Here is a 57671-nt window from a genome sequence, read left to right as displayed (position 1 = left end):
TACCTTTGGCAAACAGGGTGAGCGGGACATGAGTGTCCGCAGCGTCTTGGTCTTGCGGCAGTCGTTGTCGCCTGAGCAACGCCAATTCGGCAATCACTGCGCCCGCGGATGGCTTCGGGGCCGACAGCCCTGAATGAGCCGGCTGCGATGTGACGGCGGCGGCGCCATAATCGCGGCTCTCGGCGTTCGGTCGATGTGAAATGCCGTGGGGGAACATTTTTGTAATTTCAAGAAGAAGAGAAGGAAGACCATATTCTTAGCGAAGACGCTCGCCTGCTACGGGCACGGCGCGAACAATCGTCGTGGGAGCCGAACGCTCGACCGCCGATCAGCTTGTTGATCATTGCGTCGATATCGACCAAGCCAGCACCACCACAGCGGCCTTGGACGTGCCATCTTCGTCGGCGCCGTTATGTGCTGAAGCGATGCCAACAATCGAGCCGTCAGAGCCCGGAACCGGGAACTGCCCCGTCTGTGTTTGACACGCAACGTTGCCCGCCCAGATGTTGATGCGCACACCCCCTTTGGCATCGCTCGTCAGGAACTCCGTTTGCCGGTCTTCCTTCGCTCCCGCCTGACCCGTGAAACGGTAGCTTGGATCAACATCGCTGCCCAAAACGAGGTCTACCGTCTGTTCGGCCTTTGAATTCCACAGAACCGTGACCGCAAACGACGTATTGGGCGGGACGTCGAATAGTGTCGGTGTCGGTGTCGGTGTCGGTGTCGGTGTCGGTGTCGGTGTCGGTGTCGGTGTCGGTGTCGGTGTCGGTGTCGGTGTCGGTGTCGGTGTCGGTGTCGGTGTCGGTGTCGGTTGCGATGACGCCGATATCGATCCTACGGCTGCCGACTCCAAAAGCCACAACCAGTACTGACTGGCGCGAACGTTCGGGTCTTGTGCGTTCACTTTGTAGGGCGGCCCATTCAAAACGTCTGCCCTGTCGCAAATCAGCACGTTCGCACCGGATCGAAACTCTACTCCCGTGCCGCCCGGCTGGCTGTATGCAATTGGACCGTGTGTGCGCGGAATGGCCACTATGTTCCAAGCGCAAGCCGCCGCGTCGCTAGCGGTCATCGGCAAATTCGTATAGGCATCGGGAATGCCAGAACCCGGAGCAAAGAGAAACGGGCCTCGCGTAAAGCCCGGTGCCGGGCTCACCATCAGATAGACAAGATCGCCATCAATGACGGGCTGTCCAAACTTGCCGTCTTGAATGTTCTCCCACGTCGACCTGATCACCCACGGCGTCGCTATATCGATCGACAAGGACGATGCTGCCGGCCGGTTTTCATCGTTATGCAGGTAACCGCGGCTGCTCAACGGGATCTTGTCGTTGGTATTGATCGTATCGAGCCTGATGAAAACAGAAGCCCCATACGTTATCGAATCGCTCATTTTCGAACATCTCCAAACGGTGGCGAAGTAGCGCAGGGCGACAGTCAACGCTCAAATAGTAAGGACTGCGAAACAATGCTTATTTGCAGGGCCAATCACTGCGCGATAGCAAACCTGCAGCCGGCAGTAAAACGCGCCAGGCTCTTTGTAATGGCGGGTTGGAACACGTTATCGTTGGCAAAGGCGAACCATGCGTTGATGTCATCAGCCAGCCTCACCGGATACAGGCCGTTAAGCGGAGGACCAACCTTCCCGCCGCACGTAAAGCGCGCTGGCGGTGATTCGTCGTTCCCGTCGCGTCCGTTCGCTTCGAAATAGCTGTAGCCCTTGTTGCTCAAATCGGCCGCGTTATAGGTCAGATACGTGTTGGTTGCGACGTTTCTGAAACCGGTCACACATGCTTCTTTATCTTCCGACGGCACGCCCTCGACGTACCACTTGCTTTCGTCCGTCACCGCTAGAGGCGTAAGCAGCACCATGAAAGTACGCGACTGCGCGTTGCTAGCGACAGATAAATAAAAACCGCCTGAAGTGTTGGGCACGTTCGCCATTTGGATGGTCACTTTGATAGCCATGACGCCCCCCTTCGCAAGAAAAACTCGATAACGCCGCGAAACGAGCGTAGCGGCAACCGAACACGAAAAGACCTGATGAAATCGCTAGGATTTGGACTGTCGGTGCCGAAGCGCCGGCGGCTAACACATACCTTACAGATCAAATCCCAAAGGTCCGCGTCATTGGCACGCGTCGCACCGATGCTCGATAGGTTCGTTGCGCAGCGCATCGCTGCGCTTAACTCCCGCCACCTCCGCAAGCCCTCCGTAGACTAGGAATGATGGCGACGTTGCACATGCAAACGTCAACCGGAAGAGAGGAAAAACGGAGCGGCCTGCATCATGCGAATTTCCAACGATCACTCGTCGCAGAAGCCCGATGACGGCGGCGCCGGGCGAGCAGCGTACGAGCTCAAGCCATACGCCCAACACGTCGTGCCTCCTCATTTGAGTGAGCTTGTCGAATTGGCTAGCACAGTCGCCGCCGCAAAAGGTTTGGAGCCTAAAGCGCCGCCGCCGGCCGACGCCACGTCGGAATTGCAAACGGCCGCGTTTGCAACGTTCAGAGTTACGCGAGCCAAAGACATCGGTCTGACACCAGGGCAGTTCGTTAATGCGCTGCGCGACAGCAAAAGCGGGAAAGGCCGTCGCCCAATAGTCAAGGCATTCGGCGACCGAGTTCCGCACCCTGGATCGAGAGAGCGGAAAGCGCTGAATAAAGTCACTGAATGTTTGCGCGATGAAGTCAAACTGATCAAGGAAGATCAGAAAACGAGCGCGCGCCTTTCCGAATGGTTCGCATCCCTAAGCACTGATGCACAAGCAAACATCCAAGTCGGGCCGCTCGCGCAGGGCATGGGCGCATGGATGCAGCCATTGATCGTGCGCGTGGGCAACGATGCCACGCAAATTTTCAATGCGCATTACCTAATGGACTTGCCGCCCGAGATACTCGCCGCGCTGCCCGAGGACCAGCGGGCTTGGCTCGACGCGCGCACAGGTACGTGGAACGCGCTGGGCATCGACAACGGTTCGCAAGCGAAAGCATTCGTCGACGAATATTTTGAAATCACCGATCTCGACGCGCGCGGCCCCTTGCCGTTCGAGCTGGAGCGGATTTGCGAACTCGAGCCGGGACTGAGAGATATGCTTCTGTCCTTGCAGGATCGCGGCCTATCGGTCGCATACATCAAGGCGACGCATACCCCAGACGCCATTCTCGACAAAGTGAGCGACCTCAGGAAGCTGCAAAAAGCCTACGTATCGAACTGGCTTCGAGACTTGATACAAAACGGCGACATGCCCACGATCACGGCGAACGACGTCGCCGCCATTGCGGACGGCCACATGAAAGCGCACCGCAAAGCCCACAAGCGTGTGCCCGAAAACACATTGGAAGCGCAACTGACCGATGATGCGCTTGCCGAGGAGTTCGACGAACGACTCGGCTTTGTCGAGGCGGCCAATCTCATCAGCAGTTTTTCGAGCAGCTTGATGGGCGTGGTTCAGACGGGCATATCACCGCCCAGCGCTGAACTTGCACAGATCAATCGGATCATCCACGAATACGTCGGCAGCGAATGGGCAGCCAGACGCGTCGGCTTCGACGATTCATTCCGCGTCGGGGAAAGCGTGCGCGAGACGATCAAGATGCTGATGGCGGTTTCGCCAATAGCCGAAGTCGTTCAACGGCTCCTGCACCTGGATGGTGTCGCCAAGTTCATGGCTGGCTCGGCCGACAACATCATCGCGGAAAAAGGCGACCTCGACAGTTGGGCGGCCGCGGGGGTCCCGAAATCCGATATTCTCAAGCGAGCCGGGTTCATGGTACCCGTGGTACTGGCGGACCTGGAGCTGTCGACCCACGTTGACGAGATCGCGCAAAAACTGGGCCCCCATGTGGGCGGCGGCGCGTTTTCTCTTTCCGCTGTGCTCCTGCCGCTTTGCACGACGCTATTTTCGATCCAGTATTTTGCAACCCAATATCGCAGGCTCGACAAAGAGGGCAAGCTCAAGGGAAGCTCGCCGTTGAACCCTAAGGAACGCGAAGAGCTTGATGATCTCGCGTCGAAAGAAGGCTTGATTCGCCGCATTTCCGAGGCGCTCGACAAGCACAATGCAAAGCCGGCGGTGCGCGAGACGATCATCGAGGGTTTGCGCCAAATCGACACCTCGGCGCTCAACCTCCACCCGATCGAGCGTAAGGCCAGTGTCAGCCGATTGCGTGCTACGGGCGCGGCGATGAGGGAAGTCATGGTTGTCAATCAAGCTCAGATTGGACTCGTGACGGCCTCGCTATTGTCGATAGCCCTCGGCACAGCAGCTGGCGACCTCGTCTTGCACGATGCGACGATTGAAACGCTGCTAGGTGCCGCCGAGCTTCCGTTCGCGTTCCTAAGCCTGAAAGCGGTAAAGCAGGTGCACGACCATGGCTGGAAGCGCGACGTGAAGCGCCTCGAACCGCGCGGTCTGCTGGAACTGGAAAGCGGTACGACGGAACCCGAACCGGAACCCGCCGCGTGATGCAAGCGCTACAAGCATCGCATCACCGATGCGCAAGCACATTCACCAGCCGGCCAAACGGATCACGCACGTAAAAGCGCCTTACCCCCCAAGGCTCGTCGGCGGGGCCATACACGAGCGGCACGCCCGCATCTCTCACCCGTTGCAGCGCGGCGTCGATGTCATCAACCTCGATCGACAAGTCCGGCACAGGTGTGCCGGAGCCGCCCTCGGACGCAAAGCTGACCTGCACGCTCATCTGCTCCGATGAACCGAACGTGACGATAAAGCCGAGGTCCATCAAACACTCGAGCCCAAGCACATCCTGATAAAACGACGCGGCTCGGCTGACGTCGGGCGTGCTGATGTTGGAAACGATGCGTTTCACTTTCATGTCGAAGGGCCCTTGTTTCGCTATTCGTTTATCACTTGCGCAATAGCCGCAAGCCGTTGCCGACGACGATCAGACTCGCCCCGGCATCCGCGAACACCGCCATCCACATGGTGCCGAGCCCCGCCAGTGCCAGCCCGAAAAATATCAGCTTGATCGTCAGCGCAAACGCGATATTTTGCGCCAGCACCGCATGCGTGGCGCGCGACAAGCGCACGAACGACGCGATCTTGCGCAAGTCGTCGTCCATCAACGCGACATCGGCCGTCTCGATCGCGGCGTCCGTGCCCATCGCACCCATCGCGAAGCCGATGTCCGCGCGCGCCAGCGCCGGCGCATCGTTGATGCCGTCGCCCACCATGCCCACCACCACGCCGTTCGCCGACAACGCGTCGATCGCGTTGAGCTTGTCATCCGGCAACTGATCGCCGCGCACGTCGTCGATGCCGATCGCCTCGCCAATCGCACGTGCCGTATGGGCGTTGTCGCCGCTCAGCATGGCCGTCCGAATGCCGAGCCGATGCAACTGCTCAACCGCCGCGCGGCTCGTGTCCTTGATGGTATCCGCCACAGCGAAAAGCGCGAGCACGCTGCGCTCGTCGATCAGCATCACCACCGTCTTGCCCTGGCGCTCGAGGCGCTCGAGCCGAGCTTCGAGCGCGGGCGAGCACCGTTCGAGTGTTTCGACGAGTCGATGATTGCCGAGCCAATAGCGTTTGCCTTCGATGACGCCTGTTACGCCCTGCCCTGGCAGCGCCTCGAACACGGCCACCGCTGCGAGCCCGCTCGCGCCGGCCGCAATCGCACGCGAAACGGGATGATCCGAACGCTCGCCGAGGCTGGCAGCCAAGCGCTGGCAAGCGGCTTCGTCAAGTTCGCCGCATCGCTCGAACTCAGTCTGCACCGGTTTGCCGTGCGTGATCGTGCCGGTCTTGTCGAGCGCGAGCCAGCGCAACTTGCGACCTTGCTCGAGGTAGACGCCGCCTTTGACGAGGATGCCGCGCCGCGCGGCCGCGGCAAGGCCGCTCACGATCGTAACGGGGGTCGAGATCACCAGCGCGCATGGGCAAGCGATGACGAGCAGCACCAGCGCGCGGTAGACCCAATCCCGCCACGCGCCGTCGAATGCGAGCGGTGGCACGATCGCAGCCGCCACGGCAAGCGCGAACACGATCGGCGTATAAACGCGCGCGAAGCGATCGACAAAGCGCTGCGTCGGAGCCTTCTTGCTCTGCGCCGCTTCGACAGCGTGAATGATCCGCGCGAGCGTCGTATTGCCGGCGACGGCGCTCACGCGATAGTGAAACGAGCCGGCTTGGTTGACGGTCCCGGCGAAAATGGCATCGCCAACCGTCTTCTCGATCGGCAGGCTTTCGCCCGTTATCGGGGCCTGGTCGACGGTTGAGCGCCCCTCGACCACAGTGCCGTCAAGCGCGATGCGCTCGCCCGGCTGCACGCGCACGAGCGCACCGAGTGCGACGCTGCGCGCCTCGACGCTGACCCAACTGCCGTCGTGCTGCTGCACGGTCGCGGTGTCGGGCGCGAGCTGCATCAACCCTTCGATGGCATGCCGCGCCCGATCAAGCGATTTCGCCTCGATCAACTCAGCGGCCGCGAACAGCACCATCACCATCGCCGCCTCAGGCCACTGCCCCAGCGCCATCGCACCAGTCACGGCGATGCTCATCAGCGCGTTGATATTGAGGTTGCCGTTGCGAACGGCAATCCACCCTTTGCGATACGTGCCGAAGCCGGAGAACGCGACGGCGACGCCGGCAAGCGCGCCAGCCAGCCAAATCGACAGTCCGAACCACGTCGCGGCCTCCGCGCCGAGCGCCGCCGCACAGGCAACTGCAACCGGCCACCAGCGGCGGCTCGGCCTCGGAAGGGCGCTTTGTGAGAACGTGGCATCGTCGGCCAGTTCGGGAACGAAGCCAAGCGAGCGGATCGCATCGAGAACCGGAGCCAATGCGTCGCGTGCATGAACCACCGTCAGCACACGCTGCATCAAATTGAATTCCATGCTGCTCACGGCGGGCATCGCGCCGAGCTTGTCTCGGATCAACGCCTCTTCCGTCGGGCAATCCATCTGCATGATGCGGATCGATGTTCGAATCGACACGGTTTCGCCCTCGCCCGTCACCACCGCGGGCGACAGTGGCGCGAGTGTGCCGGACTCTGGCGTATGCGCGCTCGCGCAGCAGGCGTCGTGGCCGTGATGATGACGGTGTGCAGACTCGTGCGGCGCGTGATGGGATTCGGACATCAGTGCTTCTCTACTCGTATTCGGTCGATGGAGTACAGTGAACACCTTGAAGCCACTATAAGGTCAACCCGACCGGCGAGGAATGCACGATGAAGATCGGTGAACTAGCCAAAGCGGCGTGCTGCACGACCGAAACCATCCGGTTCTACGAGAAAGAGGGCCTGATGCCCGACGCGCAGCGCACCGACGCGAACTATCGTCATTACACGGACGTCCATATCGAAAGGCTGCGCTTCATTCGGAATTGCCGTGCGCTCGATATGACGCACGACGAGATTCGCGCGTTGTTGCGTCTGATCGATGACCCGGCTGACCGCTGTGCCTCCATCGACGCATTACTCGACGAGCATATCGGACACGTGGAGCAACGCCTCGCCGAACTGCAGCAACTCAAGGAACAACTCGGCGAGTTGCGCGAGCAGTGCACCGGCGCGCGCACCGTCGACGCCTGCGGCATCGTCCAAGGCCTCGCCGCGATGGAAACCGTCTCGTCGCCAGCCAAACGCACCCACGTCGGATAACGGCGGCCGCATAAACGAAAAAACGCCCCGCGGGGAAACCACTCTCCCGCGGGGCGCTCGATGCGGCGGCGAATCGAATTACTTGCCGCCGATGCTTTTCAGCGCCTTCCACTGGCCATCTACGACCTTGTAGATCGTAATGCCGCCGTTCTTCAGATCGCCGCGTTCGTCATAAGCGAGGTGGCTCGTCGTCACGCCGGCCATATCCGTCTTCGCCAACATCGGCAAGTACTTGACTGGATCGGTCGAATCGGCCTTTTTCATCGCATTGAACATCGCCATCGCGCCGTCATAAGCGTACGGCGAGTACGTTTGCACGTCCGCACCGAAACGCTTCTTGTACTTCACGACGTAGACCTTACCGCCGGGCATGTCGTCGAGCGGCAAGCCCGCAAGCGAAGCAATCGTGCCCTCTGCCGCGCTGCCCGCGATTTTCAGGAACGTCGGGGTGTGCACCATTTCGCCGCTCATCAGCGGCGCTTTGACGCCGAGCGACTTCATCTGCTTGACCATCGGCGCCGCTTGCGAATCCGCACCGCCGTAGTAGATCAGATCCGGGTTGGTCGCCTTGAGCTTCGTCAGAATCGCCTTGAAGTCGACGGCCTTGTCGTTCGTGAATTCACGATCGACAATCGTCGCACCAGCCGCCTTCGCTGCTTTCGCAAACTGATCGGCGAGGCCCTGGCCGTAAGCCGTGCGATCGTCGACGATCGCGATCTTCTTCATCTTGAGATCTTTCGCGGCGAACGTGCCGGCCACGGAGCCTTGCTGCGTGTCCGACGTCATCATGCGGAATGTCGTCTTGAATCCTTGCTGCGTGTACTCGGGCGCCGTCGCCATCGCGATTTCGGGAATGCCCGCGTTCGCGTAAATGCGCGAAGCCGGAATCGTCGTGCCTGAGTTGAAGTGGCCGAGCATGCCCTTGACGCCGTCATCGACGAGCTTTTGCGCGACCGTCGTGCCGGTGCGCGGATCAGCCTGATCATCGGCCGAATCGAGCACGAAGCGCACCGGCTTGCCGCCGATGACAGGCTTCGTCGCATTCATCTCTTCGACAGCGAGCGTGATGCCGTTCTGAAAATCGGCGCCGTAGTGCGCTTGCGCGCCCGTCATCGGGCCGGCAAAACCAACCTTCACGTCCTCGACCTGCTGCGCATACGCGGTCCCCGCCACCGACATTGCCGCAACAATTGCTGCGCCCGCCAGCTGTTTCATTTTGTATTGCATAGGTTCTCCTTGAAACCAAGTAGGTGTGGAGCGGCTCGGGTTCGCCGTACCGCTTCCGGCTTTGAATCCGTCGACAAGGGTCGCTCAGCCGATCGTCATCAAATTCGCATTGCCGCCCGCCGCCGCGGTATTGACGCTGACCGAGCGCTCCGTCAGCAGCCGTTCGAGCGCGTAATCTTCGTCGCTGCCGTTGGCGAACGCGTGAGTCGCCACGCCCTGCACCGATACGATCGGCCCCGGGCGCTGCGCCACTTCCTTGACCCATGCCAGCAGCTCGTCGCTGTCGCCTTCGAACAGCACGGCATCATACGGCGCATCGGCGCTAGGCTGTATGCTCGCAAACGGCTTCAGTTGCGGCGGCAACGCGGCGATGAGCGCCTCGCCCGCCGCGCCCGAGAAGAGCGCGTGATTGCCCGTCGCCAGGACGGCAGCCAGCTGCGCGCGGGCGCCGCTCGGCGTCGACGGCACGCAGCATACCGTACCTCGCGCGCCGAGCGTATAGGTGTTGCGCTCGCCGGTCGGCCCGGGCAGCACAGCCGTGGCGCCGGCGGGCAGATTCGCAAGGTAGCCATCGCAACGCGCGGCGAGCATAGGCTCACGCTCGGCGATGAGCCAGTCGCGCAGCGCAACAAGTGCGGCACGCGGCGCCAACTTGCTGTCGCCGTTCGCTTGTGCCGGCCTGTTGTCCGCCACGAGCGCGCGTGCAAGCGATTTCGGCAAACCCGCGGGACGCTTGGCCAGCAAACGCTGCAAGTAAAGCGCGCCACCGGCCTTCGGCCCCGTTCCCGAGAGCCCTTCGCCGCCGAATGGCTGCACGCCCACCACTGCGCCCACCACGTTGCGGTTCACGTAGATGTTGCCCACATGCGCACGTTCGATGACATGCGCGATCGTTTCGTCGATGCGCGTATGGATGCCGAGCGTAAGGCCATACCCCGTCGCACGGATTTGCTCGAGCACTTGATCGAGCTCGCTGCGCCGATAGCGCACCACATGCAGCACGGGCCCGAAGACTTCGCGTTCGAGATCGGCGAGCGTATCGATTTCAATCAGCGTGGGCGCGACAAACGTGCCGTGCGCGCAGACCTCGGGCAGCGGCATCAGCGTCACCGCCCGACCCTTCTCCTGCATCGCGGCGATATGCGTGTCGATGGTGCGCTTCGCTTCGGCATCAATGACAGGGCCGACATCGGTCGACAGGCGATCGGGGTTGCCGAGCACCAGCACCTGCATCGCGCCCTTGAGCATTTCGAGCGTGCGTTCGGCGACATCTTCCTGCAAACACAGCACGCGCAGCGCGGAGCAGCGCTGACCAGCTGAATCGAAGGCCGACTGGAGCACATCGGCGACGACTTGTTCGGCCAGCGCCGATGAATCGACGATCATCGCGTTTTGCCCGCCCGTCTCGGCGATCAGCGGAATGGGCCGGCCATCGGCGTCGAGGCGGCTGCTCAGCGTCTTGTTGATCAGGCGCGCCACTTCGGTCGAACCGGTGAACATGACGGCACGCGTGCGCGCATCGGCCACGAGCGTCGCACCGACCGTCTCGCCATCGCCGGGCAGCAACTGCACAGCGCCCGCCGGGACGCCGGCCTCTCGCAACAGGCGCACCGCTTGGGCGGCGATCAGCGGCGTTTGCTCAGCAGGCTTGGCCACGACCGTGTTGCCCGCCGCCAGCGCCGCGGCAACCTGGCCCATGAAGATGGCGAGCGGGAAGTTCCACGGGCTGATGCAAACGACCGGGCCGAGCGGCCGATGCGTGTCGTTCGAAAATTCGTCGCGAATCTGCGCCGAGTAGTAGCGCAGGAAATCCACAGCCTCGCGAATTTCGGCGATGGCATTCGGCAGCGATTTACCGGCTTCGCGAACGATGAGGCCCATCAGCGTATGCATCTGCGCCTCGAGCAGATCGGCGGCGCGTGCGAGGCAATCGGCACGCGCCTCGACCGGCGTGGCTTGCCAGATCGGCGCGGCGGCCACAGCGTTGGTCAGCGCCGCGTCGACATGCTCGCGCGTCGCCTCGACGACGGCGCCCACCACGTCGCGATGGTCAGCCGGGTTGCGCACGTCGCGCGCGGAGCCGGCAATGACATCGCCTTCCCCGAGCATCGGCGCGGCACGCCACGGGTAATGCGCGCTCGCGAGCAATGCCGACGAAAGCGACGCAAGACGATGTTCGTTCGAGAGATCGAGGCCCATCGAGTTGTCGCGCTCGGGGCCATAGAGATGTCGCGGCAGCGGAATTTTCGTATGCGGCGCGCCGAGTGGCGTGACCTTGCACGCTTCGTCGACCGGGTCGACGACGAGCGCGGCAACAGGTATCGATTCATCGGCGATACGGTTGACGAACGATGTGTTCGCGCCGTTTTCAAGCAAGCGCCGCACGAGGTAGGCGAGCAGCGTTTCATGCGTGCCCACCGGCGCGTAGATGCGGCACGGACGGTTGAGCTTCTCGCGGCCCGTCACTTCTTCATACAGCGGCTCGCCCATGCCATGCAGGCATTGGAACTCGTACTGGCCAGGATAGTAGTTCTGGCCCGCCAAATGGTAGATGGCCGCGAGCGTATGCGCGTTGTGCGTGGCGAACTGCGGGTAGACCGCATCGGGCGCGCCGAGCAGACGCTTTGCGCAGGCCAGATAGGAGACGTCGGTGTAAATCTTGCGCGTATAGACCGGATAGCCTTCGAGGCCGTCGATCTGCGCGCGCTTGATTTCGCTGTCCCAATAGGCGCCCTTCACGAGGCGCACCATGATGCGATGACGGCTACGGCGCGCGAGTTCGATCAGGTAATCGATGACATACGGGCAGCGCTTCTGATAAGCCTGCACGACGAAACCGATACCGTTCCAGCCCGCGAGTTCGGCGTCGAAGCACAGCGCTTCGAGCAGATCGAGCGATAGTTCGAGCCGATCGGCTTCCTCAGCATCGATGTTCAGACCGATGTCATAGCGGCGCGCGAGCACGGCAAGCGCGCGCACGCGCGGCAGCAGCTCGCTCATCGTGCGTTCTTGCTGCGCGCGCGAATAGCGCGGGTGCAGCGCGGAGAGCTTGATCGAGATGCCCGGGCCTTCGTAAATGCCGCGCCCGCCCGCCGCCTTGCCGATGGCGTGGATGGCCTGCTCGTACGACGCGTAGTAGCGTTGCGCATCTTCTTGCGTCGTCGCGGCCTCGCCCAGCATGTCGTACGAGTAGCGAAAGCCACGCGACTCGTATTTGCGGCTGTTGGCAAGCGCTTCGGAAATCGTTTCGCCCGTGACGAACTGTTCACCCATCAGACGCATCGCCATATCGACGCCTTTTCTGATGAGCGGCTCGCCGCCCCTGCCGATCAGCCGCGTAAGCGCCGACGACAGCCCAGCCTCGCTGTTGGTCGTCACGAGCTTGCCGGTGATCATCAGACCCCAGGTGGCCGCGTTCACGAACAGCGACGGCGCGTTGCCGACGTGCGATTTCCAATCGCCCTTGCTGATCTTGTCGCGAATCAGTGCGTCGCGCGTGGCACGGTCAGGGATGCGCAGCAGCGCTTCCGCGAGACACATCAGCGCCACGCCCTCCTGGCTCGACAGCGAGAATTCGTGAATGAGCCCCTCGACGCCGCCGCCAGTACGCTTCGCACGCAATGTCTCCACCAGGCCGCCGGCCATCTTGCGCACGTCTGCCGCGAGCGAGTCCGGCAGGCGCGCTTCGCCGATCAGAAACGGGATGCATTCGGGCTCGGGGCGGCGGTAGGCCGCCGTGATCGCGGCGCGCAGCACCGATTGCGGCTGCACACTTTGCGCGAAATCGAGGAACGGATGCGGCGCACCCTCTTCGTCTTGATCGCCCGCCGAGGCATCCGGAAAGTCGGCTACGCCGCTTGCGCCGGTCAGCTCCGGGGGCATCTGACCGTGCTCGATTTTTTCGAGATAGGCAAAGATGGCCTGCTTGATGAGCCAATGCGGCGTGCGCTCGAGACGCGCGGCGGCCTCTCTGAGACGCGTGCGCAGAAGGTCGTCGACTTTTACACCCAGGGTTGTGCTTGCCATGATTCTTCGCCGCCAGCCATGAGCCAGCTTATGACCAAAAAGTTGGCCGAATCGTACGCCTCCCAATAAAAAGGTGCAACCGAATTCACAGAGAGGTTGCACCTCGTGAAAAGCGTTGGTACACAAGGGTTTTAGCGCAGTGGCACCGGTCGGGACGGTGCGCTTGCGGGTCGGTGTTTTCCCTGAGCCAAAAACGTTGCCAACCGCCCTCTTGGTGCGCTGGGCGCTGCCGTAAACACAGGTAAGCGCCCTGGCAGAGCCCTGAGCACCGAGCGCGGAACGAAAGGAGAGGCAAAAATGGAAAAGTGGCTTGTATTAGGCGCCATCTGGGCAGCGACGGTGGTGTGCCTCGCACTTTTCGTTCGCGGTTCGTCGCCGGCAATGGGCCGGGCCGTGACGCTGGCGCGCATACGCAACACGCGTCTGAGGGCGGAACACGCACAGCGCGAAGCATTGGAACTCGACGCGAGAAGCCGCCGTTAATACACGGGACGCGAACGGCCCGGCATGCGCGCACACGCGCGCATGCCGCAACCTACTTTGAGAATTCAGATGCTTTGCCCACATGAATGCCAGTACTCGGCCCGTCACCGGCAACCGCTCAAGCGGCGCCAGGGCGGCACCCGCGCGAAGCGCAGTCGCCGTCACACGCGTCGCGCGACCCGGCTATGCCATCGACATGCGCACGCGTGCCCGCGCCTCGCGGATGCGGTTGCGCTGGGTGTAACTGACGACAACCCGGCCGCGCTGCCCGCCGGCGGTTCAGATATCGAGCGGATCCACTTCGAGGTTCCATCTGAGCACGCCTTTCGTCGCGCGCAGCGCCGGTTGCCATGCTCGCAGCGCTGCAAGCAATGCCGCGCGCGAGGCGCTTTCAACCAGCAATTGCGCGCGATGCACGTTCGCCACTTTGACGATGGTCATTGGCACGGCGTCGTAGATCGTCACGCGCGCCGCCGAATCGATGCCGGCGAGCGCCGCAGCGGCGGCCTGCAAGAACGCCAGCGCGGCCTCTAACGTGCGCGCTTCGGCGCGCAGCAGCGCCTGGTACACGAACGGTGGCAAATGCGCGTCGCGCCGTTCGGACAGCGTCGCATCGACAAACCCCACGTAGTCGTGCCGTGCCAGCGCCTGATAGAGCGCGTGGCGCGCATAACGCGTTTGCACGAGCACCTCCCCTGGCAGCCCGGCGCGCCCGGCGCGACCACTGACCTGCATCAATTGGGCAAAAAGCCGTTCCCCCGCCCGAAAGTCGTGCGAAAAAAGCGCTGCATCCGCGTTGAGCACGCCGACCAGTGAAACACGCTGGAAATCGTGCCCCTTCGCGATCATCTGCGTGCCGACGAGGATGTCGACCTCGCCCGCGTGCACGTCCGAAAAGAGCGCCTGTGCGCTGCCTTTGCGCCGGGTGCTGTCAGCATCGATACGGGAAATACGTGCGCCGGGCAGCAAGGCGGCAAGTGTTTCCTCGACACGCTGCGTGCCGCGGCCCAGCGGCGCAATATCGACGTTGCCGCAATCGGGACAGGCGCGCGGGACACGTGCTTCCCACCCGCAGTGGTGACAGCGCAACGCACGTTCGGGCTTGTGTAAAACGACATAAGCGCTGCAGCGCGGGCACCCAGCCACCCAGCCGCAGGCGTCGCAGGAAAGCACGGGCGCGTAGCCACGCCGATTCAGGAAGACGAGGCTTTGCTCGCCGCGCTCGAGCCGCGATTTCAAAGCCGCCATGAGCGGCCCCGAGAGCCCGTCCACGCTGGCCCGGCCTCGCCTGCGCTCATCCTCGAGATCAATCATCCTAACCGTCGGCAACACGGCGGCGGCCACCGCACGACGCGTCAGCGCGAGCCGCCGGTAGCGGCCCTGCTCGGCCTGCCACCAGCTTTCGAGCGACGGCGTGGCCGAGCCGAGCACGATCGGTATCGAAAGCTGCTTGGCGCGCCACACTGCCAGATCGCGCGCCGAATAGCGCAGCCCTTCTTGCTGCTTGTAGGCCGGCTCGTGCTCTTCGTCGACGATGACCAGCGCGAGCCGCGGCAGCGATGCCAGCACCGCGAGACGCGTACCGAGCACGATGCGCGCGTGGCCGCGATGAGCGGCAAGCCAGCTTTGAGCGCGCTCGCCGTCCGCCATGCCGCTGTGCAGCGTGACAATGGCCGCATCGCCATGAACGGCCGCGAAGCGCTCACGGAACGTCGCTTCGAACTGCGGCGTCAGGTTGATCTCGGGCACGAGTACCAGTGCTTGGGCGTCCGGCCGTGCCGTGAACAGCGCATCGAGCGCATGCAGATAGACCTCGGTCTTGCCGCTGCCGGTCACGCCGTGCAGCAAGAAGGGCGCGAAGCCCTGCGCCGCGGCGATCGCCGCGACCGCCTGCGTCTGCTCGTCGGTGAGCGACGGCCGAACGCCGCCCAATGCGCCGGACGCGTGCCCGTGCGCGGCCGACGGCCGCGGCTCGGCGACATCGCGCTCGACAACGCTCGCCCAACCCTGCGCCTGCCATCCGTTGAGCGTGGCGCGCGCCTTCGGATGAAACGCTCGCGCGTCGTCCGCATCCAGCGCTTCGCGTTCGATCAGCGCCGCTGCGAGCCGGCGCAACGCACCGGCGCGCGCGGGCAGCGCCTCAGGCAAGGCGGCACGGCCCGCTTCAGTGGCCGCAAAGAACGTCTTGCGCACGCAAAGCCGCCCCCAGCGCGTCGCATCGCGCAACGCCTGCGGCAACGCGGGCAACGCCACTTCTCCGGCCGAACGTTGATAGTAATCACTCGCAAACGTCACGAGCGCGAGCCAGTCGGCACCGAGCGGCGGGCACGCCGTACACAGCGCGCGCACGTCGCGCAACCGGGCGGGCGGCACATCGCTGGCGCTGCTCACTTCCCAGACGAGCCCCACGACCTCCCGCTTGCCGAACGGCACGCTCGCGAGCATGCCTGGTTGCGGCGCGAGCGACGGATCGCACCGATAGTCGAACAGCGTCGGCACAGGGTGGTCGAGCGCAACCCGGACAAAGACCTCGCTCATACCCTGGGAAATCCTCTACGTCGCGCGAAAAAGCAGGATGCCCGATCGACAGGCTCCGAGACGACGGGCGCGAACTTAAAGTAAAACATGACATTCGCCGCTAAGTTGAGGATCTTCCTGAGGATTGCGCGGCACGGCGTGCCGCCTGTGGATAACTTTGTTGAAAACTGGCCTACCGAAGGCGTCAAACGGCGCCGGCGCGCCGTTCCGTGGGCTACCGCACACTTTTGGGCATCGCCCGCAAACCCTTGTCGAACAAGGCCAGCCAGCGCGAACTACATCGTTTGCAGTGGTCCGTCAACCTGCCCTCTCTCTACTGCGGCGCAACGTGAAGAATGTGTATAAGTCAAGTCTTGACAACGACGCAATGACCGGAGGACGCGACCATGCCCGAGGGTTGCCCCTTAGAGCGAGAGCCCAGTTCGCTGCAATGCAATAAAAGTGTCATCGTCGGGCCGGCTCGGTCACGCCGTGTGACTCGCGCCTCGCATCGCGCGGCTCGCCGTATGCACTTCGTCGACCAGTTCGGCCACGCTCTCGGGCGGCGTGAACTGCGAGATGCCGTGGCCGAGGTTGAAGATATGTCCGGGGCCGGCGCCGAATCGTTCCAGTACCGCACGCGCTTGCGCGCGGACCGTCTCGGCCGGTGCGAATAGCACGGCGGGGTCAAGATTGCCTTGTAGCGCGACGCGAGCGCCGACCCGCGATTTCGCGCGGGCAAGATCGACCGTCCAGTCCACGCCGACCGCATCGACGCCCGCATCGGCGATCTCTTCGAGCCACTGGCCGCCGCCCTTCGTGAATGTGATAACGGGCACGCGCGCCCCTTCGTGCTCGCGTTTGAGGCCACGCACCACCTCCCGGATGTAGTGGAGCGAAAACTGTTGAAAGATGTCGTCGGCAAGCGCGCCACCCCAGCTATCGAAGATCATCGCCGCCTGCGCGCCTGCTTCGATCTGCGCGTTCAGATAGGCGGCCACGGCCTGCGCGTTGACCTCGAGAATCCGATGCATCAGGTCGGGCCGGCTGTAAAGCATCGCCTTCACGGTCCGGAAATCGTCCGAGCCGCTGCCTTCCACCATATAGCAGGCAAGCGTCCATGGGCTGCCGGAAAAGCCAATCAGCGGCACCCGCTGGCGGCCCTGGCCATCGGTCAGCGCGCGCCGGATCTCGCGCACGGCGTCGGTCACGTAGCCGAGGGTCTCGCCGATCTCCGGCACCGCAAGCCGCGCGACGTCGGCCTCGCTGCGCACCGGCCGTGCGAAGCGCGGGCCCTCGCCCGCCGCGAACGACAGGCCAAGCCCCATCGCATCGGGAACCGTCAGGATGTCCGAGAAGAGAATCGCCGCGTCGAGCGGATAGCGTTCGAGCGGCTGCAGCGTCACTTCGGTCGCGTATTCCGGGTTCGTGGCAAGACCGAGAAAGCTGCCGGCGCGCGCGCGCGTCGCGTTGTATTCGGGCAAATAGCGGCCGGCCTGGCGCATCAGCCAGATCGGGGTGTAATCAGTAGGCTCGCGCAGCAAAGCGCGCAAGAAGGTGTCGTTGATGAGGGTCGAGGCCACGTTGGTTACGCGAACGGTGCGGGCAAGGAAAGCGGCCATTCTACCGGAGCGGCGAAGCGCGCCGCGGCATCGGCACGGTACGCGGACGATCGCGCTGCTGTTACGATCTCGACGAACACCCATTCAACCGACGATCGACACTCGACGAAGGAGACCCTCGATGCGAAAAACTGTTGTTGCCAGCCTGATCGGCCTTGTCTTCACGAGCACAGCGCTTGCGCAAACCGCCGGCGACGCCGCGCCGGCCTCGCGGCTCGACACCATCATGGCGCGTGGCACGTTGCGCGTATGTACGACGGGCGATTACAAGCCGTACACGTTTTTGAAGCCGGACGGCACGTTCGAAGGAATCGACGTCGAGATGGCCGAATCGTTGGCGAAATCGCTTGGCGTCAAGACGGAATACGTGAAGACGACCTGGCCCAACCTGACGAAGGATTTCATCGCGAAATGTGACATCGCGGTGGGCGGCGTCTCGACAACGCTCGAGCGTCAGAAGCACGTGTTTTTCACGGCGCCTTACATGATCGACGGCAAAACGCCCATCGCGCGATGCGCCGACGCCGGCAAGTACCAAACCGTCGCGCAGATTGATCAACCGACGACCCGCCTCATCGTGAATCCGGGCGGGACCAACGAGCGCTTCGCCAAGGAGTATCTGCCGCACGCGGCGCTGACCGTGTATCCCGATAACGTCACGATCTTCAAGCAGATCGTGACCGGCAAGGCCGACGTGATGGTCACCGATGCGTCCGAAACGCTGCTGCAGCAAAAGCTCAACCCGGGCCTCTGCTCGATCCATCCGTTCAAGCCGTTCCAATATGGAGAGAAAGCGTACATGGTGCCGCGCGGCGATGTGGCTTATCAGCAGTACGTCGACCAATGGCTGCATCTGGCGCGCGAGACGGGGGAATTCCAGGCCATTTCGGATAAATGGTTGAAATGAGTCCTGGCGAGGTCGCTGAGCGTCGGCGAAAAGAAACGATGATGGGTGCCCGCCGGTGTCCGTCCCGGTCTTGCCGACGCAACATCGCATTTCGGGACGATTTTGCAGATTATATTGAGACGCAGTTGCATCAAATGAAATCAGCGTTTTGAACTCGGAGATTAATTTTGATTCGCCGCCGCAATCAATTCCGAAAGCGCCGATAATTCGGCAATATTGACTCAAATTACCGTAGAACCGGCAAAAAGGCGCGCCAAACCCTTGCCCAGCGAGGGTTACATCCTGAAACACTTTGTTACCGCGTCTCAAAGGCAATTCGCCCACAATGCCCTTCAACGGTTTCAACACAGATGTGATTCGACGCCCAATATTTGATTCGGGCAATTTGTCGAGCATCGATCAGTCGGATCGAATCCCAATGGGAACATCTTTGCTGGGGCCGTTGCGAATGCGGTAAGTGCCGTGTTCGCAGGTTCCTTCATTGGTCTCCTCGCGCTAACCCCGTAGCGTGTGGTTTTTAGCGGGCCGCTGGCCCGCTTTTTTTTTGCCTGACGGGTTTGCACGCCGGCTTGAGGTATCAGTTCAGCAGGTCTTTGGCGGCGCGAGCCCGAGTTCCTCGATCATGCGCTCTCGCATGATAAACTTCTGCACTTTCCCGGTCGCTGTCATCGGCATTTCGTGCACAAAGCGCACATAGCGCGGCACCTTGTAGTGCGCGATTTGCCCCTCGCAATACTCCCGCAGTTGCTCCTCCGTCATCTGCTCACCGGGCCGCAACGACACCCACGCGCAGACTTCCTCGCCGAACTTCGGATCGGGAACGCCGAAGACCTGAACGCTCTGAATCTTCGGGTGCCGGAACAGAAACTCCTCGATCTCGCGGGGATAGACGTTTTCTCCGCCGCGAATCAGCATGTCCTTCAGTCGTCCGACGATATTGCAGTAGCCGTCGGCATCGATGGTTGCCAAGTCCCCGGTTCGCATCCAGCCATCCACGATGGCCTCGCTCGTGCGGGCCTCGTCGTCCCAATAGCCCATCATCACTGAGTAGCCGCGCGTCCAGAGCTCGCCTATCACGCCGACCGGCACGATCTGCCCCGCAGCATCGACAATCTTCGCTTCCAGATGCGGCTGGATCCGGCCGACGGTCGATGTGCGCTTGTCGAGCGGGTCCGTCGTCGCGCTTTGGAACGAGACTGGGCTCGTCTCCGTCATGCCGTAGGCGATCGTGATTTCGGACAGATGCATGCGCGCCACGACGCGCTTCATCGTTTCGATCGGGCACGGCGAGCCCGCCATGATCCCAGTGCGCAGCGACGTCAAATCGAATGTTCCGAACTCGGGATGATCGAGTTCCGCGATGAACATGGTCGGCACGCCGTGCAGCGCCGTACACCGTTCTTCCGATACGGCCGCGAGTGTTGCAGCCGCGTCGAATGCCTCGCCCGGAAACACCATCGCGGCGCCGGCCGAGACGCACGCCAGTACCGCCAACACCATGCCGAAGCAGTGGTAAAGCGGCACCGGGATGCACAGCGTGTCGTTCTCGGTGAGCCGCATCGCCATCGCGATATGGCGCGCATTGTTGACGATGTTGCGGTGCGTCAGTGTCGCGCCTTTAGGGTTACCGGTGGTGCCGCTCGTGAACTGAATATTGATCGGGTCTCGGGCCGCGAGTGTTGCGCCGATTGCATCGAGTGCGGCGACATCAAGTGATGCACGCCCCATTTCGACCAATTCGCAGAAGGTCAGCATGCCGGGGCTGGGTGTATCGCCCATTCGTACGACGGTGCGTAGCTGCGGTAAGCGAGCGGCATGCAGCTCGCCACCGTTCGCGCCGCCCAGTTCGGGGGCGAGCGTGCGCAGCATCTCGCAGTACATCGACGTCTTGAAGCGCTCAGCCGTCACGATTGCCGTGCATCCCGATTTGTTCAGTGCGTATTCGAGTTCGGCGAGCCGATAGGCCGGATTCACGTTCACGAGGATCGCGCCAATGCGGGCCGTGGCGAACTGCGTCATCAGCCATTCGACGCGGTTTGGCGACCAGATGCCAACGCGATCTCCGCGAGTAACGCCGAGCGCGGTAAAGCCTGCGGCCAGCACGTCGACTTCTTCGGCGAATTCGCGCCAGGTCCAGCGGATGCCTTGGTCGCGGAACACGACAGCGGGTCGATCAGGGAAACGCTTGGCTGTTGCGGTGAGGAATTCGCCGACGGTTGCGTCGGAAAGCGGCGGATGGGTTTCTCCGCGGACATAGGAGAGACCATCTTGCGGCGCAATCATGGCACCGCGCTTGTTGCTGGCGTAGTCGGTTGGCATCGCGTTGTCTCTCGTCCCATGCCCTCGTTTTGCGGATTGATTCTGCCACTGCGCAGGCCCTGCACGCACTAAGGGATACCCGCGTATTGCGCCGCGCCGCCCAGAACGCGGGGGAGCGCGGTTTCGTGAGCGTATCCATTGCCTCACACCTGATCGGATCGGCGTCGCGATGGCGATCTACAGTGACGGGACTCCGATCGGAACGCCTACGCAGCCTCAACAGGTTCGCGGACCGTTGACAGCACTGACCGCGCCACGCACGAGCCAACTACCGGGTCCGCCGCCAGCCATCGAGGCCGAGGATTGGTCGTCCGGGCAACTGGGGCGGGCCTGGGCATCGCGATGCTCGGGACTATTGCCGCATGCAGCCCAGCCGAGACATTCGACGCCTATCAGAAATGGAGCTGGCGAGTCCAGATGCAAGACAACGTCGTGCGCGACGAGGCCGGCGCTGCAACGGGAGACGACAAAGTTCGGTTGCGAAAGCAAGACGATGCATTGGAACAGACCGATGCATACCTCATGTGGATGATCAACATGACGTCGCCCTATTCCTGATACCTGATCACCTGATCACGCCCCAGGAAACCAACAAAAAAAATGCCGCACAGCGATCACGCTGCACGGCATTTTTAGTCTTCGCCCTTCGCTTGTCGTCAGTGCTGCGACGTCCGCATCTTGCGCAGCCGCTGAATGGCCGCCAACTGCGCAACAGCGTAAGCGAGTTCCGCCTGCGCCGTTGCGTACTCCAGGTTCGAGCCCGAGTTCTGCAGTGCTTCTTCCGCACGCTTGCGCGCTTGATCAGCCTTCGCCTCGTCGAGATCCTTGCCCCGGATCGCGGTGTCGGCCAGCACCGTCACGGCGCCCGGCTGCACTTCGAGAATGCCGCCGGCCACGAAGACGAATTCCTCGTCACCGTTTTCGGCCTCGATGCGGACCGCGCCCGGGCGGATGCGCGTGATGAGCGGCGTGTGGCCCGGCAAGATGCCGAGCTCGCCCGCTTCGCCCGGCAGCGCGACAAACTTCGCCTCGCCCGAGAAGATTTGCTCTTCCGCGCTGACGACGTCTACTTTGATGGTTGCCATATCGACTCCAATCCCACAGCTCTCGACCGGAGCCAGTGCAATGCAGTGCATGCACCGGCGCTGGCCCCATGGTACTCAACCCTTACTGGATCTTCTTGGCCTTCTCGAAGGCTTCGTCGATCGTGCCGACCATGTAGAACGCTTGCTCGGGCAGATGATCGCATTCGCCTTCGACGATCATCTTGAAACCGCGAATCGTCTCCTTGAGCGGCACATACTTGCCCGGCGAGCCCGTAAACACTTCCGCCACGTGGAACGGCTGCGACAGGAAACGCTGGATCTTGCGCGCACGGGCCACCGACAGTTTGTCTTCGGGAGACAGCTCGTCCATGCCGAGAATCGCGATGATGTCGCGCAGCTCTTTATAGCGCTGCAGCGTTTGCTGCACGCCGCGCGTGATCGCGTAATGCTCTTCGCCGATCACGTTCGGGTCGATTTGACGCGAGGTCGAATCGAGCGGGTCCACCGCGGGGTAGATACCGAGCGACGCGATGTCACGCGACAGCACGACGGTGGCGTCCAAGTGGCCGAACGTCGTGGCCGGCGACGGGTCCGTCAAGTCATCGGCAGGCACGTACACGGCTTGCACCGACGTGATCGAGCCCGTCTTCGTCGACGTGATGCGCTCTTGCAGCTTGCCCATTTCTTCGGCGAGCGTCGGCTGATAGCCCACTGCCGACGGCATCCGGCCGAGCAGCGCCGACACTTCGGTGCCGGCCAGCGTGAAACGGTAGATGTTGTCGACGAAGAACAGCACGTCGCGGCCTTCGTCGCGGAAGTGCTCGGCCATCGTCAGACCCGTCAATGCCACGCGCAGACGGTTGCCCGGCGGCTCGTTCATCTGGCCGTACACAAGCGCCACCTTGTCGAGCACGTTCGAATCTTTCATCTCGTGGTAGAAGTCGTTCCCTTCACGGGTACGCTCGCCCACGCCCGCGAACACGGAATAACCACCGTGCTCCTTCGCGATGTTGTTGATCAGCTCCATCATGTTGACGGTTTTGCCCACGCCGGCACCACCGAACAGACCCACCTTGCCGCCCTTCGCGAACGGGCAGATCAGGTCGATCACCTTGATGCCGGTTTCGAGCAGTTCCGTCGACGGCGACAACTCGTCGAACGCCGGTGCCTTCTGGTGAATCGAGCGCAGCGTCTCGCCGTTGATCGGACCGGCTTCGTCGATCGGACGGCCTAGCACGTCCATGATCCGGCCGAGCGTCGGCTTGCCGACCGGCACGCTAATCGGCTTGCCCGTGTTCCTGACCATTACGCCGCGGCGCAAGCCGTCGGCCGCTCCAAGACAAATGGTACGCACGACGCCGTCACCCAGCTGTTGCTGGACTTCGAGCGTCAGTTCCGTGCCTTCGAGCACGAGCGCATCGTAGACTCTCGGCATGTGCTCGCGCGGGAATTCCACGTCGATCACCGCGCCGATGCACTGTACGATCTTGCCGTCAACCAAAGCAGTAGTACTCATCGCTTTTCCTTTAGATACTCAATTCTTCACTCGCGCAACGGGCGCAGTTCCGAGCGGCCTGTACACGGCGGTTAGCGCCATGCGCATCGCTCAGCATCAAACCGCGGCGGCACCGCCAACGATTTCCGACAGTTCCTTCGTAATCGCGGCCTGGCGGCTCTTGTTGTACGACAGCTGCAGTTCGTTGATGACGGTCTTCGCGTTATCGGACGCCGCTTTCATCGCTACCATGCGAGCCGATTGCTCCGACGCCATGTTTTCGGCAACGGCCTGGTACACGAGCGCTTCGACATAGCGCACCAGCAACTCGTCGACAACCGCTTGCGGGTCCGGCTCGTAGATGTAGTCCCACGTCGAACTCGGCGTTGTCTTGTCGCCCTCGAAGTGCTCGGCCGCCAGCGGCAGCAACTGCTCGATCACGGGCTCCTGCTTCATCGTATTGATAAAGCGCGTGTATGCGAGATACACCGCCGAGACCTTGCCCTCGGAGTACAGATCGAGCTGCACCTTCACGGCACCGATCAACTTTTCGAGATGCGGCGTATCGCCAAGCTGCACGACGTGCGAGACGACCTTCGCGCCGAACCGGTTCAGGAAGCCAAAGCCCTTGCTGCCGATGGCCGTTGCTTCGACCGTCTGGCCCTTCGCGTCGAGCTCCTTGAACTTTTGCAGCGACGCGCGCAGCACGTTCGTGTTCAAGCCGCCGCACAAGCCCTTGTCGGTCGTGACGAGGATGATGCCGGCCGCCTTCGCACCGTCGTTCGACACCATGAACGGGTGACGATACTCGGGGTTGGCACGACTCATGTGCGCAGCGATATCGCGGACTTTCTCGGCATACGGACGAGCGGAGCGCATACGTTCCTGCGCGCGGCGCATCTTCGATGCGGCCACCATCTCCATCGCCTTGGTGATCTTGCGCGTGTTTTGCACGCTCTTGATCTTGCCGCGGATTTCCTTCATTCCAGCCATTGCTTGCTCCCTTGCCGGGCTGAGTTAGCGCTTTAGCTGTCGGCTACAGTTGGTGCTTTAGCACCTACTGTAGCCCCATGCAAAGCTGCTATTCAGGCCCCATGCACAGCTGATCGAAGCCGCGCGTCGTTCAACTTCCCGCCGCGCGCGGCCTCAAGGTCGTTATGCCTCGCGGATCAATAAGCACCCGACTTCTTGAAGTCCTTCAAGGCGGCATGCAACGCGGCCTCGTCGTCCTTCGACAAGTCTTTCGTGTCTTCGATACGCTTCACCAGGTCAGCATGGCTCGTCTTCAGATATTCGCGCAGACCCTTTTCGAACGGCAGCACCTGCTTCACGTCGATGTCGTCGAGGTAGCCATTGTTCGCGGCGAACAGCGAAACCGCCAGCTCCCACACTTGCAGCGGCAGATACTGCGGCTGCTTGAGCAGTTCCATCACGCGACGGCCGCGTTCGAGCTGCTTGCGGGTCGCTTCGTCGAGGTCCGATGCGAACTGCGCGAAAGCGGCAAGCTCGCGATACTGCGCCAAATCGGTACGGATACCGCCCGAAAGCTTCTTGATGACCTTCGTTTGCGCCGCACCACCCACGCGCGACACCGATACACCCGCGTTGATCGCAGGACGGATACCGGCGTTGAAGAGGTCGGTCTCGAGGAAGATCTGGCCGTCGGTAATCGAGATCACGTTCGTCGGCACGAAGGCGGTCACGTCGCCCGCTTGCGTTTCGATGATGGGCAGCGCCGTCAGCGAGCCGCTCTTGCCCTTCACTTCGCCGTTCGTGAACTTCTCGACATACTCTTCCGACACGCGGGCGGCGCGCTCGAGCAAGCGCGAGTGCAAATAGAAGACATCGCCCGGATACGCTTCGCGGCCCGGCGGGCGGCGCAGCAGCAGCGAGATCTGCCGATATGCCCACGCCTGCTTGGTCAAATCGTCATAAATGATCAGCGCGTCTTGCCCGCGGTCGCGGAAGTATTCGCCCATCGTGCAGCCCGCGTACGGCGCGAGATACTGCATCGCGGCCGATTCCGAGGCCGACGCGGCGACGACGATCGTGTAATCGAGCGCGCCCGTTTCTTCGAGCTTGCGGACCACGTTCACGATCGACGAAGCCTTCTGGCCGATCGCGACGTAAATACAGATCAGGTCCTTGCCTTTTTGGTTGATGATCGCGTCGACGGCCACTGCGGTCTTACCCGTCTGGCGGTCGCCGATGATCAGCTCGCGCTGGCCGCGGCCGATCGGCACCATCGCGTCGATCGATTTCAGACCCGTTTGCACCGGTTGCGACACCGACTTGCGCCAGATCACGCCCGGGGCGATCTTTTCGACCGCATCGGTCATCTTCGCGTTGATCGGGCCCTTGCCGTCGATCGGGTTGCCAAGCGCATCGACCACGCGGCCGATGAGTTCCCGGCCAACCGGCACTTCCAGAATGCGGCCCGTCGTCTTGACGACGTCGCCTTCCGAGATGTGCTCGTATTCACCGAGAATCACGGCGCCGACCGAATCGCGCTCGAGGTTCAGCGCGAGACCGAAGGTGTTGCCCGGAAACTCGAGCATTTCGCCCTGCATCACGTCCGACAGGCCGTGAATGCGCACGATGCCGTCGGTCACGGAGATCACCGTGCCTTGATTGCGAACGTCAGCGCTCGCTTCCAGGCCCGTGATCCGGCTCTTGATCAGCTCGCTGATCTCAGAGGGATTAAGTTGCATTATTCGCTCCTGATATTCAATTCTGTTGCGTGCCGATGGGCAGTTCGCGCGCCGGGTTAAGCGGTGAGCGCAGTCTGCATGCTGGCGAGCCGCGCGCGGACCGAGGTGTCGAGCACTTCATCGCCGACTGTCACACGCACGCCGCCGATCAGCGACGAATCGACTTCGACCGTCGGCTTGAGCTTGCACTTGAATTTGCGTTCGAGACTGGCGACGAGATCGGCGAGCGGCTGGCCTTCGAGCGGGAATGCACTGACGATGAGCGCGTCGGCTGCGCCTTCGCTAGCGTTTTTCAGTTCGTCGAACTGCACGGCGATTTGGGGCAAAAGCGCAAGCCGATGGTTATCGACGAGCATCTGCACAAAATTCTTCGCCTGCGGCGCTTCTTTTTGCGGCGATTTGACCGCCGCAAGCAAAAGCTCGACAACCTGGGCGCGGCTCACCTTCGGGCTCGTGGCGATCGACAGCACTTCGGGCAGATGCGCAACCTGTGCCAGCTCCTGCACAAGAGTGGACCAGGCAGCGACGTCGCCACCCTCGGCTACGCCAAAGAGCGCTTCCGCGTACGGACGGGCGATGGTTGCAAGTTCAGCCATGATCAGAGCTCGGCTTTCAGTTGATTGAGCAATTCGGCGTGAGCCGTTTGATCAATCTCGCGCTTGAGGATTTGCTCGGCGCCCTTCACCGCCAGCGAGGCGACTTCGGAGCGCAGCGTTTCGCGTGCCTTCACCACCTGCTGCTCGGCATCGGCCTTGGCTTGCGCAATGATGCGCGCGGCTTCGGTATGAGCATTGGTCTTGATTTCGTCGGCAACGGACAACGCGCGCTTTTCCGCATCGGCGATGCGCTGCTGGCCATCGCTGCGCGCCAGCGCGAGTTCCTGGTCGGCCCGCTTGTGCGCCGACTCGAGTTCCGTCTTGCCCCTTTCGGCGGCCGCCAGGCCGTCGGCGATCTTCTTCGCGCGTTCGTCGAGTGCGTTGACCAGCGGCGGCCACACGAACTTCATCGTGAACCACGCGAGGATCAGGAACACGACCATTTGCGCAAACAGGGTTGCGTTGAGATTCACGGTGTTTCCTTAAACGTTGCTAATTCGGAAAGTGAAACGGTAAGGCGCTCATCGACATTGCGTTCGATCAGCGCCCAAGATCCGTTTCGCCGCCGCGCCCCAGGCATTCATATGCCGTGGCGCAAACTTCCGAGAAACCTCAGCCTGCCAGCTTCGAGAGCAGCGGGTTCGCGAACGCGAACAGCATCGCCACGCCGACGCCGATCAGGAATGCCGCGTCGATCAGACCAGCCAACAGGAACATCTTCGTTTGGAGCGGGTTCATCAGTTCAGGCTGACGCGCGCAGGCTTCGATGTACTTGCCACCCATCAGGCCAATACCGATACAGGCGCCGATTGCACCCAGGCCGATGATGATGCCGATACCGATGGCGGTCAGACCTTGGATGTTGGCGATGAAAGCTTGCATGATCACTCCTTTGTAAAAGACTTTTTAGAACCGGATTTAGAGAAACGAAAACGAATTCGTAGGTGCACGCTTACAGCTTGGGGCTTAGTGCGAGTCGTGCGCCTGACCGATGTACACGAGCGTCAGCATCATGAAGATGAACGCTTGCAGCAGCACGATCAGGATGTGGAAGACCGCCCAGACACTGCCTGCGATCACGTGGCCGATGAAGCCGAGCACCGTCGTGTCCGCGCCGAAGTTCCAGAGGCTGCCAAGCAACGCGATCAGCAGGAACAGCAACTCGCCCGCGTACATGTTGCCGAACAGCCGCATGCCGAGCGAAACCGTCTTGGCGACAAACTCGATGATGTTCAACGCAAGGTTCGGGATCCACAGCAGCGGGTGCGAACCAAACGGCGCCGAGAGCAGTTCGTGCAAAAAGCCGCCCGGGCCCTTGATCTTGAGGTTGTAATAGATCATCAGCACAAACACGCCGAGCGCGATGCCGATCGTGCCGTTGAGGTCGGCCGTCGGCACGATGCGATGGTGCGAGATGACGCCCGACAGGCCGAGCCAGCCGATGACACGGCCGGGCAGGTCGACCGGGATGAAGTCGAGCGAGTTCATCAGGGCAACCCAGATGAACACGGTCAGCGCAAGCGGCGCGATGAAGGCGCGATTGCCGTGAATCATCGATTTCGATTGATCTTCGACCATCTCGACGAGCATCTCGACCGCGCACTGGAAACGCCCCGGCACGCCCGATGTAGCCTTACGCGCCGCCAATCGCAACAGCACGATGGTAACGACACCGCATACGATCGACCAAAACAGCGTGTCGAGATTCCAGACGTGGATATCGAAAATCGACGTCTGGTGCGAGGTGGAGAAGTTCTGCAAGTGATGCGCAATGTACTCGGACGGGTCCTCGACGCGCGTGCCTTCGCTAGCTGCCATATCGTTAATGCCACCCAAATTGTCGAAAATCTTGTGGCCGACGCATGCCGGCCCCGCGGAAGAAATGCCGCCCCGCGCACGAAACGTGGCGCGCAAGCACGGCCTTCAACCGGCTATTAATGTTCCGTCAGTGCCAAGCAAGCGCCAGCCAGTACGTCTTGAGCGCGACGAGATAGGTCACGAAAAGCGGCAGCCACCGCACGTCGTGATACCAAAACGCGATTGCGACGAACATCGCAACCGTCACCCCCATCTTGAGCGCCTCGCCGACCATCCAGCCGATGATCGACGCGCCTGCGCCCGCTCTTTTCAGACGTGCCGCGAACAATGCGCCCGGCACCCAACCAATCGCCCCCCCCAGGAACGCCGACAGCGCAGCCGCACCCGGTGGCTCGTAAAACAGCCACCAAACCAGCGTTGCAACCAGGGACAAAACCATTTGCGCCATCACAACCCTGAACGGCGTGACGCGCGATGGACGGCTCACCTTCGGACCAAACAGCTTTTCAGCCTCGGCCCGCGTGAGCGGAACGATATTTATATCTTGCTGCTCGGCATCCCACGCATCGTCGAACCTTTCGGTGCGACCCGCCGGCGCGACCTGCGGTACGTTGGAAACGGTATGCGGCGCGCGTGCCTCGTTGTGCCTTGTGTTCGGCTCTCGATCGGCCATCGCCTATCATCCCGGCTATCTACAAAAACGTGTTCCAACTACCCGATATCGATCGCACCAACTACTTCGCCGGTTACTACCCTCGCCGCGATTCGCGCCACTTCTTTCACGACACTTACGGGGTTGCCTCGCGAATAAATCCGGGCGATTGTAAGCGATAGTGGCAGGCGATTCAAGACTTTAGGCCGGACGAAAATCGGCTGCGAAGCGCAGCGCCCGAGCGAGTCATTGCCAGGCAAGGAGCCACGCACCCAACGCACCGCCGACGATCCAAAACGGAATTGAAAGCAGATGAAAGGCGAACCAGATTCGGCGCTCTCCGGCAAGCCTCACTGCAATCAGGTTCGCCAGCGATCCGATCGCAATGCCGAAGCCGCCGACACTGACACCGAAGGCAAGCGCGCGCCAATCGCGCGTGAACTCCGCGAGCATGATGGCCGCCGGAACGTTGCTGATACCCTGCGAGAGCACGGCCCCTGCGACATAAGCGCGCAGTGGCGTGCCGATGTCGATCGCGGCGATGGTCTGTTTTATCGAAGGCAGCGCCGCGGCGCTGCGCAATACGACAAACATCAGGACGAAGATCAGCAGCAACGCCCAGTCGATCTTCAACACCGCCTCGCGCCGCCATACGAGAAAGCCGAGCCCAACGCCGATGAGCCCGATATCGACATGATGCGAGTCGGCCAGCAGCACAAATGCCACGAAGAGCAGCGCCGCCGTCGCAGCATAGGGCTGATCGACGGGCTGCACCGCGGCATCGTGGGATAAATCGAGCCGCCGCGGCTTGAACGAGACGAACGCCAGCGCATACAGCAGCACCATCAAAACGGCGCATAGCGGCAACAGCGCATAGACGAAGCCGCCGAACGAAACCCCGCTCGTCTGCCACAGAAAGAGATTTTGCGGGTTGCCAAGCGGCGTCAGAATCGACCCGGCATTCACCGCAAGCGCGGCGAAAATCGTGAGCCGCGCGACTGGCAACGGCGTCAATTTATTAAGGGACAGAACGAGCGGCACGACGACGAACAGCGCGACGTCGTTAGTCACGAGCATCGACAAGGCGGCGGCGAGGCCGATCAGCAGGCATGCAAGCGCCCGCTCGGAATGGACATGCCGCACGACGCGGTGGGCAAGCCACATCAGAAAACCCGACAGCTCGATTGCCTTGGTCAATATCAGCAAGCCAGCGAGCGTCATGACCGTGGCCCAATCGACGAGCACAGGCAGTGCTCGCCACGGCTGCGGATGCCAGCATTGCAGCGCAATCAGCGCGGCAATCAGGATAGACAACACCGGCTCTTTCGCCACCAGTGCGAACAACTCGCGCGGTGGCCATGCAAACTTGCGCGACGACTCAGCAGCGGTCATGCGCTAACGCTGTTGCCGCGAAGGCGCGCCAAAATGCCTTCTAACGCATCAAGACTGCCGAAGTCGATTTGTAACTGGCCGCGCCCTCGCCGACCCAGTTTGATCTTGACCGCAGCCGCGAGCAGATCGGACAACTCCTCTTCGAGCCGGCGCGTGTCGCGGCCGCCGTCCTCATTGGCTTTCGCTTTCGCCGTCGGCGCGGCTTTCGTCGTGGCGCCAACCAGCCGCTCGGTCTCGCGCACCGACATCCGCTTATTCACGACCTGGTTGGCAAGCGTAATCTGCGTCGCGGAATCCACCGCAAGCAACGCGCGGGCATGTCCCATGTCGAGATCACCGGCGAGCAGCATCGTTTGTACGGGCGCGGCCAGATTCAGTAGCCGCAACAGGTTCGATACGGCGCTGCGCGAGCGGCCGACCGATTCGGCCGCTTGCTCATGAGTGAAATCGAATTCGTCGAGGAGCCGCTGAATGCCCTGCGCTTCTTCAAGCGGATTCAGATCTTCGCGCTGAATATTCTCGATCAACGCCATCGCCGCGGCCGCCTGGTCGGGAACATCTTTGACCAGCACAGGCACCTCGGCAAGCCCGGCCAAATGCGCGGCGCGGAACCGCCGCTCGCCGGCAATGATCTCGTATTTGTCGTTGGGCACAGGGCGCACGAGAATGGGCTGCATCACGCCTTGCGCACGAATACTGGCCGCAAGCTCCTGCAAGCTGCCCTCGTCCATGCGCGTACGCGGCTGATACTTGCCTGCCTGCAAACGCACGAGCGGAAGTACGTGCGGTGCGCCCTCGCTCTTGACCGCCGCCGTGATATCGGGGCTGCCGCCAAGCAGCGCTTCCAAGCCTCGGCCCAATCCCTTCTTCTTCGCTACTGCATTCATTTCGCTTCCTCGATCCGCTTGTGGTCGCACGTCGCCGCTACGCTTACAGCGCGCGCACGCGCTCAATCATTTCCGCACCGAACTGCACGTAGGCCTGCGCTCCGCGAGACGCACGGTCGAACACGACACCCGGCAACCCATAGCTCGGGGCTTCCGCGAGCCGCACATTGCGCGGAATCACGGCATCGAACACCTTGTCGCCAAAATGCTCCTTGAGCTGATCGGAAACCTGCTGCTGCAACGTGATGCGCGGATCGAACATCACGCGCAAAAGGCCGATCACTTTCAAGTCGCGATTCAGGTTGGCGTGCACCTGCTTGATGGTATTGACGAGATCGGAGAGCCCCTCGAGCGCGAAGTATTCGCACTGCATCGGGATGACAACACCATGCGCCGCGCATAGCGCGTTGAGTGTCAGCAGCGAAAGCGCTGGAGGGCAATCGATCAGCACGAAATCGTACTCGTGCGCCACGAGCACGATAGCGTTCTTCAGCTGACGCTCACGGTTCTGAACGGCGACGAGTTCAATTTCCGCACCAGCGAGCTCACGATTCGCCGGCACGACATCGTAGGCTACGGCCTCGGATTTAACGCGCGCTTCGGCGACGGAAACGCCGTCGACAAGCACTTGATAGACCGTGCTTTCGCATTTCGCCTTATCGATGCCGCTGCCCATCGTCGCGTTGCCTTGCGGATCGAGATCGATCAGCAGCACGCGCTGCCCCTGCGATGCGAGACTCGCGGCCAGGTTGACCGCTGTCGTTGTCTTGCCGACTCCGCCCTTCTGATTCGCGACGCAGAAGATTTTTGCCATCGTGTGTTAGATCCTAACCTACTGCTTTTACAGGGTTTTATAGCTCGACGGGATCGGCGACGATCTCGATCAAGTGCCGCTTCGCATCGAGCGACGGTACCGACAACGGGATCACCCGCGCGACACGTGCGCCAGCCGGTAGCCGCGCCATCTCGGCATCGGGGTACACGCCTTTCATCGCCCACATCGATCCGCGCTCGCTGACCAAGCGCCGCGCAAGTGTAACGAAATCGGAGAGTTCTGCGAATGCGCGAGAGACGATTGCGTCGAACTTTCCTGGCACATCGACCCCGGGACGCAACGTTTCGACATGCCCCGTTACGACCGACAGATTGTCGAGCTTGAGTTCCGACTTCGCTTGAGCCTGAAAAGCCGTCTTCTTCTGAACGATGTCATTCAGTGTGACCGCGCGCGTCGGCATAACGATCGCCAGCACGATTCCCGGCAGACCGCCGCCCGAGCCAACGTCGAGAATCGACGCAGGCTCGCTCGCAGCCAGGTGCGGCACGATGGACAACGAATCGAGCACGTGCTGAATCAGCATTTGCCGCGGGTCACGAATCGCCGTCAGGTTATAGACAGCGTTCCACTTGGCTAGCAATGCCACGTAATCGATCAACAAAGCCGATTGGGTGTCCGACAGCGCCACCCCGAGTTCGCGCGCGCCGGCTTCCAGCAATGGGTGTAATGCGTTTCGATCCAGCCCGCGCTCAGAACTCATGCGTGACGACGTCATCGCGTAACCGGCGCCGCATCTGCGCCGCGCTCGTCGTCATTTGGCGCCGGCACACTTCGGCGGCCCAGTCCTTTCTTGAGATGCACCATCAGCAACGAAATGGCAGCGGGTGTCATGCCTGAAATGCGTGAGGCCTGCCCTATCGTTTCAGGGCGGAATTGATCGAGTTTCTGCCGCGCCTCGAACGAAAGCCCCCGCACCGACATGTAATCGAGCCCTTCCGGCAACCGCGTGCTCTCATTGGTTTCATTACGTTCGATCTCGCCTGCTTGCCGCTCGATGTAGCCCTGATACTTGATGCCAATCTCGATCTGCTCTTTGATCTGATCAAGCAACACCGCGTCATCCGCCAATGCTTCGGCCGGCCCGCAATCGCCCCCACGCAACGCACAAATTCCGTCGTAGGTCACCCCTGGGCGACGCAGCAAATCCGCGAGACTGTATTCATGCTCAACCGGCTTGCCGAGTAGCGCAGTCGCCTCCTCGGCGGGCAACGTCTTCGGATTGACCCACGTTGTGCGCAGCCGCTCTGTTTCACGTGAAACAGCGTCGCGCTTACGGCAGAAGGCATCCCAGCGTGCGTCGTCCACAACACCCAATTCGCGGCCTATCTCGGTCAGACGCATGTCAGCGTTGTCTTCTCGCAGGCTCAAACGATATTCCGCACGACTAGTGAACATCCGGTAAGGCTCCGACACGCCTCGGGTCACGAGATCGTCCACAAGCACGCCAAGATACGCTTGGTCGCGGCGCGGACACCAAGCCTCTTTCTGCTGGGCATAGCGGCCAGCGTTAATGCCGGCCAGCAAACCCTGCGCCGCCGCTTCTTCATAACCTGTCGTGCCGTTAATCTGGCCGGCGAAGAACAAGCCATGAATTGCCTTCGTCTCTAACGATGCCTTTAAGCCCCGTGGATCAAAATAGTCGTATTCGATCGCATAGCCCGGACGCAAGATGTGGGCGTTTTCAAGCCCTCGCATCGAATGAACAAGGTCAAGCTGTACGTCGAACGGCAAACTCGTCGAAATGCCATTCGGATAGAACTCGTTCGTCGTCAGGCCCTCGGGCTCAAGAAAGATCTGATGCGACGTCTTTGACGCGAACCGATGAATTTTGTCTTCGATCGACGGGCAATATCGCGGCCCTACGCCTTCGATAACACCCGTATACATCGGGGAACGATCCAGCCCACCGCGGATGATGTCGTGTGTGCGCTCATTCGTATGCGTGATCCAGCACGGCACCTGTCGGGGGTGCTGCTCTACTCGCCCGAGAAAAGAAAATACCGGAATGGGATCGAGATCTCCGGGCTGCACTTCGAGCGCCGAAAAATCGATAGTCCGCCCATCGATGCGCGGTGGCGTACCGGTTTTGAGCCGCCCCTGCGGCAACTTCAATTCTTTTAAGCGCGCAGACAGCGACACCGCTGCGGGGTCGCCAGCGCGCCCTCCCGTGTAGTTGTTGAGGCCAACATGGATCTTCCCGTCGAGGAACGTTCCAGCTGTGAGTACCACCGCCTGTGACCGAAAACGGATGCCAACTTGAGTAATCGCGCCGACCACACGGTCGCCTTCCACGATCAGATCCTCTACGGCCTGTTGAAACAGCTGTAGATTCGGCTGATTCTCAAGCCGATGACGAATCGCTTGCTTATATAGCAGACGGTCGGCCTGTGCGCGCGTCGCACGGACGGCTGGCCCTTTCGACGAATTGAGAATGCGGAATTGAATGCCGCCCTCGTCCGTCGCCGCCGCCATGGCTCCGCCTAGCGCGTCGACTTCCTTGACCAGATGGCCCTTGCCGATGCCGCCAATGGACGGATTACAGCTCATTTGTCCGAGCGTTTCGATGTTGTGCGTCAACAGCAGCGTTTTGGCACCCATGCGGGCAGCGGCCAGCGCTGCCTCGGTGCCGGCGTGGCCACCACCGACCACAATGACGTCAAACTCTATGGGATAAAGCATTGGGATCCCGCCAACGCGGATGCGTGCGGGCCTGTCGAGAAAAAAAGGATATGCGCGAAATTATAACGGGTTCGCCGTACCGCGACCGCCCGTTAAATGGCTAACGAGTTGTTTCACGTGAAACCATCGCAGCTGCACCCGCGTAAACCTGCAAACGCAACCCAAGCGTTGCCTCAAATCGTTTTCCCAGCCAACCCCAGATACGTCTCGATCACCTGCGGATTACCTGCCAAGGCCTCGGCCGCTCCTTCCAGCGCCAACTCCCCTGTCTCCAGTACGTATCCGTAGTCCGAAATCTGCAATGCAGCGCGCGCGTTTTGCTCGATAAGCAGCGTTGTCACGCCGGTACCCTTAAGCGCGCTGATGACGTGGAAGATTTCTTTGACGATCAAGGGTGCGAGCCCGAGACTCGGCTCGTCCAGCATCAAAAGATCTGGCTTGCCCATTAACGCTCGTCCGAGTGCGAGCATCTGGCGTTCGCCGCCTGAAAGCGTCCCGGCAGCCTGCTTGCGCCTTTCCTTCAACCTCGGAAAAAGCTCGAAGACGGGCTCGAGCTGATCGAGGAAGTCGCGTTCCCCCGCTTGCTTGCGCCGATACGCTCCCAACAGCAGGTTGTCATCTACCGACATCGTAGAAAAAAGCTCGCGTTTCTCCGGAACGAGGCAAATACCAAGCGCGACGCGCGCCTCCACCGGCAGCAGCTCGATTTCCTCGTTGCGATACCGGACCGTTCCGTTGGCATGGCCGGTCGTCGGCAATGCACCCATGACTGCATTGAGCAAGGTCGATTTGCCGGCCCCGTTCGGACCAATCACACTGACGATCTGCCCGGGCCGCACCTCCATCGATATCTGATGGAGCGCCTCTACTTTTCCATAGCGCACAGACAAATTTGATACCGTCAAAATCGGCTCAATCATCGCTAGGGTCATCTCATTCCACCCCGCCAAGATAGGCTTCGAGCACCGCAGGATGGTTTTGCACTTCCCGCGGCAAGCCCTCTGCGATACGCGCGCCGAAGTCCATCACCACGAGCCGGTCGGCGAGATTCATCACGAAGTCCATATCGTGCTCGACGAGCAGCACACTCATGCCCTCCGCTTTCAGCTTGCGCAGCAATTCGGCCAATTGCAGCTTTTCCTGCAACCTCAACCCGGCTGCCGGCTCATCGAGCAGCAGCAACGTCGGGTCACAGCACAATGCACGAGCAATCTCGAGCGTCCGTTGTTGACCCAGCGCCAAACTGCCCGCCTCGTCGTACATATGAGCCTCGAGCCCGACACGGCGTATCTGCCGCGCCGCCTCGGCCATCAGCCCACGCTCTTCCGCGGCGTTAAGCCGGACGATGCTGCGCCACACGCCCGCTGCGCCGCGCAAATGACCACCGATCGCAACGTTCTCGAGTACCGTCATCCCTGGCAGCAGCTTCACATGCTGGAAGGTGCGACCAATGCCGCGTTGCACTATTTCACGTGAAGGGAGCATGTCGATACGTTCGCCGGCGAAATGGATCGTGCCATGCGTCGCCTTGAGCACGCCGCTCACCAAGTTGAAGGTGGTCGATTTCCCGGCACCATTGGGCCCAATTAAGCCGACGATTTCTGCCGCACGAACCTCGAAGCTCACATCATTGACGGCGACGAGGCCGCCGAATGTTTTGCGCGCGCGGTCTACCACGAGCAAAACTTCACCCGGCGCGCTTTTTGTGCGTTGCGGCAAAATCTGCACCCGATCCGGCACATGCGCCACCGGGCTCTTCGGAAAGAAACGTACAACGAGCGGCCAGACACCTTCCCGTGCGTAGTGCAAGAGCAACACCATCGCGATACCGAAAACGATCACTTCAAAGTTGCCGCTTTGACCCAAGACCATCGGCAGGAACGTCTGCAAATAATCTTGGACAACGGTGAGGATGGCCGCACCGACAATCGCACCCCATACATGCGCGACACCACCCACCACCGCCATGAACAAATACTCGATTCCATGATTGAGCCCGAACGGCGTAGGATTCACGGCGCGCTGCAAATGCGCGTATAGAAAGCCCGATATCGCGGCTAGCACAGCCGAATAAACAAAGATCACCACGCGCAGCCACGCCGTGTCCACGCCCATGGACTCGGCCATTACGCGTGCGCCGCGCAACGCGCGTATCGCCCGCCCCGGCCGACTGTTGAGCAGGTTCTGCACGGAAATAACGGCTGCCAGCACGACGATCCAAATCAAGTAGTAGATGTGGCGCCCAGAGGCGAGCGAAAAGCCAAAGAACGACAGCGCAGGGATGCCGTTGATCCCATCGTACTTTCCGAGCCATTCGAGGTTGCCGAACAGGTAGTAGAGCGAAAGCCCCCAGGCGATCGTACCGAGCGGCAGGAAGTGCCCTGACAGGCGCATGGTGACCGCCCCGATCAACAGTGCGACCACCACCGTCAGTGCAATGCCGACGGCCAGCGCAACCCATGGAGATACGCCGAACCGCGTCGTGAGATACGCGCTCGCGTAAGCGCCGACACCAACAAACGCAGCCTGGCCAAAGCTTGTCATTCCGCCAATGCCCGTCAACAACACCAGGCCGATCGCTACGATCGAGTAAAGCCCGATGTAATTGAGCAGCGTGATCCAGTACTCGGGCACGTGTACGGGTGCGGGCAATAGCGGTAGCGCGAAGACGACGATAAGCAAGGCCCACGTCATGTTGGCGGACGCCATCGCAGGTAGAAACGAACGCTTCAAGAGCTCACTCCTCCTCGTCTTCGACGTGCGGGCTCGCAAAACTGCGCCAGAGCAGTACCGGAATGATGAGCGTGAAGACGATGACTTCCTTATAGGCGCTCGCCCAGAACGACGAATACGATTCGAGCAGACCCACGAGCACCGAGCCGGCCGCTGCGAGCGGATAGCTGACGAGGCCGCCGATAATCGCGCCGACGAAGCCCTTCAATCCGATCAGAAACCCCGAGTCGTAATAGATCGTCGTCAGCGGCGCGACGAGCACGCCCGAGAGCGCACCGAGCGCTGCGGCCAGCGTGAACGCGAGCCGCCCGGCTTGTGCCGTGCCGATGCCGACGAGCCGCGCGCCAAGCCGGTTCACCGATGTCGCGCGCAGCGCCTTGCCCTGCATCGAGCGGTCGAAATACAGATAGAGCGCGGCGATCAATACAAGCGCCGTGACAATCACCCAAAGACTTTGCCCCGTCATCGAAAAACTGCCGATGGTTAATGTCGAATCCGAAAACGGTGTCGTGCGGGAGCCTTCGGCGCCAAACATCAGAAGACCCAGCCCGACCATCGCGAAATGCACGGCAACGGCGACAATCAGCAGCAACAGCGTCGTGGCTTCGGCGATCGGCTCATAGGCGAGCCGATACACAAAAGGCCCCATCGGCACGACGATCAACAGCGTCAACGCCACTTGCGCAAGCATCGGCAACGATCGAACGCTGAAGTGTGCGGCGAGCAAGTACACCGCGAGCGGAAACAGCAGATAGCGCCCGATCAGCAGCGCGAGCGTGCGAGGCCACCCGCGCCGCCGTTCGGCATGACGCACGAGCCCAGCAGTATCGGCGACGAGGCAGGCGGCACCGAGCGCCATCAGCAAAACCGCGGTGGGCGGCAGCTTGTTCGCCTGCAGCATGGCGAGCGTCAGCGCGCCATACGAAACGAACTCGCCCTGCGGAATGAAGATCACGCGTGTTACCGAAAAAACGAGGACGAGCGCGAGCGCCAACAGCGCATAAACGGCGCCGGTCGTCACGCCATCTTGCGCGAGAATGGCGGCGATCGAAAAATCCATGCTTAGTTGTCCTACAGATCGTGACAGCGCTTATTCGCCGACCACCTTCCACTTGCCGCCAGTGACCTGCACGATCACGCGGGCGCGCTTGTCGAAACCGTTGTGATCGATGGCCGTCATATTCATGATGCCGTGCGAGACCGGCAGATCCTTGAGGTTTTCGAGTGCGCCGCGCAACGCCACGCGAAACGCTTCCGTTCCGGGCTGCGCCTTCTCGAGCGCAACCGGAATCGCCTTTTGCAGCATCTGCCCAGCATCCCACGCGTGCCCGCCGAACGCGACGACGGAACCTGCTCCGTACTTGGCCTCATAGGCCGTCTTATAAGCGAGTGCCGACTTCTTGACGGGGTTCGAATCGAGCAATTGCTCGGCCACGACGATCGGACCCACCGGCAGCAACTCCCCTTCGCAGCCCTTGCCGCATACGCGCAGGAAATCGTTGTTGGCCACGCCGTGCGTTTGATAGACCTTGCCTGCATAGCCGCGTGACTTGAGTTCCTTGGCCGGCAGCGCCGCGGGCGTCCCCGAGGCCGCGATCAGCACCGCATCGGGCTTCACGCCCATCGTCTTCAACACCTGGCCCGTCACCGACGTATCGGTTCGCACATAGCGTTCGTCGCTGACGAGCGTCAGGCCGTGCGCCTGCGCCGCCTTGAGAAACGCCTGATGCCAGCTTTCGCCGTAGGCGTCGGTAAAGCCGATGAAGCCGACTGTCTTCACGCCGTGCGATTTCATGTAGCCGGCAATTGCGTCGGCCATCAGGCTATCGTTCTGCGGCGTCTTGAATGCCCAACTGCGCTTGGCGTCGACGGGCTGCACGATATGCGCCGATGCGGCCATCGAGATCATCGGCGTCTTGGCCTGAGAGACAACGTCGAGCATCGCCATCGAGTTCGGTGTAATCGTCGAGCCGACGATCACATCGACGTGGTCCTCGTCGATCAGCTTATGTGTGTCTTGTACGGCTTTGGTCGTATCGGACGCATCGTCGAGCACGATGTACTGCACGCTGCTGCCGCCGATGGTCTTCGGCAACAGCTCGATGGTGTTTTTCTCGGGGATGCCCAGCGATGCGGCCGGCCCGGTGGCGGAGAGCACCACACCCACTTTCACCTGCGCGAAAGCCGCGCTTGCGCCACAAATCAACGCCACCGCGGCGCTGTTACCTATCCAACGTAGCCAATGCTTCATCGTCATTGCTTGTCTCCACGCGCTTTATGCCAAGCGCATTGTTATAGCCGATATCAGCGCGCCGGCGAATGATTCGGACTCCGAACTAATCGCGCGCATCGATGATCGGAACCATCGGAAAAAAGAAGGTGTACGCGCGAATTGAACGAAGCAATGGGCGCGCAAAGAAAGAACCGAGCCGAACAGCCGGAAATATTAAACGAAAGACGGGAAGTGAGAGGTAAAACGCAAAGGCCGATACCGCACGAGGACGGCATGGTGCAGGTAGTTTGCCGAGCGCTCTGCATGGGACGGCAGCAACCGCTGAAGCGATAACTGCCGTCGACCGCTCTGCGTGGGGCCGCAGTAACCGCTAAAGCGGTAACTGCGGCCGACAAAAATAAAAAGCGCTGTTGGAGTCCCTCCAACAGCGCTTTCGTCCGGGCACTGAATGCCTCGTTTGTCTCCTCGTTCTCCACCTGCAAATTCGGTGCATCAGAACTGGAACGAAGATTAAACGCCCTCGCTTGTGGCGACAACCTAGCACTTTCCCTAGTGGTGCATACACGCACGGAATTAGCGCATCAATGCTACGCGCGCAGCATCCGCGCACGCGCCACGATCTCGCCAACAATGCCCCGCCGGAATGCAAGCACACATGCGATGAAGATCAAACCCACTACGATCGTCGTCGATTCGCCAAGCGTGTTGAACCACCGGATTTTCGTCAATGAAGCAAGCGCAGCACCAATGTCGCCAAGACGATCTTCGAGCGTGACGATCAGCGCTGCGCCGAGAATCGGCCCGAACAACGTACCCATGCCGCCTACGAGCGTCATCAGGACGACGAGACCCGACATCGTCCAGTAGGCATCCCCCAACGTCTCGAAGCCGAGCACGAGCACTTTCAGCGAACCCGCCAGTCCGGCGAGCCCAGCGGAGAGGATGAATGCCAGCAACTTGAAGCGATCGGTATCGTAGCCGAGCGAGATGGCCCGCGGCTCGTTCTCGCGAATCGCCGTCATCACCTGCCCGAACGGAGAATGAATGATGCGCACGATCAACGCGAACGCGAGCGCAACGCCGACGAGCACGACATAGTAAAGCGCAAGATCAGACGATAAATCGACGAAGCCGAAGAGCGTGCCGCGCGGCACGCCTTGCAATCCATCCTCGCCATGAGTGAACGGCGTTTGCAGATAGATGAAGTAGATCATCTGTGCGAACGCGAGCGTCACCATCGCAAAGTAGATGCCCTGGCGCCGGATCGCGAACAAGCCGACGACAGCCCCAAGCAGCGTCGCTGCCACGGTGCCGGCAAGCACGCCGAGCAACGGCGAGAACCCGAGCGACTGAATCGTGAAGCCGGTGGCATAGCCCGCCGTCGCGAGAAACATCGCATGGCCGAACGACAAAAGCCCCGTGTAGCCGATGAGCAGATTGAAGGCTGCCGCGAAAAGCGCGAAGCAGAGCACCTTCATGACGAACACGGGATACGCGCCGAGCCACGGCGCGAGCAAAAGCCCTGCAAACAGGAGACCGTAAAGCGCTTTCCTTTGCATCACCGCTCCTTGCCGAAAAGACCTGCGGGGCGCACGAGCAGCACGAGCGCCATGATGACGAAGACGACGGTGGCTGAGCCTTGCGGATAAAACACGCGCGTCAAGCCTTCGACGATGCCGAGCATCAGGCCCGTCAAGATCGAGCCCATAATCGAGCCCATCCCGCCGATCACGACAACCGCGAACACGGTGATGATCATCGACTGCCCCATCAGCGGCGAGACCTGGATGACGGGGGCCGCGAGCACACCGGCGAACGCCGCGAGTGCCACGCCGAAACCGTAGGTCAGCGTGATCATCAGCGGCACGTTCACGCCGAATGCTTCGACGAGCTTGGGGTTCTCCGTGCCGGCACGCAGGTAAGCGCCAATGCGTGTCTTCTCGATCACGAACCAGGTGGCGAAGCACACCATGAGCGAGGCCACGACGACCCAGGCACGATAGTTCGGCAGATACATGAAGCCGAGATTGGTTGCGCCCGCAAGCAGTTCGGGCACATCGTAAGGCTGGCCCGACGAGCCGTAGATCGACCGAAACACGCCTTCGACAACAAGCGTGAGGCCGAACGTCAGCAACAGGCCGTAGAGATGATCGAGCCGATAGAGCCAGCGCAGCATCGTGCGCTCGATCAGCACGCCGAACGCGCCGACGACGAGCGGCGCGAGCACAAGCATCGCCCAGTACGGCAGGCCCAGATAGGTGAACCCCATCCAGGCGAGCATCGCGCCGAGCATGAACAACGCGCCGTGCGCGAAGTTGATGACGTTGAGCATGCCGAAGATGACGGCCAGCCCAAGACTCAGGATCGCGTAGAACGATCCGTTGACGAGCCCGAGCAGAAGCTGGCTCAGCATCGCGGGCAACGGAATGCCGAAGATATCCATTGGATCAGCCGTAAGAATAAAAAACCGCTGGCCGGAGTGAGCGCTTCATCGCCCACTCCGGCCCCGCTTCGCATCACCAACCGGTTACTTCCACAGCTTGCAACGCGTTTCCGCTTTCTTCGTGAAGGCCTCGTCGCCAGCGATCGTCGACACCAGCTTGTAGTAGTCCCACGGCTTTTTCGAATCGGCCTTCGACTTGACCTGATAGAGGTACATGTCATGAATCATGCTGCCGTCGTCGCGGATCGTGCCCTTCGCATAGAAGTCGTTGACGCCCGCCTTTTTCATCTGCGCGAGCACCTTCTCCGCGTCGGTCGAGCCCACCGCTTTCACCGCGTTCAGGTAGTTCATCGTCGACGAGTAATCGGCCGCCTGCAAACTCGACGGCATCTTTTTCGTTTTCTCGAAGTACCGTTGCGCCCATTTGCGCGACGCCTCGTTCTGGTCCCAGTACCAGCTGTCCGTCAGCATTAGCCCTTGCGCCGTATCGAGCCCCACACTGTGGACGTCGTCGATGAACATCAGCAGTGCCGCGATTTTCATCGTCTTCCCAATGCCGAACTCCTTGGCTGCCTTGAGCGAGTTCACTGTATCGCCGCCCGCGTTGGCAAGGCCGAGAATCTGTGCCTTCGACGCTTGCGCCTGCAGCAGGAACGACGAGAAATCGGAAGTCGATAGCGGATGGAACGCATGCCCCAGTACCTTGCCGCCGAGCGCTTCGACAACCTCTGAAGTGTTCTTGTCGAGCGACTTGCCGAACGCATAGTCGGCGGTCAGGAAGTACCACGTCTTGCCGCCACTCTTGACGATCGCGGAACCGGTGCCTCTCGCAAGCGCTGTGGTGTCGTACGCGTAATGGATGGTGTAAGGCATGCACTGTTCGTTCGTCAGCGCATCGGTGCCCGCGCCGATCGAAATGAATAACTTCTTCTTTTCACTTGCCACGCCGTTCATCGAAAGGGCGGTCGCGGAGTTGGTGCCGCCGATCAGCAAGTCCAGGCCCCTGGTGTCTATCCATTGGCGCGCCGTCGAGGCGGCGATATCGGCCTTGTTTTGGTGATCCGCCTGGAGCACGGTGATCGGCTTGCCGTTCACCTTGCCGCCAAAGTCGGCAACGGCCATTTGGATCGCCGTCAAACCACCCTTGCCGTCGATGTCCGCGTAAAGGCCTGACATGTCCGTGACGAACCCGATCGTGACCGCGCTTTCGTCAGCCATTGCCTGATGTGCGGGCAGCACGGCGGCGAATGCGGCGCCTGTCATGGCGAGCGTGCGGGCCACGCGCGCGAGCAACTTCGTTCTCATTGGAATCTCCTTGTTTGCGTTATGGTTGTGCGTCCAACTTGTTACTTGTTGATAGTTGATCGGTGGGACCGAACGGCGGCAAGACCAACGGCCGTCACACGCCCAGCAGATCGTGCAGCACCGGCATCTTGCTCTCGAGCTGGCTCGCGTCGAAATGCTCGACGATGCGCCCATGCTCCATGACATAGAAACGATCGGCGAGCGGCGCCGCGAAGCGGAAGTTCTGCTCGACCATGACGATGGTATAACCGCGCGCCTTGAGCGTCAGGATCATGCGCGCCAATGTCTGCACGATGACGGGCGCCAACCCTTCCGAAATCTCATCGAGCAGCAGCAGGTTCGCGCCGGTGCGCAAGATACGCGCGACCGCCAGCATCTGCTGCTCGCCGCCCGATAAGCGCGTGCCCTGACTCATGCGCCGTTCGTGCAGGTTCGGAAACATCGAATAGATCTCGTCGAGCGACATGGCGTTGTTCGATGCGCCCACCATCGGCGGCAAAATCAGGTTCTCCTCGCAAGACAAACTCGAGAAGATGCCTCGCTCCTCGGGGCAATAGCCGATGCCGCAATGCGCGATCTTGTGGGTCGGCAGCGCGATCGTCTCGCGCTCGCCGATGCGCACAGAGCCCATGCGGCGGCCCGTGAGGCCCATCACCGCGCGCAGTGTCGTGGTCCGTCCGGCGCCGTTGCGTCCAAGCAGCGTGACGACCTCGCCGCGGTTCACGCGCAAATCCACGCCATGCAGAATGTGTGATTCGCCGTACCAAGCCTGCAGCCCGCTGATCGTGAGCGCCGGCGTGCCGGCGGACACCTCGGCCATGCCCGCGTTCTCGTCCAGGGTGCCGTGCTCCGTGTGGTTCATCCGTGCGCCCCCGTCAGTGCCGCCTCGGTGCTGCCCATATAAGCCTGCATCACCAGCGGGTTTTTCGACACCTCCGCATAGCTGCCTTCGGCGAGCACCTCGCCGCGCTGCAAAACGGTAATCGTGTCGGAAATGCCCGCTATTACATTCATGTTGTGCTCCACCATCAGAATGGTGCGGCCTGCCGAAACTTGCTTGATCAGCGCAGTCACGCGGTCGACGTCTTCGTGGCCCATGCCTTGAGTCGGCTCGTCAAGCAGCATGAGTTCGGGCTCCATCGCAAGTGTGGTCGCAATCTCGAGCGCGCGCTTGCGACCGTACGACAATTCGACCGTCGGCGTATCGGCGAAATCGGTCAGGCCGACCTGGTCCAGCAATTCGCGGGCACGCTCGTCGAGCTCGTTTAACGTACGCTCGCTGCGCCAGAAAAAATACGAGGACCCGAGGGCGCGCTGCAGGCCGACGCGCACGTTGTGCAGCACGCTCAGATGCGGGAAGACGGCTGAAATCTGGAACGACCGGATGATGCCTCGTCGCGCGATCTGCGCGGGCCGCTCGCGCGTGATATCGATATTGTTGAAAACGATTTGCCCCGCGCTCGGCTCGAGGAACTTCGTGAGCAGATTGAAGCAGGTGGTCTTACCTGCGCCGTTCGGGCCGATCAGCGCATGGATCGAGCCGCGACGCACGCGCAAGTTCACCCCGTTGACGGCCGTGAACCCCTTGAACTCCTTGGTCAAGCCGCGCGTTTCTAAAATCGTGTCGCCGAGCATCATGTCCCCTTCCATGCGAAGTCAGACGAAGCACCGCATTTGAAGCGCGCCCCGTCGGCGCGTCGCATTGGAACGGAGCGTCGATGTCGATCGTCGCCCCGCCGCTTTGGCATGGTGCATCATCGCGGGGAGGTCAACCCCGCACCCATGCGGCACCGCGCATTGTCTCGCCAATGATGCAGCGCAATCATCGGGATTTGCACTTAGGTTTGTTTACGTAATCGGCGGCTGGTTCACGTGCGCGCAATGGGCGATTGCGCTTGGGGCTTTCGGATGGGGTATGTAGTTGTCAGCTAAGGCGGATGAGGCTTTGGCGGCCGACGCCGAGGTGGAACGCGGAGACGACTGGCGCGCCGAGATCAGCATCGGCATGCTCGGGCGCGGCCTCACATCGACGTCGGGGGAAACGCTTGTTGCCAAGCGTCGACAGTTTCGTGGGATGCGAGTTCGTCGGCACCAAGCCTTTGCAGCCGCGCGAAAGCCTCCGTGCTCTCGCTCGATCGGGGACGCAGCCGCTCCGCCAATTCCTGCAAGCCTCTTAGCGACTCAAAGCGAAACGCCATCGGCACCCCCTCCAATCCGCCGGCAAGCAGATTGAATCGGCCGGACAGGCTGTCAGCACCGGACAGGCCGCTGGCCAGTTTCGTGAGATCCACCAGCTCGTTCGCTCGCTCGCGGTCATCGGGGATGGCCATCGTGATCGGGTACATGTGATCGAAGATCTGCTCGCAGTACACCTGCTGCCAACGCTTCGCAGGGGGAACAGCGTCGACGTTCACCCCTGCCAGCATGTCGAAGTGGTACACATGATCGCCATTTTTCTTGGGGAGGAAATCATCGACAGTCATGCTTGCGCTGGCGTCGATCCTCGACAGTGCGCGGCCAAGCAATTCCGCGGTGGATGTCGAAGGAAGCGATGCGATAAACGGCAATATGTCGTGCCTGAACAGCGGGCCGAAATCGAAGTGGGCACGGTCTGCCGCATCGAGCATGGTTTCGGCGAGCGGTGCCTTGGTCTCGGGATCCAACGAGCTGATTGCTCCTAGCAGCAGCTTGATGCCGATCCGCGCCTGCTCTGGACTCAACGTCATCAGCCCTCGCCACGCCCGGTCGAAAAGGAACAGCCGCCGACTTTCCGGCAGACGCGCACTGTGGCAGCTTGCCATCAAACCGTAGAGCTGCCCTCGCGACGATGCGGGTAGCTGCTCTATGCACTCGATTAGTTCATTGACAAGCCGCTCGCCAACGACCAGATCGGCGAACGCGATCAAGCGCGCGAACCTGTCAAGAATGTCGGCGTAACAGCGGCCGTCGATCTCGCCGTCTTCCCAAGCGGCCCGTGCGCAAGCGAGCGCGTCCGCGCGTGGCTGGATCGCGTTGCGCGGCAGGCGAGACGCGGCATCGGCCAGCGTCACGAGCAGCTCGCGTTGCATCTCTGGATGCATGCGTACTCTTTCCAGGATGGCGTCCCATGCCGCCCGCAGCGCGAGCGGCGCGCGGCTGAGGTATGGCGCAGCGCGCATAAGCCCGGCGAGCCGCTCCCGTTGCTGCTCGCCGGACATTGTGTCGACAAGTTCCAACATGGCACCGAATACCAATGCCTGCGTCTGAGTATCCTCTGGATCGATGACCAGTAGCGTGCGCCTTCTTGCCACGTCCTCATCCAAGCGGGCCAATTGGTCGCTTGTGTAACGCCCCTTGCCGCCGTCAAGCCCGTCGAACACTTCTAGATCGTGGGAGCGAGCACCGACCGATACAGCAGCCGAGCGCGCGTGGTTGGCAAGCATCTCAGCGTAATCGTCGTTCTCGAACACACCGTTTCGCCAAGCAGCCCGTTCGCTAGCCAGCATCCCGGCGGACACGGGGTCAATATCCAACATGTCAAGAATGTCGCGAAATGCCGCTTCCAGTTCTGCAGCGTCGCTTGTTTGGAGCGCCTCGGGCATGCGTCGGGCGAAGCGGGCGAACAGTTCCGACCGGGGATCGTCCGTTCGCTGGAAACGGGGGTCCTGAAGATAGCGCTCGACGATCTGTTCCGGAGCAGATGCCGCCTCTTGTACGGGCGCCATGTTCGCCGCTGCACGGCGCGCTCGTGATTCCTCGCGCGATTTTGACGGTAACGATGCCAGACGACGCAGGCCACCGAGCGCGGCAGCAAACGGGCTGCGGTGAAGGGGCTCCAGCGCGCCATTGTCAGCGGCGCGCGTCGGTTCGTTGGCGGTTCGCGCCGCATCGGGCGTCGCCGGAGACGACTGCTCACCGCCGCGCTCGTGCGGCGAGCGCGGACCCGTTGAACCGATTCCATTTCCCATGAGAGGCCTCCGCTCGTTCTGACAGCGTGGACTCTAACGGGTAGGCAACCGCAAGCAATGAGCATTCACGAAGCAAGCGCCACGGCACCGAAACGCATGTTATCGCCGGTAAAAACGCATCCAATCAAGCGGCCGCAACCGTCGCCGCATCCGGGCTTGCCGACGCTCCTACCGCGCCCGCACGCCGGTCCGCGCGAATCATGTCACTCGCGCGCTCGGCAATCATCAGCGTGGGCGAATTCGTGTTGCCCGAGGTGATCGTCGGCATCACCGAGGCATCGACTACCCGCAGCCCCGTCACGCCCATCACGCGCAGCCGCGCATCGACGACTGCGCCGGGATCATTGGCTACACCCATACGACAAGTGCCGACCGGATGAAAGATGGTCGTGCCGACGGCGCCCGCCGCTTTGACGAGTTCTTCCTCGGTCTGAAATTCGACGCCAGGAAGAATCTCCTGCGGCGCATAGCGTGCCAATGCGGGAGAAGCCACGATGCGCCGTGTAAGCCGCAGTGCGTTGGCGGCCGCACGGCGGTCATAATCGGTCGACAGATAGTTCGGTGCGATCAGCGGCGGCGCCTTCGAGTCGGGCGACTCGATGTGAATGCTGCCGCGCGAAGTCGGCCTCAGATGGCAAGCGGACGCGGTAAACGCATCGAAACGGTGCAGCGGTTCGCCGAACCGATCGAGCGAAAGCGGCTGCACGTGATATTCGATATCGGCGCGCGTAATCGAACGGTCATCAGCCGACGACTTCGCGAATGCGCCGAGCTGCGATGGCGACATCGACATCGGCCCGCTACGCGAAAACGCATACTGCGCGCCGATCCACAGCTTGCCCCACCAGTGCGCCGACAGCGTGTTGAGCGTACGCACACCGGTTACGCGATACGCCATGCGCAACTGCAGATGGTCCTGCAAATTCTCGCCGACGCCGCGCAGATCCTGAACCGTCTCGATGCCGAGCCGTTGCAGCCGCGCGCCATTGCCGATGCCGGATAGCTCGAGCAATTGCGGCGAATTGACGGCGCCCGCGGCAACAATCACCTCGCCACGCGCGCGCGCTACGAACTCGCGCGCATCGTGCCCATTGCGCTGATAGACGAGGCCCACACAGCGTTTGCCTTCGAAGACAAGGCGGCTTGCCAGTGCTCCGGTCACGACGCTCAAGTTCCGCCGCGCCAGCGCCGGGCGCAAGAACGCTTTCGACGCATTCCAGCGCACGCCATGCTTCTGATTGACCTCGAAGTAGCCGACGCCCGTGTTATCACCCCGATTGAAGTCGTCGGTGGGCGGGATGCCGGCTTGCTGCGCGGCCTCGCGAAACGCTTCCAGCACTTTCCACTTGAGCCGCTGTTGCTCGACGCGCCACCCGCCGCCTGCGCCATGCCATTCGTTGCCGCCGCCGTGATGGTCTTCGCTGCGTTTGAAGATCGGCAAGACCGCATCCCACGACCACGACGGGTCGCCGACCACACGCGCCCACTCGTCGTAGTCTTCGCGCTGGCCGCGCATATAGATCATCCCGTTGATCGACGACGATCCACCCAGCACGCGGCCACGCGGATAGGACAGCGTGCGGCCATTCAGGCCGGCCTCCGCGCTCGTGCGATAAAGCCAGTCGGTGCGCGGGTTCCCGATGCAATAGAGATAGCCAACCGGCACGTGAATCCAGTGATAGTCGTCCTTGCCGCCGGCTTCGAGCAACAGCACGCGCACGTCGCGATCCTCGCTGAGCCTCGCGGCGAGCACACAGCCGGCGGTGCCCGCGCCGACGATCACGTAATCGAATTCCCCGGCGGCAATCGTTTCTCTTTGCATGGCCCGCTCCGATGTTGTCAATGCATCGCGCTATTTCGCCACCGGCATCGTGAACTCCGCGCCTTTGGCGATGCTGTCGGGCCAGCGCTGCATCACGCTCTTATAGCGCGTGTAAAACCGCACGCCTTCCTCGCCGTAGGCGTGGTGGTCGCCGAACAGCGACTTCTTCCATCCGCCGAACGAATGCCAGGCCATCGGTACCGGAATAGGCACATTGATGCCGACCATGCCGACTTGAATCTGCCGCGCAAACGCGCGCGCCACGCCGCCGTCGGTCGTATAGCACGACACGCCGTTGGCGAATTCGTGCGCGTTGATCAGCTCCACCGCGCTCGCAAAGTCCGGCACCCGGACGATGGCGAGCACCGGCCCGAAAATTTCCTCGCGGTAGATGCTCATATCGGTCGTCACGTCGTCAAAGAGCGTGCCGCCGAGGAAAAATCCGTCTTCATGGCCCGGCACCGTCAGCCCGCGCCCATCGACGAGCAGCTTCGCGCCCGCCGCCACGCCGGCGTCGATATACGACGACACCTTCTCGCGGTGCACGGCAGTGACGAGCGGACCCATTTCGGCGTCGGGCTCCATGCCGTTTTTGATCTTGAGCGCCTTGACGCGCGGCACGAGCCGCTCGATCAGCGCATCGGCGACGTGCCCCACCGCAACGGCAACCGAAATCGCCATGCAGCGCTCCCCTGCCGAGCCGTAAGCCGCGCCAATCAATGCATCGACAGCTTGATCGAGGTCCGCATCGGGCATCACGACGAGATGGTTCTTCGCGCCGCCGAGCGCCTGCACCCGCTTGCCGCGCTTCGCGCTTTCCGTGTGGATGTAGTGTGCGATTGGCGTCGAGCCGACGAACGAAAGCGCGGCGACATCGGCGTGCTCGATCAGCGCGTCGACCGCTTCCTTGTCGCCATGCACGACATTGAACACGCCGTCAGGCAACCCTGCTTCCTTAAGCAATTCGGCCAGCCTGACCGAAACGGACGGGTCGCGTTCAGACGGCTTGAGCACGAACGTATTGCCGCAGGCAATCGCGATCGGAAACATCCAGCACGGCACCATCATCGGAAAGTTGAACGGCGTGATGCCGGCGACGACGCCAAGCGGCTGGCGCAGATTCCAATTGTCGATACCGCCGCCGATTTGATCGGTGAAGTCCGTCTTCAACAGATTCGGTATGCCGCAGGCGAATTCGACCACCTCGATACCGCGCATCACCTCGCCCTTTGCATCCGAGAACACCTTGCCATGCTCGCGCGTGATCAGCTCAGCCAGCTCATCGTGGCGCTCGTCGAGCAGTTGCTTGAACCGGAACATCACACGTGCGCGCTTGAGGGGCGCGGTTTCGCTCCATGCCGGGAACGCGGCCTTCGCGGCGGCCACCGCCGCACCGACCTCGGCTTGGCCCGCCAGCGGCACGCGCGCGGCCACGCGGCCCTGCGCGGGGTCGAACACGTCGCTAAAACGCGCACCCGCGCCGCTTGCACCGCTCACGCGCTGCCCGCCGATAAAGTGGCTCAACTGGCGCACAGCCGCGCTCTGATCTGCTTCGCTCATGGACCTGCCCTCGCTCGAAATGGAAAAACGTTGCGTCGATTTGCTCGCAAGCGTACGCGCCCCCAAGGCACGAAATCCAATGAGTTCTTCTCAATTGCGTTATAAGGCGCGCTAATATTGCTGGATGGACCTGACCTTGCTGCGCGCTTTCGTCACGGTCGCCCGCATCGGCAATCTGACGCGCGCGGCTCATCAATTGCATCTGACCCAACCGGCCGTGAGCCTGCAGCTCAAAAACTTGCAGGAGACGCTCGGGGTAGCGCTATTTCGACGCACCGCGCAGGGGCTCGTCCTCACGCGCGACGGGCAGGCGTTGCTGCCCCACGCCGAACGCGCGCTGGCCGCGGCAAGCGACGTCGAGCGCGCCGCGGCCGCGTTGCGCCAGGAAGTGCGCGGGCGGCTGCGCATCGGCACCATTCTCGATCCGCACTTTTTGCGGCTGGGCGGCTTTCTGAAACAGCTTGTCGAAACCTATCCGCAGATCGAAACCGCGCTCAGGCACGGTATGTCGGGTTGGGTGGCGGCCCAGGTACGCGCGCGCGAGCTCGATGTCGGCTATTACATCGGCCAGCCCGTTGAAGACGGCATGCCCGAGGGCCTTTTTTATACCGCGACGTTGACGCGCTTCCAATACCGCGTGTTGGCCCCGGCCGGTTGGAAAGCGCGCGTGAGCCGTGCCCGCGACTGGCGCGCGCTGGCGGCACTGCCGTGGATCTGGACCCCGCCTGCTTCGGCGCACCACCGGCTCTTGTCGCGGCGCTTTGCCGAAGCGGGCGTGAGCCCGGTCAAGGTAGCCGAGGTCGATCAGGAGACCTCGATGCTCGATCTCGTGAAATCGGGGGTTGGGCTTACGCTGGCACGCGATGCGATTGCGATCGCCGAAGCCCATACGCACGCGCTGACGATCGTCGAAGGCGTGACGGTGCCGACCGAACTTACCATCATCGCGCTTGCCGAGCGCATGAATGAACCGGTCATTGCGGCCGCCTTCAAGCTCGCCGAGGCGCAGTGGGCTACGTGAGCGTCGCGGCACGACCGGGCGCTTTTTTGCTAGATTCGCGGATATCGTTGTGCGGTTTTCGCTTGGCCCCCTTCCCGACGCTTAATATCGACGCTTAATATCGACGCTTACCATCGGAGCCCGACATGGCACGCAACATCGAAATCAAGGCGCGCGCCCGCGCGTTCGACCAATTGTGCGAGCGCGCGGCAAGCCTCGCGGCCGACGCGCCGCTGATCTTCCGGCAACACGATTCGTTCTATGAGGTGCCGCGCGGGCGCCTGAAACTGCGTCAGTTCGACGACGGCACGCCAGCCGAGCTGATCTTCTATCAGCGCGATGATCGCGAGGGGCCGAAGGCCTCCTATTACACGCGCAGCCCGGTGACGAACCCAGAGGCGATGCATGCGCTGCTCGCCACGGCGCTGACCACCCGCGGCGTCGTGTCGAAGGAGCGCCACGTTTATCTGGCCGGGCGCACACGCATTCATCTGGACCGTGTCGACGGCCTTGGAGACTTCGTCGAGCTCGAAGTCGTGCTCGGCCCTGATGACGATGAGGAAGGCGGCACAGCGGAAGCACATGCGGTGTTCGCGCAGCTCGGCGTGCCGCAGACCGATCTGGTGCCCGTGGCGTATGTCGACTTGCTCGAGCCGGCGCCGCCGGTCAAGGCCGCCTGAGCCGCGCCGGACGCGAGATGCCCGAGCGGCATTGGGCCGTTGCGTTTCGACGAGTGACGAGGAGGCAAGCGCGGTGATGCAGGTCAATATGCCGCCGGTGGAATACCGGAATGTCGTGCGCCGCGAATGGGTCGACTACAACGGCCATTTGCGCGACGCGTTCTATATGCTGCTTTTCAGCTATGCGTCGGACGCCCTGCTCGATGCGATCGGCCTCGACGATGTGCAGCGAACCGCTCGCCATCGTTCCGTCTACACACTCGAAGCGCATATCAGCTATCTGCACGAGGTGAAAGAGGGTGCATCGGTGCGCGTCGTAGCCAGGGTGCTTGCACACGATCTCAAGCGCATGCACGTCAGCTTCGAAATGTTTGTCGAAGGTCGGCCCGATCCGGTGGCCGCCGGCGAGCAGATGCTGTTGCATGTCGATACGCTCGGGCCGCGCGCTGCACCGTTCGACGAGGATGTGCTCGAGCGCGTCGGTGCATTGGTGTCGGCTCAGGCTTCGCTACCGGTGCCACGACATATTGGCCGGGTCATCGGTCTGTCGCCGGTCAGGTCCGGCACATAGCGCCGTCTCCAAACGCCGTTATCACGCTGGCACCTGTAACGCGCGCTGCCGCAGCCACTCGCGATTGAACAGCCGCGCGAAATAGAGGCTACCGTGATCGCAAAGCAGGGTCACGATCGTATGTCCCGGCCCCATTTCGCGCGCGACCTGCACGGCGGCAGCCACATTGATTCCGGTCGACCCACCGACGAAAAGGCCCTCCTCCCGAAGCAGGCGATAGACCATCGTGACGCAGGTCTGATCGTCGATGCGCACGGCATCATCGATTGGCGTGCCTTCGAGGTTCGCTGTCACGCGGCTCGAACCGATACCTTCGGTGATCGAGTTTCCTTCCGCTTTGATTTCGCCGGTTTTGACGAAGCTGTAAAGGCCGCTGCCATACGGATCGGCCAACACGGTTTTCACCGCTGGATTGCGCTCTTTCAGAAAACGTGCAACACCCGCGAGCGTGCCGCCGGTACCTGTCGCGCAAACGAACACGTCGATTCGCCCCGCCGTATCGCGCCAGATCTCCGGGCCGGTCGTTTCAAAGTGCGCCTGGCGATTGACGAGATTGTCGAACTGGTTCGCCCAGATCGCGTTCTCCGTTTCCTGCGCCAGACGGCCCGCAATTTTCTGATAATTGTTCGCGTCCTTGTAAGGCGCGGCTGGCACAGGCCGCACGTCCGCACCCAGTACCCGCAACAGGTCCATCTTCTCTTGCGACTGCGTTTCAGGAATCACGATGGTGCATCGATAGCCACGGGCAGCGCAGATATGGGCGAGGCCGATGCCGGTGTTGCCGGCGGTACCTTCGATCACGGTGCCGCCGGGCCTCAATGCCCCGCGGCGCTCGGCGTCCTCGATGATGTAGCGCGCCGCCCGGTCTTTGACGGAGCCGCCCGGGTTCATAAATTCCGCCTTGCCGAGAATCTCGCATCCGGTCTCGGCACTGAGTTTGCCGAGGCGCAAAAGCGGTGTATTGCCGATTGCGCCAGTAAAGCCATCGAGCGCGGGCATGATCCCTCCCTTCGCCGTTCACATGACATGGACGGTTTAAGTATAGGCGGCGGTGCTTGCCGCTTGGCCCATCGCCGGCGAGCCAGGCGTGCCGGTAGCGTGGCATATCGTCGAGCCGCCTCGCCGATGATCCGCTGGAACCCGCGCTGGGGCGTGCTTTATGAGGGAGGCATCCTCAGCCCAGCGCTGCAACTCGGGCACGAGTTCAGGCGTGCGTCGCGCCGCACGCCTGAACCCACTGGCAAAGCGCAGATGGCCGAAGAAATGCGGGCCGTCGAATTCGAAAATCTGATCGCCCGTTACCACGGCGAGCCGATGCGTACAACGTACGATGGCGAACCGCATGTCGTCAGTGGTCCCCTCGATACGTTCCTGCCGTAGCCAGCCAAGAACACGCGCACGTCAGGCGGGACACCCGCACGCGACACCATCGCCACAGCACCGCGATACGTGACGCTCGGTTTTTCGGGCTCGGCATTGGAATCCGTCGAGAAGATCCGCAAGCAAATCCTCGGGGGTCTCGAACAAGTGGGCGCCGCCATGCGATGCTTGAACCGGCATTGCGCGGTTCGAGCTACAAGGCCGAAGCCGTACAACAGAACGAGGCCCTGTTGATTCAGCTCGGCCAAATCCGGCAAATCTGCATACAGCTTACAGCGGCGCTGGCGATGTCCGGCCACATCCCTCCCTCGCAGATCGCGCCGCACTTGCCGACGGTCAGGGAGTATCTGCAACAACAGCTGGCGCTGCTCGAACAAACCACGAGCTACTACACGTAATATCTGCCGAGGCTGTAGCAGCTCGATCCAATTTCCACCGGCATTCCTTGGCGCGACAGAGCTCAGGCCAACTGCCGACCGGGCTATGTTTGCGCCTACCCGCCCTGCGTGGTCAGACGATAACCCTGCCAAGCCGCGCGGGCGGCGGCGTCAAGCGCTTCCTCCGGCAATTCCGTGCGACGCTGTACAATCAGCAACGCATACGGCTTGGAGAGCGCGCTTGCCTCCTCGCATAACCTGAGCTCATCGCCACTTGAAGGCGAGCGGGCGCGCCAGAAGTTGATCGCCGCTTCCAGTTCGTTAATCGAGATTTCGGACATGATTCGCGTGATGACTACATGGCCACCTGCCGGGCCCGGCTAGCGAGGGTGCGCGCAACGAAGGCGGCGAGGCTCAAGCGAACCGCGTGCCAGTGGCGCGCAGTTGCGTGCTGAATGCGAACCCATTGTACTTGAGCGACTTCCATGCGACTCCTTCTGATCGAAGACGACCGCCCAATTGCGCGCGGCATTCAAAGCAGCCTCGAACAAGCCGGCTTCACCGTGGACATGGTTCACGATGGAATCTTTGCCGAGCAGGCGCTCACGCAAAACCGCCACGAACTGATCATTCTCGACTTGGGGCTGCCCGGCATCGACGGCATGACGCTGCTTTCGCGGTTCAGGCAAGGCAACCGACACACGCCTGTAATCGTGCTCACCGCGCGTGACGAGCTGAGCGACCGCGTGCAAGGCCTGAACGCCGGCGCCGACGATTACATGCTCAAACCGTTCGAGCCGACCGAACTCGAAGCGCGCATCCGCGCCGTGATACGGCGCAGCGGTCCGGCAAGCGACATGCCGCGCCCCGAGGTCTCGCTCGGCGGCGTGCGCCTGTCCGGCGTCGATCGGCGCATCTTCAATGACGACAAAGCGCTCGAACTTTCGCCACGCGAGTTCGCCGTCCTCGAAATGCTGCTGCTGCGTCACGGACGTGTCGTCAGCAAAGCCCAGCTGCAAGACCACCTGACGCATTTCGGCGGTGACTTGGGCGATACGGCCATCGAAGTCTACGTGCACCGTGTGCGCAAGAAACTCGAAAACTGCCGCGTCGAGATCGTCACCGTACGCGGCTTCGGTTATTTGCTGCAGGAAATCCGTCAGGGGTCCTAAACAAATGGCTTTCGAGTCCGGTGCCGCCCGCAGGCACCGGGCCGAGTTGTCTCGATCGGCGTTCCGTTCGATCGATGCGGCCATCGCGCAGCGCTTTTCCCTTAGCTCTAGTTTCGATCGATCATGCCTCGTGCCGCTGCCACCAGCCTGCGCCGCTCACTGCTGCGGCGTTTAGCGGGGCCTTTGTCGCTGCTCGCGTTGATGAGCGGGCTCATCGCCTACTGGCTTGCCTGGCAGTACACCCAGCATGTGATCGACCGCTCGCTCGCCGACCTCGCGACCGCGCTTTCCAAGCAAGTTCAGATTGCAGGACCCAACGCCCGCTTTTCGGTACCGCCGCTCGCGCAAGCGATGTTCGCCGATCCGTCGCAGCATCTGATCTATCGAATCAGCGATGGCGAGCACGACTTGGCAGGAGACCCGAACCTGCCGCTCGCGGGCACCAGCGCCAGACACACGCGCTACGCATCCATCTTCGAAGCGCGGCACGAGGATATGCGCGTTCGCGTGGCGCAGGTGCGTGTCGCGCAGGAGGCGGGCCGCAAGGCGATCGTCGTCGAGGTGGCCCAGCCTCTGCATTATCGCTACCGTATCGCCGCCGAGTTTCTCGTCGCGATCATGATGCCGCTATTGCTGCTGTTGCTTGCGGGCTGGGGCATCGTCTGGCGTGTCGTGAATCAACAGTTGGGTCCGCTGACCGCGCTTGCGGATTCGCTCAATCGCCAAACGCACATGTCGCTCGAACCGGTCGACGAAACCCATGTGCCGCTGGAGATTCGCCCGCTGACGAGTGCGTTGAACGCGCTGCTCGATCGTCTCAAGAGCGCGCTCGACGCCCAGCGAAAATTCATCGCCGATGCGGCGCATCAATTGCGCACGCCGCTCACCGCCGTCAAACTGCACGCGGAACAGGCGGCGAACGCGCGCGAGCCGGCGCAGACGTTTGCGGCCGTGCGCGAGCTGCGCTCGGCCGCCGATCGCGCCGTGCGGCTTTCCAATCAACTGCTGTCATTAGCGCGTGCCGAACCGGGTGCGCAGGCTGCCCGCTTCACTGACATCGATATCGCGGGCCTCGCGTTCGAAACGGGCGCGGAATGGGTGCCTCGCGCGCTGGCCTCGCATGTCGACCTCGGCTTTCAGCGGCTCGACGATCCCGCCAACGAAACGCCGCTCATCGTCCGAGGCAGTGCTGTATTGCTGCGCGAGGTGATTGCCAATTTGCTCGATAACGCGCTGAAATACGTTCCCTCGGCGCGTCTTCACGGCGCCCGCGTCACCGTGAGCGTCACGCGTGCGTGTGCATCGAATGGAGCACCGATTGCCGAAGTCGTGGTGGAAGACAACGGCAGCGGCGTGCCTGCCGAACTACAGGCGGAGCTTTTCAAACGATTTTTCCGCGGCGACCGCCAACATAGCGCCGACGACAGCGTGGACAGCGGCGCAGGTTTGGGCCTTGCGATCGTTCGCGACATCATCGACCTGCACGGCGGCAACGTTCAATACGCCGACGCGGCCGACGGCGGTGCGCGTTTTGTCGTCCAGATTCCGCTCGCGCATGAACGACGTCAAACCGACGCGGCCGAGCACAGCACTATCCCTTGCCGCCCCG

50 protein-coding genes (2 of these 50 only partly in view) are annotated in these 57671 nt (G+C 61.9%); 12 read left to right on the top strand and 38 right to left on the bottom strand.

What is annotated here, in order from left to right; genetic code table 11:
* Positions 1-340: 340 nt before the first annotated feature.
* Both ACSQ20_RS19285 and ACSQ20_RS19280 read right to left on the bottom strand, forming a co-directional pair.
* Entirely contained in the window at positions 341-1393 is a 1053-nt protein-coding gene (locus ACSQ20_RS19285; RefSeq protein ID WP_436022784.1) for a fucose-binding lectin II, read from the bottom strand.
* 95 nt (positions 1394-1488) lie between these two features.
* Positions 1489-1968: a hypothetical protein gene (locus tag ACSQ20_RS19280; RefSeq protein WP_436022782.1), complete on the bottom strand. Its 480-nt coding sequence runs from the start codon at positions 1966-1968 to the stop codon at positions 1489-1491.
* A gap of 321 nt (positions 1969-2289) precedes the next feature.
* Here ACSQ20_RS19280 and ACSQ20_RS19275 point away from each other — a divergent pair, with 321 nt between their 5' ends.
* Positions 2290-4470 carry a hypothetical protein gene (locus ACSQ20_RS19275; RefSeq protein ID WP_436022780.1) on the top strand — a complete coding sequence of 727 codons (2181 nt, stop codon included), beginning with the start codon at positions 2290-2292 and terminating at the stop codon, positions 4468-4470.
* A gap of 22 nt (positions 4471-4492) precedes the next feature.
* On the opposite strand, the gene ACSQ20_RS19270 is transcribed toward ACSQ20_RS19275, so the two are convergent.
* Both ACSQ20_RS19270 and ACSQ20_RS19265 read right to left on the bottom strand, forming a co-directional pair.
* Positions 4493-4843: a VOC family protein gene (locus ACSQ20_RS19270; RefSeq protein WP_436022778.1), complete on the bottom strand. Its 351-nt coding sequence runs from the start codon at positions 4841-4843 to the stop codon at positions 4493-4495.
* A 31-nt stretch (positions 4844-4874) separates the two neighbouring features.
* A complete protein-coding gene (locus tag ACSQ20_RS19265) occupies positions 4875-7106 on the bottom strand; it encodes a heavy metal translocating P-type ATPase (RefSeq protein WP_436022776.1) in 2232 nt (743 codons plus the stop codon).
* Between the two features lie 89 nt (positions 7107-7195).
* On the opposite strand from ACSQ20_RS19265, the gene cadR reads away from it, so the two are divergent.
* Complete coding sequence (gene cadR / locus ACSQ20_RS19260) at positions 7196-7627, top strand: Cd(II)/Pb(II)-responsive transcriptional regulator (protein ID WP_436022774.1); 432 nt, start codon at positions 7196-7198, stop codon at positions 7625-7627.
* A gap of 78 nt (positions 7628-7705) precedes the next feature.
* On the opposite strand, the gene ACSQ20_RS19255 is transcribed toward cadR, so the two are convergent.
* Positions 7706-8854, bottom strand: coding sequence for a branched-chain amino acid ABC transporter substrate-binding protein (locus ACSQ20_RS19255; RefSeq protein ID WP_436022772.1), 1149 nt, complete (start codon positions 8852-8854; stop codon positions 7706-7708).
* Positions 8855-8938: 84 nt separating this feature from the next.
* A complete protein-coding gene (putA, locus tag ACSQ20_RS19250; RefSeq protein WP_436022770.1) occupies positions 8939-12880 on the bottom strand; it encodes a trifunctional transcriptional regulator/proline dehydrogenase/L-glutamate gamma-semialdehyde dehydrogenase in 3942 nt (1313 codons plus the stop codon).
* 297 nt (positions 12881-13177) lie between these two features.
* On the opposite strand from putA, the gene ACSQ20_RS19245 reads away from it, so the two are divergent.
* The gene (locus ACSQ20_RS19245; RefSeq protein WP_436022768.1) at positions 13178-13363 is read left to right on the top strand and encodes a hypothetical protein; all 186 of its coding nucleotides are present in this window, start codon (positions 13178-13180) and stop codon (positions 13361-13363) included.
* 279 nt (positions 13364-13642) lie between these two features.
* On the opposite strand, the gene ACSQ20_RS19240 is transcribed toward ACSQ20_RS19245, so the two are convergent.
* Together ACSQ20_RS19240 and hemE are read right to left on the bottom strand one after the other, a co-directional pair.
* Positions 13643-15901 carry a primosomal protein N' gene (locus ACSQ20_RS19240; RefSeq protein ID WP_436022766.1) on the bottom strand — a complete coding sequence of 753 codons (2259 nt, stop codon included), beginning with the start codon at positions 15899-15901 and terminating at the stop codon, positions 13643-13645.
* Positions 15902-16365: 464 nt separating this feature from the next.
* Positions 16366-17463 (bottom strand): uroporphyrinogen decarboxylase, encoded by a 1098-nt coding sequence (hemE, locus tag ACSQ20_RS19235; RefSeq protein WP_436022764.1) that lies wholly within the window; start codon positions 17461-17463, stop codon positions 16366-16368.
* A 160-nt stretch (positions 17464-17623) separates the two neighbouring features.
* Here hemE and ACSQ20_RS19230 point away from each other — a divergent pair, with 160 nt between their 5' ends.
* Entirely contained in the window at positions 17624-18409 is a 786-nt protein-coding gene (locus ACSQ20_RS19230; protein WP_436022762.1) for a transporter substrate-binding domain-containing protein, read from the top strand.
* A 582-nt stretch (positions 18410-18991) separates the two neighbouring features.
* Here ACSQ20_RS19230 and ACSQ20_RS19225 read toward each other — a convergent pair.
* Complete coding sequence (locus tag ACSQ20_RS19225; RefSeq protein ID WP_436022760.1) at positions 18992-20728, bottom strand: AMP-binding protein; 1737 nt, start codon at positions 20726-20728, stop codon at positions 18992-18994.
* Positions 20729-21031: 303 nt separating this feature from the next.
* On the opposite strand from ACSQ20_RS19225, the gene ACSQ20_RS19220 reads away from it, so the two are divergent.
* Positions 21032-21286, top strand: coding sequence for a hypothetical protein (locus ACSQ20_RS19220; protein WP_436022758.1), 255 nt, complete (start codon positions 21032-21034; stop codon positions 21284-21286).
* Between the two features lie 98 nt (positions 21287-21384).
* On the opposite strand, the gene ACSQ20_RS19215 is transcribed toward ACSQ20_RS19220, so the two are convergent.
* The 26 genes from ACSQ20_RS19215 to ACSQ20_RS19090 all read right to left on the bottom strand — a co-directional run bounded on the left by ACSQ20_RS19215 (position 21385) and on the right by ACSQ20_RS19090 (position 50882).
* Positions 21385-21813, bottom strand: coding sequence for a F0F1 ATP synthase subunit epsilon (locus ACSQ20_RS19215; protein ID WP_436022756.1), 429 nt, complete (start codon positions 21811-21813; stop codon positions 21385-21387).
* An 82-nt stretch (positions 21814-21895) separates the two neighbouring features.
* Positions 21896-23290 (bottom strand): F0F1 ATP synthase subunit beta, encoded by a 1395-nt coding sequence (atpD, locus tag ACSQ20_RS19210; protein WP_436022754.1) that lies wholly within the window; start codon positions 23288-23290, stop codon positions 21896-21898.
* Between the two features lie 96 nt (positions 23291-23386).
* Complete coding sequence (atpG, locus tag ACSQ20_RS19205) at positions 23387-24262, bottom strand: F0F1 ATP synthase subunit gamma (RefSeq protein WP_436022752.1); 876 nt, start codon at positions 24260-24262, stop codon at positions 23387-23389.
* Between the two features lie 176 nt (positions 24263-24438).
* Positions 24439-25980 (bottom strand): F0F1 ATP synthase subunit alpha, encoded by a 1542-nt coding sequence (gene atpA / locus ACSQ20_RS19200; protein WP_436022750.1) that lies wholly within the window; start codon positions 25978-25980, stop codon positions 24439-24441.
* A 56-nt stretch (positions 25981-26036) separates the two neighbouring features.
* Positions 26037-26576 carry a F0F1 ATP synthase subunit delta gene (locus ACSQ20_RS19195; RefSeq protein WP_436022748.1) on the bottom strand — a complete coding sequence of 180 codons (540 nt, stop codon included), beginning with the start codon at positions 26574-26576 and terminating at the stop codon, positions 26037-26039.
* A gap of 2 nt (positions 26577-26578) precedes the next feature.
* Positions 26579-27049, bottom strand: coding sequence for a F0F1 ATP synthase subunit B (locus ACSQ20_RS19190; RefSeq protein ID WP_436022746.1), 471 nt, complete (start codon positions 27047-27049; stop codon positions 26579-26581).
* Between the two features lie 139 nt (positions 27050-27188).
* Complete coding sequence (gene atpE / locus ACSQ20_RS19185; RefSeq protein ID WP_007180033.1) at positions 27189-27458, bottom strand: F0F1 ATP synthase subunit C; 270 nt, start codon at positions 27456-27458, stop codon at positions 27189-27191.
* 84 nt (positions 27459-27542) lie between these two features.
* Positions 27543-28394: a F0F1 ATP synthase subunit A gene (atpB, locus tag ACSQ20_RS19180; RefSeq protein WP_436022743.1), complete on the bottom strand. Its 852-nt coding sequence runs from the start codon at positions 28392-28394 to the stop codon at positions 27543-27545.
* A gap of 127 nt (positions 28395-28521) precedes the next feature.
* Complete coding sequence (locus ACSQ20_RS19175; RefSeq protein WP_436022741.1) at positions 28522-29067, bottom strand: ATP synthase subunit I; 546 nt, start codon at positions 29065-29067, stop codon at positions 28522-28524.
* Positions 29068-29292: 225 nt separating this feature from the next.
* A complete protein-coding gene (locus ACSQ20_RS19170) occupies positions 29293-30438 on the bottom strand; it encodes an SLC13 family permease (RefSeq protein ID WP_436022739.1) in 1146 nt (381 codons plus the stop codon).
* Positions 30435-31325, bottom strand: a complete 891-nt coding sequence (locus tag ACSQ20_RS19165; protein ID WP_436022737.1) for a ParB/RepB/Spo0J family partition protein — start codon at positions 31323-31325, stop codon at positions 30435-30437. Before ACSQ20_RS19165 ends, ACSQ20_RS19170 begins: the two co-directional genes overlap by 4 nt.
* Before the next feature lie 43 nt (positions 31326-31368).
* Entirely contained in the window at positions 31369-32139 is a 771-nt protein-coding gene (locus ACSQ20_RS19160; RefSeq protein WP_436022735.1) for a ParA family protein, read from the bottom strand.
* Positions 32140-32176: 37 nt separating this feature from the next.
* On the bottom strand, positions 32177-32860 hold the full coding sequence (rsmG, locus tag ACSQ20_RS19155; protein WP_436022733.1) for a 16S rRNA (guanine(527)-N(7))-methyltransferase RsmG: 684 nt from the start codon (positions 32858-32860) through the stop codon (positions 32177-32179).
* A gap of 11 nt (positions 32861-32871) precedes the next feature.
* A complete protein-coding gene (gene mnmG / locus ACSQ20_RS19150; protein ID WP_436022731.1) occupies positions 32872-34839 on the bottom strand; it encodes a tRNA uridine-5-carboxymethylaminomethyl(34) synthesis enzyme MnmG in 1968 nt (655 codons plus the stop codon).
* Positions 34840-35012: 173 nt separating this feature from the next.
* On the bottom strand, positions 35013-35759 hold the full coding sequence (locus ACSQ20_RS19145; RefSeq protein ID WP_436022729.1) for an ABC transporter ATP-binding protein: 747 nt from the start codon (positions 35757-35759) through the stop codon (positions 35013-35015).
* 13 nt (positions 35760-35772) lie between these two features.
* Positions 35773-37548, bottom strand: coding sequence for a branched-chain amino acid ABC transporter ATP-binding protein/permease (locus ACSQ20_RS19140; protein ID WP_436023242.1), 1776 nt, complete (start codon positions 37546-37548; stop codon positions 35773-35775).
* A gap of 28 nt (positions 37549-37576) precedes the next feature.
* Positions 37577-38632 (bottom strand): branched-chain amino acid ABC transporter permease, encoded by a 1056-nt coding sequence (locus ACSQ20_RS19135; protein WP_436022727.1) that lies wholly within the window; start codon positions 38630-38632, stop codon positions 37577-37579.
* Positions 38633-38662: 30 nt separating this feature from the next.
* Positions 38663-39823, bottom strand: coding sequence for an ABC transporter substrate-binding protein (locus tag ACSQ20_RS19130; RefSeq protein ID WP_436023240.1), 1161 nt, complete (start codon positions 39821-39823; stop codon positions 38663-38665).
* 569 nt (positions 39824-40392) lie between these two features.
* Complete coding sequence (locus tag ACSQ20_RS19125; RefSeq protein ID WP_436022725.1) at positions 40393-41364, bottom strand: branched-chain amino acid ABC transporter permease; 972 nt, start codon at positions 41362-41364, stop codon at positions 40393-40395.
* Complete coding sequence (locus tag ACSQ20_RS19120; protein WP_436022723.1) at positions 41364-42248, bottom strand: branched-chain amino acid ABC transporter permease; 885 nt, start codon at positions 42246-42248, stop codon at positions 41364-41366. Before ACSQ20_RS19120 ends, ACSQ20_RS19125 begins: the two co-directional genes overlap by 1 nt.
* Positions 42249-42332: 84 nt before the next feature.
* Positions 42333-43553 carry an ABC transporter substrate-binding protein gene (locus ACSQ20_RS19115; RefSeq protein WP_436022721.1) on the bottom strand — a complete coding sequence of 407 codons (1221 nt, stop codon included), beginning with the start codon at positions 43551-43553 and terminating at the stop codon, positions 42333-42335.
* 94 nt (positions 43554-43647) lie between these two features.
* Positions 43648-44373: an ABC transporter ATP-binding protein gene (locus ACSQ20_RS19110; protein WP_436023238.1), complete on the bottom strand. Its 726-nt coding sequence runs from the start codon at positions 44371-44373 to the stop codon at positions 43648-43650.
* 38 nt (positions 44374-44411) lie between these two features.
* Positions 44412-45191, bottom strand: a complete 780-nt coding sequence (locus ACSQ20_RS19105) for an ABC transporter ATP-binding protein (protein ID WP_436022719.1) — start codon at positions 45189-45191, stop codon at positions 44412-44414.
* 383 nt (positions 45192-45574) lie between these two features.
* On the bottom strand, positions 45575-47257 hold the full coding sequence (locus tag ACSQ20_RS19100; protein ID WP_436022717.1) for a hypothetical protein: 1683 nt from the start codon (positions 47255-47257) through the stop codon (positions 45575-45577).
* Between the two features lie 367 nt (positions 47258-47624).
* Positions 47625-49322 (bottom strand): GMC family oxidoreductase, encoded by a 1698-nt coding sequence (locus ACSQ20_RS19095; protein WP_436022715.1) that lies wholly within the window; start codon positions 49320-49322, stop codon positions 47625-47627.
* A 30-nt stretch (positions 49323-49352) separates the two neighbouring features.
* Positions 49353-50882: a CoA-acylating methylmalonate-semialdehyde dehydrogenase gene (locus ACSQ20_RS19090; RefSeq protein ID WP_436022713.1), complete on the bottom strand. Its 1530-nt coding sequence runs from the start codon at positions 50880-50882 to the stop codon at positions 49353-49355.
* 124 nt (positions 50883-51006) lie between these two features.
* Between ACSQ20_RS19090 and ACSQ20_RS19085 the strand changes: the two genes are divergently transcribed.
* From ACSQ20_RS19085 to ACSQ20_RS19075, 3 genes are all read left to right on the top strand, one after another.
* A complete protein-coding gene (locus ACSQ20_RS19085; protein ID WP_436022711.1) occupies positions 51007-51903 on the top strand; it encodes a LysR family transcriptional regulator in 897 nt (298 codons plus the stop codon).
* A 125-nt stretch (positions 51904-52028) separates the two neighbouring features.
* Entirely contained in the window at positions 52029-52562 is a 534-nt protein-coding gene (locus ACSQ20_RS19080) for a class IV adenylate cyclase (RefSeq protein ID WP_436022709.1), read from the top strand.
* Positions 52563-52650: 88 nt separating this feature from the next.
* Complete coding sequence (locus tag ACSQ20_RS19075) at positions 52651-53133, top strand: thioesterase family protein (protein ID WP_436023236.1); 483 nt, start codon at positions 52651-52653, stop codon at positions 53131-53133.
* Between the two features lie 21 nt (positions 53134-53154).
* Here ACSQ20_RS19075 and ACSQ20_RS19070 read toward each other — a convergent pair whose 3' ends face one another.
* Entirely contained in the window at positions 53155-54132 is a 978-nt protein-coding gene (locus tag ACSQ20_RS19070) for a cysteine synthase A (protein ID WP_436022707.1), read from the bottom strand.
* A gap of 99 nt (positions 54133-54231) precedes the next feature.
* On the opposite strand from ACSQ20_RS19070, the gene ACSQ20_RS19065 reads away from it, so the two are divergent.
* Positions 54232-54513, top strand: coding sequence for a hypothetical protein (locus ACSQ20_RS19065; RefSeq protein ID WP_436022705.1), 282 nt, complete (start codon positions 54232-54234; stop codon positions 54511-54513).
* Between the two features lie 164 nt (positions 54514-54677).
* A complete protein-coding gene (locus ACSQ20_RS19060) occupies positions 54678-54911 on the top strand; it encodes a hypothetical protein (protein ID WP_436022703.1) in 234 nt (77 codons plus the stop codon).
* Between the two features lie 95 nt (positions 54912-55006).
* Here ACSQ20_RS19060 and ACSQ20_RS19055 read toward each other — a convergent pair whose 3' ends face one another.
* Positions 55007-55231, bottom strand: a complete 225-nt coding sequence (locus ACSQ20_RS19055) for a DUF3717 domain-containing protein (protein ID WP_436022701.1) — start codon at positions 55229-55231, stop codon at positions 55007-55009.
* A gap of 144 nt (positions 55232-55375) precedes the next feature.
* Here ACSQ20_RS19055 and ACSQ20_RS19050 point away from each other — a divergent pair, with 144 nt between their 5' ends.
* The gene (locus ACSQ20_RS19050) at positions 55376-56062 is read left to right on the top strand and encodes a response regulator transcription factor (protein ID WP_436022699.1); all 687 of its coding nucleotides are present in this window, start codon (positions 55376-55378) and stop codon (positions 56060-56062) included.
* 123 nt (positions 56063-56185) lie between these two features.
* A protein-coding gene (locus ACSQ20_RS19045) for a sensor histidine kinase N-terminal domain-containing protein (protein WP_436022697.1) crosses the window boundary here: on the top strand, positions 56186-57671 show its 5' portion. Its footprint extends 5 nt past the window's final position; the window shows 1486 of its 1491 coding nt (coding positions 1-1486); the start codon lies at positions 56186-56188; its stop codon lies beyond the right edge, outside the window.
* A protein-coding gene (locus ACSQ20_RS19040; protein ID WP_436022695.1) for an SET domain-containing protein crosses the window boundary here: on the bottom strand, positions 57654-57671 show its 3' end. 450 nt of this gene lie beyond the right edge of the window; the window shows 18 of its 468 coding nt (coding positions 451-468); the start codon falls outside the window, past its right edge; the stop codon is at positions 57654-57656. The two genes, ACSQ20_RS19045 and ACSQ20_RS19040, sit on opposite strands and share 23 nt — an antisense overlap.

This window comes from Trinickia sp. LjRoot230 (assembly GCF_964253315.1).
Classification (GTDB): Bacteria; Pseudomonadota; Gammaproteobacteria; order Burkholderiales; family Burkholderiaceae; genus Trinickia.
The sequence above is the reverse complement of the archived record's forward strand: the minus strand, read 5'-3'. Positions and strand labels throughout refer to the sequence as shown.

Coding starts and splice junctions, on each gene's coding strand:
- ACSQ20_RS19130 (WP_436023240.1), bottom strand. CDS start 39,823: ATGAAGCATTGGCTACGTTGGATAGGTAACAGCGCCGCGGTGGCGTTG.
- ACSQ20_RS19050 (WP_436022699.1), top strand. CDS start 55,376: ATGCGACTCCTTCTGATCGAAGACGACCGCCCAATTGCGCGCGGCATT.
- ACSQ20_RS19195 (WP_436022748.1), bottom strand. CDS start 26,576: ATGGCTGAACTTGCAACCATCGCCCGTCCGTACGCGGAAGCGCTCTTT.
- ACSQ20_RS19215 (WP_436022756.1), bottom strand. CDS start 21,813: ATGGCAACCATCAAAGTAGACGTCGTCAGCGCGGAAGAGCAAATCTTC.
- ACSQ20_RS19165 (WP_436022737.1), bottom strand. CDS start 31,325: ATGAATGCAGTAGCGAAGAAGAAGGGATTGGGCCGAGGCTTGGAAGCG.
- atpB (WP_436022743.1), bottom strand. CDS start 28,394: ATGGCAGCTAGCGAAGGCACGCGCGTCGAGGACCCGTCCGAGTACATT.
- atpG (WP_436022752.1), bottom strand. CDS start 24,262: ATGGCTGGAATGAAGGAAATCCGCGGCAAGATCAAGAGCGTGCAAAAC.
- putA (WP_436022770.1), bottom strand. CDS start 12,880: ATGGCAAGCACAACCCTGGGTGTAAAAGTCGACGACCTTCTGCGCACG.
- ACSQ20_RS19060 (WP_436022703.1), top strand. CDS start 54,678: ATGCTTGAACCGGCATTGCGCGGTTCGAGCTACAAGGCCGAAGCCGTA.
- ACSQ20_RS19240 (WP_436022766.1), bottom strand. CDS start 15,901: ATGAGCGAGGTCTTTGTCCGGGTTGCGCTCGACCACCCTGTGCCGACG.
- ACSQ20_RS19160 (WP_436022735.1), bottom strand. CDS start 32,139: ATGGCAAAAATCTTCTGCGTCGCGAATCAGAAGGGCGGAGTCGGCAAG.
- ACSQ20_RS19270 (WP_436022778.1), bottom strand. CDS start 4,843: ATGAAAGTGAAACGCATCGTTTCCAACATCAGCACGCCCGACGTCAGC.
- ACSQ20_RS19275 (WP_436022780.1), top strand. CDS start 2,290: ATGCGAATTTCCAACGATCACTCGTCGCAGAAGCCCGATGACGGCGGC.
- ACSQ20_RS19055 (WP_436022701.1), bottom strand. CDS start 55,231: ATGTCCGAAATCTCGATTAACGAACTGGAAGCGGCGATCAACTTCTGG.
- ACSQ20_RS19085 (WP_436022711.1), top strand. CDS start 51,007: ATGGACCTGACCTTGCTGCGCGCTTTCGTCACGGTCGCCCGCATCGGC.
- ACSQ20_RS19100 (WP_436022717.1), bottom strand. CDS start 47,257: ATGGCGCCCGTACAAGAGGCGGCATCTGCTCCGGAACAGATCGTCGAG.
- ACSQ20_RS19090 (WP_436022713.1), bottom strand. CDS start 50,882: ATGAGCGAAGCAGATCAGAGCGCGGCTGTGCGCCAGTTGAGCCACTTT.
- mnmG (WP_436022731.1), bottom strand. CDS start 34,839: ATGCTTTATCCCATAGAGTTTGACGTCATTGTGGTCGGTGGTGGCCAC.
- ACSQ20_RS19230 (WP_436022762.1), top strand. CDS start 17,624: ATGCGAAAAACTGTTGTTGCCAGCCTGATCGGCCTTGTCTTCACGAGC.
- ACSQ20_RS19265 (WP_436022776.1), bottom strand. CDS start 7,106: ATGTCCGAATCCCATCACGCGCCGCACGAGTCTGCACACCGTCATCAT.
- cadR (WP_436022774.1), top strand. CDS start 7,196: ATGAAGATCGGTGAACTAGCCAAAGCGGCGTGCTGCACGACCGAAACC.
- ACSQ20_RS19115 (WP_436022721.1), bottom strand. CDS start 43,553: ATGAGAACGAAGTTGCTCGCGCGCGTGGCCCGCACGCTCGCCATGACA.
- ACSQ20_RS19175 (WP_436022741.1), bottom strand. CDS start 29,067: ATGGCCGATCGAGAGCCGAACACAAGGCACAACGAGGCACGCGCGCCG.
- atpD (WP_436022754.1), bottom strand. CDS start 23,290: ATGAGTACTACTGCTTTGGTTGACGGCAAGATCGTACAGTGCATCGGC.
- ACSQ20_RS19280 (WP_436022782.1), bottom strand. CDS start 1,968: ATGGCTATCAAAGTGACCATCCAAATGGCGAACGTGCCCAACACTTCA.
- ACSQ20_RS19170 (WP_436022739.1), bottom strand. CDS start 30,438: ATGACCGCTGCTGAGTCGTCGCGCAAGTTTGCATGGCCACCGCGCGAG.
- atpA (WP_436022750.1), bottom strand. CDS start 25,980: ATGCAACTTAATCCCTCTGAGATCAGCGAGCTGATCAAGAGCCGGATC.
- ACSQ20_RS19225 (WP_436022760.1), bottom strand. CDS start 20,728: ATGCCAACCGACTACGCCAGCAACAAGCGCGGTGCCATGATTGCGCCG.
- ACSQ20_RS19135 (WP_436022727.1), bottom strand. CDS start 38,632: ATGGATTTTTCGATCGCCGCCATTCTCGCGCAAGATGGCGTGACGACC.
- ACSQ20_RS19105 (WP_436022719.1), bottom strand. CDS start 45,191: ATGATGCTCGGCGACACGATTTTAGAAACGCGCGGCTTGACCAAGGAG.
- ACSQ20_RS19095 (WP_436022715.1), bottom strand. CDS start 49,322: ATGCAAAGAGAAACGATTGCCGCCGGGGAATTCGATTACGTGATCGTC.
- atpE (WP_007180033.1), bottom strand. CDS start 27,458: ATGCAAGCTTTCATCGCCAACATCCAAGGTCTGACCGCCATCGGTATC.
- ACSQ20_RS19070 (WP_436022707.1), bottom strand. CDS start 54,132: ATGCCCGCGCTCGATGGCTTTACTGGCGCAATCGGCAATACACCGCTT.
- ACSQ20_RS19075 (WP_436023236.1), top strand. CDS start 52,651: ATGCCGCCGGTGGAATACCGGAATGTCGTGCGCCGCGAATGGGTCGAC.
- ACSQ20_RS19145 (WP_436022729.1), bottom strand. CDS start 35,759: ATGATTGAGCCGATTTTGACGGTATCAAATTTGTCTGTGCGCTATGGA.
- ACSQ20_RS19255 (WP_436022772.1), bottom strand. CDS start 8,854: ATGCAATACAAAATGAAACAGCTGGCGGGCGCAGCAATTGTTGCGGCA.
- ACSQ20_RS19140 (WP_436023242.1), bottom strand. CDS start 37,548: ATGGCGTCCGCCAACATGACGTGGGCCTTGCTTATCGTCGTCTTCGCG.
- ACSQ20_RS19110 (WP_436023238.1), bottom strand. CDS start 44,373: ATGGCCGAGGTGTCCGCCGGCACGCCGGCGCTCACGATCAGCGGGCTG.
- ACSQ20_RS19120 (WP_436022723.1), bottom strand. CDS start 42,248: ATGGATATCTTCGGCATTCCGTTGCCCGCGATGCTGAGCCAGCTTCTG.
- ACSQ20_RS19125 (WP_436022725.1), bottom strand. CDS start 41,364: ATGCAAAGGAAAGCGCTTTACGGTCTCCTGTTTGCAGGGCTTTTGCTC.
- rsmG (WP_436022733.1), bottom strand. CDS start 32,860: ATGAGTTCTGAGCGCGGGCTGGATCGAAACGCATTACACCCATTGCTG.
- ACSQ20_RS19080 (WP_436022709.1), top strand. CDS start 52,029: ATGGCACGCAACATCGAAATCAAGGCGCGCGCCCGCGCGTTCGACCAA.
- ACSQ20_RS19285 (WP_436022784.1), bottom strand. CDS start 1,393: ATGAGCGATTCGATAACGTATGGGGCTTCTGTTTTCATCAGGCTCGAT.
- ACSQ20_RS19245 (WP_436022768.1), top strand. CDS start 13,178: ATGGAAAAGTGGCTTGTATTAGGCGCCATCTGGGCAGCGACGGTGGTG.